This is a genomic window from Siphonobacter sp. SORGH_AS_0500, assembly GCF_002838835.1.
Lineage (GTDB): Bacteria > Bacteroidota > Bacteroidia > Cytophagales > Spirosomataceae > Siphonobacter.
The window spans coordinates 115,343-173,013 of the sequence record NZ_NHPP01000006.1 but is presented as its reverse complement, the minus strand read 5'-3'; the positions used below and the strand labels follow the sequence as shown (position 1 = coordinate 173,013).

Here is a 57,671-nt window from a genome sequence, read left to right as displayed (position 1 = left end):
GGAGAACAGAAAGAAGCGACGTTTAAAGTAAAAGTAAACCAGTCTGGCTCGATTAAGGCGAAGGTAAAATTACTTTCCACCCGAGGCGGATATGTAGAGAAGGAGATTGTGGTTGGGAAGTAAGTTAGTTGTTAGCGGCCGCTGCGGTTGTTAGTTGTTAGTTGTTTACCAACTTCCCGAAAGTTTTGAAGCTTTCGGGAGGGGTTAATTAATAGTTACGAGAAGTGAAGCTTGGATTCTTAGCTGGAACAAACAACAGAAAACCCCGGATTGACATCCGGGGCTATATTTTGTTTTACGATTTTTTCTTTTTATGTTTTTGTAACACAAACCCCGGATTAGCATCCGGGGCTATCCAGGTTCAACCCCTCCGGGGTTAGGTTTCCCTTTTCGAACAACTCCCTACGCTCTTTCGGATTTGTAATCCGAAAGCCCTCTGGAAGGGATTTATAATCCCTAAAGTAACACTAACCATCTCTACAGAAATGACCGCCTGTTATTGGAGATTGTAAACTCAAAAACCCCGCCGTGGTTGGTGTCCTCACCAACCACTATGCTTAGTAAGGGCTGGTGAGGACACCAGCCAGGGCGGGAGATTGGCGTATGGGCTCCACCAACGTTTACCCCGGGTTTTACCCGAGGCTATCCATGTTCAACCCCTCCGGGGTTGTTGTTCTCTTTTCAAGCAACTCTCCTACCTTTACAGGTTTTCTCTTTCAAACTGAAAACTGAAAACTGAAAACTGAAAACTGAAAACTGAAAACTGAAAACTGAAAACTGAAAACTGAAAACTCAAAACTCAAAACTCAAAACTCAAAACTCAAAACTCAAAACCGCAGCGACGGCCGCTCAAAACTGAAAACCCTAAACACTTTTCCCCATTCGTTCTTCCGCCCAGGATTTAATCAGAGCCACCTGTTCGTCGAAGGTCATAAATGAGTTATCCAGTACCAATGCGTCTTCCGCCTGCCGCAGCGGTCCTTCGGAGCGAGTCATGTCAATGTGATCGCGTTTGGTTAAGTTCTCCAGTACTTCATCCAGAGAAATCAGATCTCCTTTTTCGAGTAACTCCGCTTGCCGTCGCTGAGCCCGAATCAACGGATCTGCCGTCATAAATACTTTTAGTTCTGCCTGCGGGAATACCATGGTGCCAATATCCCGACCATCCATGACAATACCCTTCTGCTTTCCCATTTTCTGCTGTAAAGCCACCATCGCCCGACGCACTTCTACCACGGCACTTACTTCGCTTACCCGCTGGGAAATGTACATTTTTCGAATTTCATCTTCCACACATAACCCATTCAGATACGTTTCGTTCAACCGTTTTTCGGGATTAAACTGAAACGTAATGTGAATATTTTCGAGGGCCTTTTGAACCTCATGAGGATTAGTGATGGTTACATAATGTTGGTAAAAATACAGGCTAACCGCCCGGTACATGGCACCAGTATCGATATACCCGTATCCTAACTGAGCCGCGAGAACTTTAGCCGTTGAGCTTTTTCCGCAGCTTGAATAGCCGTCAATGGCGATGATGATTTTAGACATTTTATCAGAAATTGCTACTGAAAGCAACCGGGAAGTCATTTCATTGTAGAACTTTGGCAAAGGTAAAAAGTTTAGAGGAGTGATGCAGGGCTTATGCTGCGTATAAAGTTTGAAAGGTTTGAGTTCGTTAGAAAAGTTTGATACCGGAATGCTTTAGTTACTTTCTCCATTGGTGCACATTCCGATCCGTCGGGCAAGCAAGAGGGGCATCTGTTATCAACTAAAAACAGCAAACCGACAACTGAAAACTAAAAATGATGAAAGAGATTAGTGGCCAGCTTCTGGATATTCCCGGTCGGCAAATTCGTCCGGTTACGATAACGATTGATAACCATACCATCACTCGCATTCAGGATAACCCTGAGGCTCCCGAACAATACCTGTTACCGGGTTTTGTGGATGCTCACGTACACGTGGAAAGCTCCATGCTCAGTCCGGCTCAGTTTGCCCGGTTGGCAGTGGTGCACGGAACGGTTGGCACCATTTCGGACCCGCACGAAATTGCGAATGTACTGGGGGTAAAAGGAGTAGAATGGATGATTGAAAACGGTCGTAAAGTCCCTTTTCACTTCTGTTTTGGAGCCCCTAGCTGCGTTCCGGCGACGCCTTTTGAAACGGCAGGAGCCATCGTAACCCCTGAAGATGTACGGTATTTATTAACGAATTATCAGGAAGTAGGTTATCTGGCGGAAGTGATGAACTTTCCCGGCGTGCTCAATCATGACCCGGACATGACCGCCAAAATCGGCATTGCTCAGGAATTAGGTTACCCCGTCGATGGACACGCCCCCGGACTTCGGGGCGATGCCGCCCGCCGATACATCGAAGCTGGCTGCCAGACGGATCATGAATGTTTTACCGCTGAAGAAGCCCTCGATAAGCTTTCGTTCGGCATGAAGGTGTTAATTCGGGAAGGTTCAGCAGCAAAGAATTTCGATGCCCTGATTCCTCTATTACCCGAGCATTACCAGAACCTAATGTTTTGTTCGGATGATAAACATCCCGACGGACTTGTACTCGGTCATATTAATCTGTTGGTCAAACGGGCTCTGGCGTTATATCCCGATCATTTGTTTGAAATTCTTCAAATGGCGTGTCTGAATCCGGTAGAACATTATGGCTTGGCGGTTGGGCAATTACGCGAAGGTGATTCGGCTGATTTTATCGTTATTGATTCTCCGAAAGAATTTACTATTCTTCAAACCTATATTAAAGGGGAGCTGGTTGCCGAAAACGGTACTTCACTTCTCACGAGTTACCTCAGCGAGCCTATTAATCAGTTTAATGCTCTGGAGAAAGCCCCCGCTGATTTTCAGATCACTTCATCACAAAAAGAAGTTTCCGTTCGGGTCATCGAAGCATTGGACGGTCAGTTGATAACCCCCGCCCGAATCGAAAAATTAAACGTTCAGAACGGCGAGTTAACTTCTGATACCGAACAGGATGTATTGAAAATTGCCGTCGTTAATCGGTACGCTGACGCTCCGCCAGCAGTAGCTTTTATCCGAAATTTCGGCCTAACTAAAGGAGCTTTGGCTTCCTGTGTAGCCCACGATTCGCATAATATCGTAGCCGTTGGTGTGGATGACGATTCCATTGCTCAGGCCGTTAATTTGATTATTCGTGAAAAAGGTGGGATCGCAGCGGTCCACGAAGCAGAAGAGCTGGTGCTGCCCCTGCCCGTTGCGGGTATTCTCAGCGGCGAAGATGGGTACTGGGTAGCCACTCAATACGCCACGCTCGACGCTTTTGCCAAGCAACAACTGGGCTGTACGCTGAGCTCGCCCTTCATGTCGCTTTCGTTCATGGCTTTACTCGTCATTCCCAGTTTAAAATTAAGTGACAAAGGCTTATTTGACGGGGAAACCTTCCAGTTCACCTCCGTCTTTGCCTAACCCTCTTTTATATGAAAATGAATCGATTAGGTCTGTTTCTGGCTGTTATTGGATTAGGTCTTAGCTCCTGTAGTAATTTCGAAATTCCGCAGGATGAGGTTACCCAAACGCTAACCGATTACGGAAAAGAGCACCCCGAAAATGTAGTAAACATCCATACCCGATTCGGTGATATTGAAATTACGTTATATAAGGAAACGCCCCTCCACCGGGCTAATTTTCTACGGTTAACCAATCAAGGCTATTACGATGACCGAGGCTTTTATCGTTCGGTAAAGGGTGTTTGCATTCAGGGCGGCGGCGAGCAACGCGATCAGCTCAGCTATACCATTCCCGCCGAATTACGTCCGAATCTAATTCATAAACGAGGAACCGTCTCGATGGCTCGTTATTCGGAGAATAATCCAGAGAAACGCTCTTCGTCAACGGAGTTTTTCATTGTTACTAAAGGTATTTATTACAATGAAGAAGAGTTGGCAAAGTACCCACCAGCATTGAAAGATATCTATCTGAAACAGGGCGGAGAAATCATTTTCGATCAGGAATATACCGTCTTCGGTGAAGTCACGAAAGGTATGGACATCGTAGAAAAAATCGCCAAAATACCCCTCGGCGACTTCGAACGACCCACCGAAATCGTAAAGTTTTCAATCAACAGTAAGTAACAAAAAGGGAAGGCAAGCCTTCCCTTTTTGTTGTTCTATCATTCACTCATTCGACCATTCAGCACTGATTTTCGCACCATTCGCATCATGGATTCTTCGTCGTTATGAAGGCGAACTTCGTTTAAAGGAATCCATTTGATCTCGTTAGATTCTTCATTGATGAGTAACTCTTTCGTGGCATCGGCCCGGAAAAAAAACGAACATCATAATGCAAATGCTCCGGTTCCTGCTTACGAGCGGGAATGGTATGAATGTCAATATCAAAAATGCCGTCACCGACAGGAGTTACTTCGGCTCCGGTTTCTTCCCAAGCTTCCCGCTGAGCCACTCCCTGCACATTCGGGTCCCCATCACAATGTCCTCCTGGCTGAAACCAACGACCAAGTTTTCTGTGGTGCATGAGTAAGGCCTGCGTTCCGGTTTCGTCCAAAATCCAGGCTGATCCGGTGACATGACCGATTAATAAGGTTCGATCAAAGCAATTTTCGTGCGTTTGAACGAATTCCATCAGACGCAACCGCATGGCCTCTTCGTTCGTATCGGTAGTTTGGTATTGCTTTAATAAATCGAGTAACTGCTGCATTCTATTTTCTACACTTGAGCCTGCAAAGTAACCTATTTTCAAAAAGAAACGCTTCGCCTATCAGGGATTACACTAGCAGCGTAGGCATAATAACTTGTTGAAATGTCTCAATTATTTTCAGAGCAATAGAAGCCTCTTGAACAACCGCTACCAACGTGACCCAGCCAGCTTTTCTATAAACTAACTTGCCCTAAAAGACTGCTGCCAGCTTTTTCGCTGGCAGCAATGACTCTCTTTCTATAAAGCAGCTTGGCCTAAAACAAATACTGGCAGCGTAGAAACACTAATCTGTTCAAGAACTATTGGCCGGCATTCTTCAGCGAATCACGTTTGGCTTTTTCTGCCGCTCTTTCCTGTCTGCGGAAAAACGGACGCGTCAGGAAGTTATGCTGTAAAGCTTCCATGTTCTGATCCAGTTTTCGGCTGCTGCTTTCCAGGTATTGTAAGGTCGTTTTCAAATCGCCAGCAGTTTTCTGATCGTTGAGTAACAAGCCCAGAGCATTGTCATTCTGATTCAGTTTTTTCGTAGCAGTTACTACGTTGTCAGTCGCTACAGAGGCTTTGTCTACCACTTGCTGAGCCGACTGACTCATCTGTTTCAATTGATTAGCCGAAGATTTGATGCTGGCAAAAACCGTCGTATCGGTTACCAACTCGTGGGCCAGACTTCCTTTGGTATTTAAACGATTGGAATAAGCCGCCAGCGAACTCGACATGCGATTAGCATTCTGAGAAGCTCGTTCAAGGTGATTAACCGTAGCTTTAAATTGCTCGGCCAGAATTGAATCCGTCAGAACGGCTCCAATGGTACCCTTCCCACGGGCAATTTTTGAAACGAGTCCTTTGAAATCAGTCGTAATTTTCAGCAGGTTTTTGTTATTCTCCTGCAAGGTTTCCATGATCTGATCGGTGCCTAAAACGGCTTTTGCCCGAATGACATCCCCATCGTCAACCGAAGCCAGTTGGGGCGTTCCTCCTTCAATAACCACGATTTTATTGCCAATGAAACCTTCCGAGCTAATTTCCGCCTGAGCGTCTTTATGAATGTATTGCTGAGCTTCTTTTTCGATGTTCATGGTCACTTCCACCTGTGATTTTCCGTAGAATTTTACCGATTTTACAGTACCCACTTTTACCCCGGAAAACCAGACGTTATTACCCGTTTTCAAACCTCCTACATCATCAAAGATGGCTGCTACCTCAATACTTTTGATAAAGCGTTTTTGTTGACCGCCTAAAAACAATACGCCGACAATAAATATGACGAGGCCCAGGAATACAAAAATTCCTACCTGAACTGATCGTTTGTTTTCTCCTGTGCTCATTTAGTCAATAAAATTATATTCGTAAAATTGTTTAACCCGCTCTTCGTCCGAAGCAAAAACTTCTTCGAAAGTGCCCTGACGCTGGAACTGGCCGTCCAATAACATGGCGACCCGATCTCCCGTAGTTTTAGCACACGTCAAATCGTGGGTAATGATGATCGAAGTGGTATTATGCTGTTCCTGAACCTGATTAATCAAATTATTGATCTCTCCGGATGTAATCGGATCCAGACCAGCCGTTGGCTCATCGTAAAGCATAATTTCTGGCTTCAGAATCAGCGTGCGGGCAATACCAATTCGCTTCCGCTGTCCGCCCGAAAGCTGCGAAGGCATCTGACGGATCGTCTGGGATAACCCTACATCCTCCAGAGCTTCTTCAATAGCCAGATCAATTTCTTTTCTGGTCAGATTACGCACATTACGAATTAGGGGAAACTCCAGATTCTCGTACACCGTCATACTGTCGTATAAGGCACTATTCTGGAAGGAAAACCCAATTTTCAGTCGCAACGCATCCAGCTCTTTGGCAGATAACTCACCGACTTCCTGACCCAATACTTTAACGGACCCTTCATCGGCTTTCAGTAAACCCGAAATAATCTTAATCAAAACGGATTTTCCCGTGCCGGAACGACCCAACACCACCAAGTTTTCGCCTTTATAAATGTCCAGATCCACCCCTCTCAATACCGTCAGGCTACCAAAGGATTTTTTCAGCCCACGAATTGAAATGACTTTATCGCTGGTATCTATGTTTGCTTTTCTCTTCATAGGATCAGGAGATTAATGCCATTACGATTTGCAGGGAAAGTAACTCTTCAATGAAAATGAGGAACATGGAAAGTACCACCGAAGTATTAGCCGCTTTTCCAACGCCCTCCGTTCCTTTAGAAGAGTGAAACCCTTTATAACAACCTACGGCTCCAATGGTAAATCCAAACACAACGGATTTAGTCAGCGAAGCAAATACATCCGTAAACGTGACGGTATTAAACACCTGCGTAAAGTAGGTTTGAAAACTCGTGGCCTCGTTCTGATGAATATTAATAAATCCCCCCAAAAGAGCTAACATCGTGGTATAGACGGTCAGGAGGGGTATCATGGTAGTGGTAGCAATGACCCGACTCACGACCAGAAACTTGAACGGATTCGTAGCAGAAACTTCCATCGCGTCGATTTGTTCAGTTACATTCATCGAACCTAACTCGGCTCCGATGTTTGAACCTACTTTACCCGCCGCAATCAATGAGGTAACCAAAGGAGCCAGAGCCCGCACAATAGCAATGGCAATGAGCGAGGGTAACCAAGAAACAGCTCCAAACTCAGACAGCGAAGGTCTCGACTGGTTTACGAATACAATGCCCGTAATAAAACCAGTGAGGGAGATCAGCGGAAGCGATTTTACACCTACTTCAAAGCACTGCTTAACAATTTCCTTAAACTCGTAGGGAGGTAAGAACGCTTCCTTAAAAATTCGGACAACAAATAGAAAGACGTCATGCAAATCCAAGAAAAAGCGATTAATCCGGCTTACGCGTTTGCTGCCATCTTGGGTATCAGTTTTATTCATTCGATAGGATGGTCAAAATAGAGCACGGTTGAGTAAGCACTCAACGCCTCCGGGGATTTTCACGGCTGCAATTTGTCAATAATTTCCCGCTAGATACTGTCAGTTTTTTCTTGACTTTTTATAATAAAAAATCATACCTAATCGGCTAGCTGAAAAACCTGTCAGTAATGAAACGGAATTCTATTGATCTCGCGAAGATACGACGAGGTGGCAATGGCTCTACTATGGGCTGTCGAATTTCCACGCCTAGTGGTCTATTTTAAGCGTGTCTTTACTATTGAATTTCTAAAATAAGTATGGATTGAGACATAAATCGTTACCTGGAAGACAGCCTTTACTGATCCGAATAATCGAGCGGTAAGAGGTCTCCTACTTTCTCCCAACCCCAGTAACCTTCAAACATAACGCCTAGTGGAGGTAATATACTTCCGTTTTCTTCCAGTAGCACAGATTCCGTTCTCAGGGAAAATACCGAAGTCTGAAACGTGGGCTGACGGTTTCGATGACGGCTCTGGCTCATGACATAAGCGGGTTCTTCTTTTTCGCCAACGTATACCACCTGAAAAAATCCCTCAAAAGTCAGTTGGTCCTTTTTCAGGTATTCATCATACACAACCCGGGCCGTATCCAGTTTTTCCAGGATTTTTGGCAAACTAGCCTTCGCCAGGATTTTCTCCAGTGGGTCATCTTTTCGTAAACCACCCTGCTCTCTGATTTTCTGACGGATTGCTTTTAACTCTTCCTCCGTGGGCCGATTGGGATTGGGCATCCGAATCAGTCTTCGAAGATTAAAGCCTTCTGCTTCTAATTGCTGATTTCGCAGGCTTCGTACAAAATGCATGATCGAGCCTTTATACGCCCGCTGCCGATTCTTGGCCCAACGTCTTTGCCGGGACTTATTTCCTTCCATGAGCTGAAAGTTCGGATAACCCAGGTAGGTAACATACCCCTGCCGCATGTCGTATTTGAATTCCGCCAACAGATAATTGATACGATACCCCAGTTCCCGGTTTTCGATTTTCAGTACTTCGTCGGACTTTACCTCCAAAAAAGCTGTTTGGGGATCAAAGACAATAACGAGTTGGTTTTCATTGAATATGCGACATTGCTGAGCTGTTTCGCTACTACCTAGAAACTGCTCTTTGAAAATCTTGAGGTTATCGTACCACGAGCTATCGCGTTTCGCCTTCACCCCAACGGTTTGAAGTGAATAGGTTTTCGGCTGAATTTTAAACAGGTAAGAAACCGCCCGTTTCTGGCGTGTATCCAGAGCATAGACCAGCGGTTCATAACCTACCATGGAAACAATGACTTCGTAGTTACCCGCTTTCACCGACAAAGAAAACTCTCCTTTTTCATTGGTTAACGTGCCCGTCGTAGTCGTATTAATGAACACCGATGCAAAAGCAACGGGTTCGTTCGTCTTTTCGTCCAGTACTCTCCCCTTTAAAATCTGATTCTGAGCCCCTAAGGAATGAATAAAGCAGCAAAAGAGAAGAGTAAACAGGTATTTCATAGCAATTACGATTTTTTCGTAATATTACTAAAATTTCGTAATTCTTCTGTAAAAGAAAACCCCGGCGTTAAACCAGGGTTCTCCCATGTATTCGTTAGAAAGCTCCGTAAGCTCGTTCGTTGCCTTTGCCAATCATGTAATTTACAAAAGCCCGGTTCACCACTTTATTACCTCCCGGCGTTGGTAATTACCCGTAAAGTACCAGTCGCCCGTATGGTTTGGACAAGCCGTGTGTAATCCATCAACCGTTTGATAAATGATAGATACTTCAGCCTGACAGTTTTTAGGCGTTACGATTTCGGCAATTTTTTTGGAAATCTGTTCGTCGGTGAAAGGTTCATAAAGAGCTTTCACGTAGTTCTCCTGAGTGGCGTACCCATTTTCAAGAGCATCTTTACAACGAGCAAAAGTTTCCTCCAGCAGCTCTTCGCGATTGTGTTCTTCCAGTAACTTCAATACTGCCCGGAAAGCCACGAAATCTTTCATTTTTGACATATCAATTCCGTAGCAATCGGGGTAACGAATTTGCGGAGCGGAGCTGACAATGACAATTTTCTTAGGCTCCAGACGATCCAGCATGCGGAGGATCGAACGTTCCAGAGTAGTTCCGCGAACGATAGAATCGTCAATCAGAACAATCGTATCCTGTTTTTTCTGGATTACCTCAAACGTTGTTTCATACACGTTTGAAACCATCTCGTCGCGTGCCGTATCGTTCGTGATGAACGTACGCAGTTTCACGTCTTTTGAAATGATTTTCTCGGTACGGGGACGGAAGGATAACAAACGATCCAGGTCTTCTTCAAACAGGACACCTTCGCGAATGTGACGCTTGCGTTCCTGAACCAGATGTTCGTCTAAGCCTTCCACCAGACCGAAGAAAGCGGTTTCGGCAGTGTTAGGAATATAACTGAAAACCGTATTTGCCAGATCATTATCAATTTCCTTGAGAATCTGGGGTAGTACAAGTTTACCTAAATTTTTACGTTCCCGGTAAATGTCTGGATCAGATGCTCTTGAGAAATAAATACGCTCGAATGAACAGGATTTTTTCTCCAGAGGCTCGCGGAATTCCTGTTCGCGGAAATCACCGTTAGTTTCGATGATTAACGCATTACCAGGCTGAATTTCAACGATTTCATCATAGTCGCAGTTAAACGACATTTTGATAGCAGGCTTTTCTGAAGCAACCACGATGACTTCATCATCCGCATAATAATAAGCGGGGCGAATACCAGCGGGGTCACGGGCAACAAAAGCCGCTCCCGAACCTAACATCCCGCACATCGTATATCCACCATCGAAATCCCGGCAGGAACGCTGCAACATACGGGCAACGTCAATATTAGATTCGATTAAAGACGTAAGCTGCTGATTATCTTCAGGGAATAAAGGCTTGAAACGGTCAAACTGGCGTTGCACTTCTTCGTCCAGAAAGTGGCCAATTTTTTCCATTACCGTTACCGTATCTACTTTGTCTTTGGGGTGCTGACCCAGCGAAACCAGCTTATCAAAAAGCTCGTCAACGTTAGTCATGTTAAAGTTACCCGCAACGACCAGATTCCGGCTCCGCCAGTTATTCTGACGCAGGAAAGGGTGGCAGTTTTCGATTTCGTTTTTGCCGTGCGTACCATATCTCAGGTGGCCCAGCCAAACTTCACCCGTGAAGCCGTAGTTTTCCTGAAGCCATTCGGCATTCATGAATTGCTTCGGATCTTCTTTTTCTGCTTTCCGGTATTTTTTGTTGATTTTCTCGAAGATGTCTTCGATGGGTTTCGCTTCTACCGAACGATACCGACTGATGAAGCGATACCCTGGAGAAACATTAAGCTTAATATTCGCCACCCCGGCACCATCTTGTCCACGATTGGCCTGCTTGTTCATGAGCAGGGCCATCTTGTTTACGGCGTACAAAGGCGTGCCGTATTTGTCGATGTAATACTGGAGCGGTTTGCGGAGACGGAGAAGAGCGATCCCGCATTCGTGTTTGATTTCGTCGGACATTTAGGATGTCGTTTTGACTGCTCGCTTAATGAAGTAATCTGTTTTCGATGAATCGAAATTACAACTTTAAGCTCGGAATGGTTCAAGAAATGTTCACAAAAAATTCACACTCGCTTCAACGTCCGAATTGGACTTGGAATTGTTCAATTTTCGTAACCTTCAGCCCTAAAAGCATCTACTCTACTTCCACACGACTGTATTTTTAATAGAAATTTCAGTAAAATAATCAGACCAACCAAATATTTTCACCGCAAAAAATGCCATTATCCCAATAAAATATCCCTATAACCCCGATATCCAGTTTATCAGCCAATCGGTTTTGAGGAATAGCAGAATGATGGGGAGAGTCAATACCAGACTTAAGACGGTTACTCCCCAGCTCAGCGTTACGACTGGCGTTTCTTCAGCTGTTTTTCTGAAAAACAAAGCAAAAGGAATCTTCAGGTAAAAGGCCAGCGAAACAGCGGTGTTCAGTAATCCAAAAACGAAAAGGATCAGGAATAGATTCTGGCTACTTTGCTGGTAAGCTTCCCACAAAGAACTAAATACGAGAAGTTTGGCCGAGAAGCCACCGTTAAAGGTAAGCCGACCAGGGACAGAAAAGCAATGGTTAAAAGGACAGCAGCCAGCGGCTGTTGCCTTCCAATGCCGTTAAAACTGGAAATGGATACGCTGTTTTTGCTCAGGGAAGGCGATAAGGCATCAATCAATAAGAAGCTCGCCATGGTTCCGAATAAGTACGTAGCCAGATAAAAGATGGCAGTTTGGTTCCCCAGACTTGAAAAAGCCACTAAGCCTACCAAAACGAAACCCGATTGAGCAATGGATGAATACGCCATGAGCCGCTTAGCGTCGGTTTGCCAGAGAGCGGAAAAGTTACCAATGGTAATGGTTACCAACGAGATAACGGCCAGCACGGGCTGAAAATTCAGCGGTAATACACTGAACAAACGCATTAATACCAAAAAAGCCACTGCCTTGGGAGCCACCGAAAAGAACGAGACTACGGGCGTGTCTGCTGCTTCGTACACGTCAGGATTCCAGATTTGGAAAGGCACAGCCGAGATTTTGAATAGTAACCCGCTCATCGCCAGGATCAGAGCCGAAGCCGATACCAGCGGATCAACATTTATCAGGATTCGTCCAAAGGCTGGATTGGTAAAATCAAGGGTGGTGGTTAAGCCATAGAGCAAGCTCATGCCATACAACATGAGTCCCGAAGCTACGGAACCAAACAGCACGTATTTCATCCCTCCTTCTGAGCTTTTACGATCGCCACGGAAGGCGGTAAGGATATAGCTGGAGATGGAAACTACTTCAAGCGATACATACACCATCAGTAGATTCGTAGCCATGGAAAGCAGAAATAAACCGAAGACCATCCCCACCAAAATGGAGAAAAACTCCCCCGACCAGCGACGTTTCATTACCCAGCTATGCAGCACCGCAATCAAGGCTGAAAACGTAATGAGTGCTTTGAAGAACAGAGCTTTACCGTCCAGTACCAACATCTGGTTGAATAAAGGACCCGGCGACTGGGTTTGCCATTGGTGGTAAACAAACAATCCCAGAATAATAAAAACGAGAAAGGTAAGAAAATGGAAAAATCCACCACGCCCCTCTTCGTTTACTTCAGTTGTTACTAAATCCCAGCTAATAAGAGCCACAAATGCCGCCATCAGCCAGACTTCGGGAGTGAAGCGGGCCAAACTGGCTATGATGTGGTCGAGTTGTTCAAGCATGTATTCAATCGCCGTAGCTTTCGCGAAGTGTTAAATCTGAAGAAAATTGAATTTCTGGCGGCTAACCGAAATGCTTCATGAATTCCATGACGTACCCTTCGGTAATACTAAAGACGGTTCCGGGTAAAATTCCGAAGAAAAGGGAAAGCAGAGCCAGGGGCACCAGCATTATCTTTTCCCGGAAATTCAGATCGGGTAACAGACTCTCTTCGTATAAAGACCAGCGTTTTCCTAAGAATACTCGCTGGAAGGTCCAGAGGAAGTACCCTGCTCCGAGAATTAATCCAAACCCCGCTACAACTACCATCCAGACCGGGATATAAATGGAATTAAACGCTCCTAAAAGACTAAAAAATTCGCCTACAAAACCAGAAAACCCGGGTAATCCTAAGGAAGCAAAAAAGGCAATAGCCGTTAAGCCCGTATACGCGGGCATGCTTAAAGCCAAGCCCTGGTAATGATCGATGTTACGGTCGTGCGTACGGGCGTACACTACTCCCACGACGAGGAATAACATAGGCGAAAGGATGCCGTGTGAGAATAACTGATAAATCGCGGCGTTGGCTCCTTCGGGCGTTAAAGCGGCTAAACCCAGTAATACAAAGCCCATGTGTGAAACGGAGGAATAAGCGATTAATCGCTTCATATCCTTCTGACTTAAGGCGTTGAAGGCTCCGTACACAATGCTTAATACGCCTAAACCCGCAATCCAGGAAGCGAAATAAATGGCTCCATCAGGGAAAATTTCATAGGCAATTCGGAAGACCCATAGCCCCCAATTTTCAGCAAAATACCAGCCAGTACTACCGAAATGGGCGTAGGGGCCTCCACGTGAGCATCGGGTAACCAGGTATGTAAGGGCACCATGGGTAGCTTCACGGCAAAACCAATGAATAAAAGCAGAAAGGCAACCAGTCGGGCCGATAAGCCAAAGATTTCGTGTCCGGCCAAGGTGCTTAGTAGCGATTCAGGTACGAAGTTCCGACCGTCATTCAGGTACGGAATCTCAAAGGTATGCACTAACTGAGCCGGGTCGATTTGCTGGCGGGCAATCATCGTTTGCACCTGAGCAACCACATCTTGCGTAATTTCTGAGGGGTTGGAGACCAGTCCAATGCTCAGACCCGTTTCCGCTGGATCGATGACGGACAGGTATAAACCGATCATTACCAATAGAATAAATACCGAACCAGCCAGCGTGTAAATAAAGAATTTCAAACTCGCATATTCGCGACGAGGCCCGCCCCACAAACCGATGAGGAAGTACATCGGCAAAAGCATGAACTCGAAAAAGAGGAAGAACAGAAATAAATCCAGAGCCACAAAACAGCCTACGACGGTTCCCATTAACAACAGGTACAGAGCGTAATAAGCCTTTTCGTTCGTTTTTATTTCAAAAGAAGAAACGGCACCTACCAGCATCACCAAGCTCGTCAGCCAGACCATCGGCAAACTTAGCCCATCTACCCCTAAAGAATAGTCGATAGAGACGATTCCAAACTGCCCGAGAGCCATGGTAATCCAGTCGGTATTTTCGATGAATTGATGCCCTACCAATTGCGGATCAAAGGTATGCCAGATCCAACTGCTTAAGACCAGATGTAAAACGCAAAGGACAACCGTAACCCAGCGATACGTAGCCCTGAGTGCCTGCGGAAGAGCAAGCAAGAGCAGGGAGCCAAGTATGGGTAAAAATATAAGTGTAGTCAGTATAGGCATTGTTTCGAATTACCAGGTCCACCAAATTAATAAAGCTGCTAAGCCCAGCATCGTTGCTACGATGTAAGACTGCACTTGTCCGCCCTGAAAACGACGGGTTACTTTTCCAACTGTACCCACGACATAGGCCGTCCCGGTTGGGATTCCATCCACAACGTACCGATCCAGCCACCCTAGCAAATGTGCCAGAATCACCTGCGATTTGGCACTGGCATTCACGATTCCATCCACAATAACCCGATCAACCCAGGTACAGAAATCAGCGAATTTCAGAAAAGGATTAACAATAAGGGTATGATATAACTGATCCAGCGTCAGTAAAGGCACATCTCTTATCTGGTCCAATCGCTCAATGGATCGATAACGAATCCAGGCCATCACAATTCCGATTAGGGCCACCGCTGTCGATCCCAGAGCCACGCCTAAGTCCAGGTGTTCTCCTAAAGGATTCCATGAAAACAGAAAAGGCAGGGACAAAGCTGCCAGTAATACCAGCGGGAGTTTCTGTAACCAGGATGATTCATGGACACTCTCCAACGAAAGGTGGTCATTCCGCCAGTTCCAAAAAATACCAGCCGCCATTGCTTAGCCATGTAAAAGGCCGTCAAGCCCGCCGAAATCGTAGCCGCTACAGGAAAAACAAGTTTCCAGGAATGAGCGGTTGCGTGGAAAGCTTCATGCAGAATCTCGTCTTTCGATAAAAATCCAGATGTGAAAGGCAAGCCCGATAAAGCTGCCGCACAAACGGTATAGGCAATAAAAGTAACGGGTAATTTTTTACGAAGCCCACCCATAAGCCGCACATCCTGAGCATCAAAACCGTGTCCAGCGTGGTGCAACGAATGAATAACCGAACCCGAAGACAGGAATAACCCGGCTTTAAAAAAGGCGTGGGTAAACAAATGGAACATCGCTGCGTGGGGGGCCCCTACGCCGACGGCCAATACCATTAATCCCAACTGGGAAACGGTAGAATAGGCCATCGTTTTCTTAATATCCGTCTGAGTCAGGGCGTATAAGGCTCCCATGACCATCGTAATCGTACCAATAATGGCGATTACGATCAGGGCTTCTGGTGTGAGAATAGGGAAAATCCGGGCGAGCAGGTAAACGCCAGCGGCTACCATCGTCGCGGCGTGAATCAGAGCCGAGACGGGCGTGGGACCTTCCATAGCGTCGGGTAACCAGACGTGCAACGGAAACTGAGCCGATTTAGCCAGGGTTCCACAGAAAAGTAATAAACCGATAGCCGTCCAGTAAGGGTCGGCGATGAATTCAGGCGTGGTTAATGCCGTAAAATCAAGCGTTCCCAAGCGGTTATAAACACCAAAAATGCCCAAAGCAAGCCCTACATCACCAATGCGATTGACCAGAAAGGCTTTTCTTGCCGCCAGCACGGCTTCAGGTTTGGTATACCAGAAACTGATGAGTAAATATGAACTTAAGCCTACTAACTCCCAGAAAACATAGAGAATCAAAAGGTTATTGGCCAGTAAAATTCCCAGCATTGAGCCCACAAACAATTGCAGGAAAGCGAAATACCGAAACCGGGATGAATCTTCCCGCATGTATTCCAGCGAGAATAACTGCACGAGGGAGGCAATAAATAACACCAGTAATAGCATTTTCTGGGTTAGATCGTCCGCCCGGAGGGTAAAGGGTAAGGCTTCTGAAATCCAGGTATGGGTAACTTCAATGGTCGGAAGTTGAGTAGTGCTGAAACTTAAGCCAAAGCCAACTAGAGAAAAGCCCAGTCCCAGCCAACCCGCCCAGGTATTAGCACTTTTTCCCGAAAGTATGAGCAGTAAAAACCCAGCGAACGGCAGGAGAAGGATAATCCAGAGCAGTAGTTCGGGGTTCATGAATAGAAACGATTCAGAGATATTAGAACATTACATGGGAAATAATGTCCCGTAAAGCTTGTTAATTCGCTGGCAAATATCCGTTCTGATGCTGGTAAAACCAATTGATTTAGTAGACAAAAGCAGTTCTTTTTTATTTATTTAGTCTATTTATAAATTAATCCCTTGAGTGTCACCTAACGAGCAAGCCTTTGGAACCAAAACCTATTTCTTATTCCCAGACCACCATTACCGAATTGATGATTCCGAGTTACGCTAATTTTGGCGGTAAGATTCACGGCGGTATTCTTTTGTCATTAATGGATAAAGTGGCCTACGCCTGTGCATCCAAGCACGCTGGTACTTACGTAGTTACGGTAGCAGTGGAACACGTCGAGTTTCTTCAGCCCGTTGAGGTTGGGCAACTGGTGTCTTTGCTCGCTTCCGTAAATTACGTTGGAAAAAGTTCGCTGATTGTGGGTATACGTGTCATCGCCGAGTCTATTAAAACGGGGGTAAAAGTGCACACCAACACCAGTTATTTCACGATGGTGGCAAAAGATGAGGAAACGAATCAACCTACACTGGTGCCTCCTTTATTACTTGAAACCCGCGAAGAAGCCCGGCGTTTTCTGGAAGCTGTCAAGCGAAAGGAACTTCGGAAAATGTATCAAAATGAATTAAACAATGCTAAAACGATTCTGGAGGTAGAAGAAAGTTTACCTTTACTGGCAAATGAACGCTGCGTTTTTTCGGAATTTGAACGTTAGATAGTCAGTATCCGCTTTCATTGCCTTTTGCATACATCAGCATCCATGAGAAAAGTATTAATTACTCTAGTCGTCATACTTACCCTTACCGGGACCGGATATTGGAGTTATAAACATTATACCAAGTCATTCAGTCAGGAATCTCACGCCCAGTTTAATCAGGCTGGGTTGAAAGTACAGGTGGACTACTGCCAGCCCGCCAAAAAAGGCCGATTGATTTTTGGTGATTCATCCAAGGCCTTGGTTCCTTATGGCAAAGTATGGCGGACAGGAGCTAATGAAGCTACTTTGCTGGTGATTAACAAAGACGTAAGTTTAGCCGGAAAGCCGTTGAAAGCCGGAGAATATACCATCTGGACTATTCCCGGCCCTAAGAACTGGCAAGTGGTAATCAATCAGGAAACAGGGCAATGGGGCACGGAATACGATGCCAGTAAAGATTTGTTTCGGGCGACGGTTCCTGCCTATCAGGTTCCTCAATCGCAGGAGTTATTCGAAATAAGCTTCGTTCCAGAACTGGACGGTACGAATATGTTACTCCACTGGGACCATACGGAAGTAAGGGTGCCTATTAGAGTACAATGAGAGTTCATAGGTTTTGAGTCTCGTGTTTGGGATTTTGAGTTAAAAAGGAAGCGGTCGTTAGAGATGATTCTAACGACCGCTTCCTTTTAATTAATCACGGAGTTTCGGACGGAGAGCACTGAGTCTAACTTTATCAAATACTCAAACCTCAATTCAAACCCTGCTTAATCTTTCATTTCTGCGACTTCATCCAGATGGACGGTATTGAAATGCTGGAAGACTTTGAGCACGATGGCTAAGGCTACCACAATTTCGGCGGCGGCTACGATGATGACGAACAGACTGAAAAACTGCCCCGTCAAATCAGGATCAAAACGGCTGAAAGCGACGAGATTCAGATTAGCAGCATTCAGCATCAATTCCACTCCCATCAGTACTACAATGGCGTTGCGTTTGATGATGACAATGGCTAGTCCAATACTAAAGAGCAACGCCGCCGTTAGCAGAAAATAGGATAAAGGAATCATCAGTATTTTGAGTTTAGGGTTTTGAGTTACTAAGTCCCCCTCTTCTTTTTTCTTTACTTATTGCCTATACTTTGGGCCTTACCGGATAAATAGGCAGCCCCTAACAGAGCAATCATTAATAAGATTCCGGCTACTTCGAAGGGCAAAACGTAATTCGTCATTATTCCAACGCCTAAGTCATGAACCGTTGTTTTTCGTTCGATAGCCTCGTAATGATCCAGCTCAACTCGCTGAAAATGAGCTTTCGACAGGATTGTCGATAAGATCGCGAAAATTCCACCAGCCGCCAGAATTCCCCAAAAGGTTCGACGGTGTTCAGTTTTTACAGTATTTGGTTGATTCGTACCCCGGTCGGCTTTATTACGGGTCAACATGATTCCGAAAACGAGTAATACCAGAATCCCCCCAACGTACACCATAATTTGAGTAACCGCCAGGAAATCAGCTCCAGCGAAGACGTATAAGCCTGCAATTCCTAAAAAGGTAACCATCAGACTAAAAGCCGAATAAAGTACGTTCCGACTCACCAGCACAAATACCGCCGAACCGAGCGTTAGTATCATGAAAAACAAAACACAAAAGCCTGCATCGTTACTCAGGTTTGGGACGTTTGAAAACGGGTTTGAAAGACTTACCACCACTTGGCTTCGAAGCTTCTTCCGCAGGCCTTTCGGCATCCGATTCACTTCCCCCGGAAGCTGGTTCCACGGGCGTTTCAGCGGCAGGTTCTTCTGTTACTTTTTTCTTGAATACAGGCTTAAAACTCTTCCGAACGGGTTCTTCTTTCGGCTCTTCCGTCACTTCGTTCTCAGGTGATGAAGGTTGTAAAGGAGGTTCAACGGGTTCCGCCGCAGGCTTTTTGAATACGGGTTTAAAGCTTTTTCGAACCGATTCTTCCGTTACTGCTGGAGCCTCCAGTTCTTCATTTTTCGTTTCTGCGGGTAACTCCGATAATTCCTCTACAGTCTTTTTCTTAAAGACGGGTTTGAAGCTTTTGCTCCCTCCCGCAGTCGGTTCGGCTGGTTTTTCTTCAACTTTTGCAGCCTCTCCTACGGAATCGGGTAATTCTGGTTCTGCCGTTTTTTTCTTGAAAACGGGTTTAAAACTTTTGCCGCCGGTAGTCGCTGGTTCTTCTGATGTTTCCTCTGGTTCAGGAGCTACCGATTCAGCATTGGCCTTTTTAAAGACCGGCTTAAAGCTTTTACCGCCAGTAGCAGGTTTTTCTTCCGTTTTCGATTCTTCAATCGTAGGCTCTACTGGCTCCGCTTCCGGTTTTTTAAAGACGGGTTTAAAACTCTTAGGGGCGGGAGTTTCTGTTTCTGGTTTGAGGGCTTCTGCTGATGCCTCTTTATCCGCCGAAGGTTCGCTTTCTTTTCGTTTAAACGAGGGTTTGAAACTCGTCGATTTCTTAGCCGGTTCCTCCGTAATGGCTGGTGTTTCTTCTCCCGAAGCTTTTATGGGTTCGGAAGTCTGTTCTTCAGCAGCCGATGTTTTCTTAAAGCCGGGTTTAAAAGCAGGACGAGCCGCAGGTTTCACTTCCTCAGAAGCGGTTTTCTCTGCTTCGGGATCTTCTACATTTTTCTTAAACCCAGGCTTAAACGCCGGACGAGCGGGTTTCGCCTCTTCCAATCTTGCCTCTACTTCCTGAGGAGCTTCGATTTCGGTCGTTTTCTTAAAGCCGGGTTTAAACGCCGGGCGGGCGACGGGTTTTACTTCTTCCGTTACTGCTTTGGCAGCAGGCTTGGCTACTTTAGCCGCTTCTTTTTCCGCCAGGAATTGATCATATAACTGTTTTTTCTCTTCGGCTTTTTCGGGAGTCAGATTTGTATAATGGTACACCATATTCCGAATGTCAAACTCCGAATAGTCGTAGGTTTTGGTCATGGTCAGGCATTCCGTGGGGCACACCGTCGTGCAAAGTCCACAGTAGCAGCACTTAGCCATGTCAATATCAAATTTGGCCGCATACAAACGTATGGACGAGCCATCCGAAGCCTTACCTACTTCACCGGTTGCCCGGATGGGCTCAATTTCAATACAATCCACGGGGCAAACCTTCGCACATTTATCGCAGACGATGCAATCGTCCATTTCATTGTGCAAACGGTAGCGTCCATTATCCGGTACGGGAATGGCCTCGTAAGGATAACGCAGGGTGACCATTCCGGTATCCTGCTTAAAATAATTGGGATCGTCTACATATATAGGTTTACGACGACGGGTCGAATCCTTCAAATGTCGAAGTGAAATTTGAAGCCCTTTCAGGCTCGTCTGGATTCCCCGTTTAATCGTACCCCAGTAAGATTCATCTCGTTCTTGCATCAGATAAACTAATTTCGACTCATCTATAGTTAACCCCTGGCTCGGCTGGGGAGTTCCCCCATTTCTTGAGTCGACTTACCCTATATTCTAAATACACCTTCTTCGCAAAAGTACACTTATAAATACAAATGCCCACCCTTTTAGATAGCCATAGTTAATCTTTTTTAGAATAGTTCTTAATAGAAGGATTTGTATAGTTAGTCTACAGAACCATTCTATCTGCTACTGCCAGCGTGGCCCGGCCAGCTTTTCGCTAGTAGGATTTAGTTGGTTCAACCATGAAACTACTATCTTAAAAGAGGCTGGTGCTGCCAGCAAAAAGGCTGGCAGCGGCCACGTTGGTAACGGATTAAGTAGATGACTTTCGTAATGGTAAGTCAATACTAACCTTAGTGGTCAAGTGAATAGTTTTTTTCTAATGATAGACTTTTCAGCTCTCCTATCTTCTTTTCTTCATTACCCAGTCCAGCAATTCCAGTGGCCCGTAAAAGATTTGTATCCTTAGTAGAGACCAGAAATTCGCGTTACCTGTAGCTATTCCTAGATGACTCAGACTGGTTACTGTAAAAATTGTTATGGAAACCCAGCGTACTAACGCCGCATTTTGTTGGCATAACAGATCACTTACCCAGAGTAATAACAAGCCTGTTACCAAAAAACTCAGAGCTAATTTTCGCGTGAACTGCAAGCTATATACCCAATATAAGCTGATTACCACCATAGCGACGTTTAGCTGAATATCAGGAGTGAGGCATACCCCAAGCGAATAGGTGTAAAGGCCTGTAATGCCACTCATGAACCAGAGCATAATAACCAAAGCTTTGACTACTGAACGCCCGGGCTGCGTTTTGTCATAAAAAGGAGTGAATTCATAAGCTATTATTTTTTACATAAGTAGCGATGAATTCACTCCCAGACATTACCGCTTATTCAAAGCAGTCGAATAACTTAGTTAATGGCCCGTTACCACAATTCCCAATTCTTTTGCCAAAGCCTGATCAATTCGTTTCATTTTCATGAATTGAATTAGTAACTCTTCCTGTTCATTCGCCTGGGTTACTACCGTCAATTTATGTTTGATTTCGTTCATCCGCTGATCGTTGAACGCTTTCTTTAATCGCAGAATACAACCGTGAGCAATCTTATCGAGTAAATCCCGTTCGTGTGGAATGTAAATTTCGTGCATTTTTGCCCAGTTTTCGCTTAAAGGATGGCGTTCTGAGACAAAATCAATGCTGGTTTGTTGAATCAGTTCTTCGGTATGGTTCAGAAAAAAATTAGTATCAGGATACATCTGTTGCTGATCCGCTGCTCGAAATATGGCCATGAATTGCTGATACACAGGCGTTTCAAATTCCAGATCATAAGTCTGCCCAACCATGTATTCCATCAGTGAAACCTCATGGTTACCCTCTTCCCGAATTTCTGTTTCAATAATGATCGTACCGTATAAAACCAGCAATCGGCAAAACTCTTCTTCCTGATAAGATAAAGGCGAACGCTTGGGTGGAGCGGTAGGTTGCTTCACCTGCTCAACTGCCATTAACTCGGCAAAATCCGGCTCGTCATCGCTATTAAAGCCACTCACACCAGATGGCAAGTCGATGGGTGGCGTAGGAGATTCCTGTTGCCGCTCTTGCCGCTCACGGGTTTTACTATCGCTCTTGATTCGCTCCCGCACCCGCTTGTTGGCTTCTGTAATGAGCGTTTCTTCGGATAAATCCATCAACCGAGCGGTCTGCTGGAAGAAAATCTGACGGGTAATGGCATCGGGAATTTTGGAGATGCTCTCCACCATTTCCTTGATCACGCCTGCCTTTCGAAAAGGATCGTCTCCGGCGTCCTGCAATAATACCTCGGCCTTGAACCGAATAAAGTCAACGGAGTTTTTTGTAAGTAGGCTTTGAACGCTTCTCCGCCAATTTTCCGAACGTAACTATCCGGGTCTTCGCCTTCGGGAAAGGTGCAGAGCTTAACATTCAGGCCTTCTTCCAGAATCAGATCCAGTCCGCGTAAGGAAGCTTTGATACCAGCGGCATCCCCGTCGTATAATACCGTAATATGCTGGGTAAAGCGACTAATCAGACGGATTTGCTCAACAGTCAGGGCCGTTCCTGACGAAGCCACGACATTCGTAATACCCGACTGATGTAGCGAAATAACGTCGGTATACCCCTCCACCAGATAAGCCACGTCTTCATTACGGATGGCATTTTTAGCCTGATAAATTCCGTACAGAATATTGGACTTGTGGTAAACTTCCGTTTCCGGCGAGTTAAGGTATTTCGGCTGATTTTTATCGGCTTTGAGAATCCGGGCACCAAAGGCAATGACCTTACCCGAAACGTTATGAATCGGGAAGATTACCCTCGCCCGAAAGCGGTCAAACACGCGGGCATCGGGCCGTCCATCCAAATCACGGCGGATGGACAAGCCTGCTTTTTCCAATAACTCAATTTGAAACTGATGCTGAAGAGCATCTTTGGTAAAGGCATCCCAACTTTCGAGAGCATACCCCAGTTCAAACTGATTGATCGTCTGCGTATGAAAGCCTCTTTCCTGAAAGTAACTCAGGCCAATGGATTGCCCTTCGTCCGACTTCAGTAACTTATCCTGATAGAATTTTTTTGCGTAATCGAGAACAATGTATAAGCTCTCCCGCTCATTCTGCGACTGAACCTCTTCGGGCGTTTGCTCCGTTTCTTTTAACTCAATGCCGTATTTTTTGGCCAGATGACGCAGAGCCTCGGGGTAACCAATACCCTCGATTTCCATGATAAACTTAACGGAATCCCCGGCCTTGCCACAACCAAAACATTTAAAAATGCCCCGGGATGGGTTCACGTTAAACGAGGGTGTTTTCTCGTTGTGAAAAGGGCAACAGGCAATCATATTCGCCCCCCGCTTTTTTAGGGTGACGTAATCATTCACAACATCAACAATATCGGCGGTTTCCTGAATCAGTTGAACCGTTTCCTGAGGTATTCGCATAATCAAAGATAGTGAGTTGAGGGTTGCCTGTTTGCCGTTTGCCGTTTGAAAATTTCCAGATTCTGGTATAAACGCGAATCATCGCGGCTGACCGGGAATGGGAATCGTTTTAAACAAAACAGAAATCATCGTTTAAATAGACCCAATCAATCTCCTACCAAAGATGCCAATACAATAGAAACCGCCTTTATATCCAGACGCAATGAATCGTATCTCTACGGGGCATGGTATGGGCTTTTCTGAAAATTTCTGTTCTTGGTTCGGTTCGGGTGCCGTGAAAGTTTTAGTACTTTGCAAACGAACTAGAGCTCATTCCTCTTTAGCTTATCATTAATCATTCTATAACATCCATGAATCTGTCTTTCTCTGCTGAAACTTCTAAAGCTGAACTGTTCGATAAAATCGCTGCCGAACTTGCCAGCCACGGACTAACTATTGCTACTCAGGATCAGACTCGTCCCTGGGGCGGTTTTTTCGTTATTGATGAAGCCCAAACGGAGCAGTTTGTCAGTACGTATTTTCCTATGGTTCAGATGGAAGACCTGAAAGGTTTCGCCAAACTGAGCCCTAAAATTCTGGTAGTAGGTCCCGAAAAACGTCTTTCCTGGCAGTACCATTTCCGTCGGGCAGAAATCTGGCGGGTAGTAGCTGGAACGGTTGCGGTAATGACCAGCCCTACCGACGAAGAAGGTGAAACGCGTAGCTACGAACCCGGCGAATTAATTACCCTGCAACAAGGCGAACGCCACCGTCTGATTGGCCTGGAAAACTGGGGTATCGTAGCCGAAATCTGGCAACACACCGATCCAACGAATCCTTCTGACGAAGACGACATCGTTCGCGTTCAGGATGACTTCCAGCGGAAATAAAGAATAGAGTTTGAGTGGGTTAGATAAGGTTGGATTATTTTTTCGCTTTATCCATTAAGAGGTAACTTCCAGAAGACTTAAACTTTCGGGAAGTTTTATTCACTTCAAATTTTCTCAAACAAAAAAGGTGACCCCATTATGTTGGGGTCACCTTTTTTACTACCTATTCAAACAGACTAGTTCAACGATCCTTTCAGATAAACCTGTCCGGTTGGGCCAGCTTGCGGACTTCCTCCTTCGGGTTCCAGAGAAATCGCGTAGGCACTAGCTCCGTTGATACTTTTTACTTTCTGCATACTGGTGGCCTGATCGAATAACCCGGCGTCTACAGGTTTTCCATCCACGATGGCCCAGATTTGATACTGCTTGCCCGTTGGAGCCGATGGTAACTGTACATTAGCCATATACGTCTCCCGTTTGGCATCGTTCCAGTATAACATCGCAAAGGCCGTTGGAGCAATCGGTTCACCCTGGAGCTTCATCATTTTCGTACCAGGATTCTGTAATACCGCAATTTCCTGGCGGGCCTGCATAAAGCTGGCTTTGTTTACTTCAAGGTTTTTAGCCAGTTGGGTGTTATTAGATTCCAACGTAGCTACCATATCTTCCGAAGCCTTTAATTCTTTGAAAAGAAAGATATTTCCTACAACACTCAATACCATAATTACCGCAGCGGCAGCTACCCAGTTACGGGAAGACACCAGCGTTTTGGTCACCGATAGGCCGGGACGTTGGTTGGTCAGATTATGCAAAGATGACCTCGTCATCGGAATAACCTTGCCTGCTGCCAACTCCTGAATACTTCCTAGTACTTTCTCCCGTACAGCCACCGGAGGTTCAATGGCGTGCTGCCACGCGAAGGATTCCAGTGATTCCCGAATGTCGTCGACCTGTGACTGATATTCAGGGTGCGTTGATAAAAGTTTTTCCACTTGCGTGGTTTCTTCTTGCGAAGTAATTCCCAGCACATAGCTTTCCAGCAAGCCAGACGAAACTATTTCATGCTCATTCAATTTTTTTAAGAATTAATGTAGGTGGTGAAATACAAAAACATCAAAAGGAGAGTAATCAGTGTTCGGAGTTGAGCCAGGGCCGCTTTAACCCGAGTTTTCACCGTACCAAGGGGAATATCGAGTTCTTCAGAAACTTCGGCTTGAGTATAACCCTGAAAGTAAACCAATTCAATAATAGAGCGGTACTCAGGACGAAGTTGGCTGACCACTTTTCGAACTCCAATGGCATCAACCTGATGCTCTACTGGATTCTCTTCTTCAACAACACTTACGAAATACTCAAGCGGTTGGTTTTGAGTATTTTGTTGATAATCCTGAGATCTTAGTTTATCGATGGCTGTATTTCGGGCTACATTCAAAATCCAGGTGAATAAACTGCCTTTTGAACGCTCGTAGGAATCGATATTTCGCCAAATTTTTACAAATGCTTCCTGCATGACGTCAGCGGCTGTTTCTTCAGACTTGACGATCTTAAAAATAACCCCGTAGAGGGCGGAAGAATAATTATCATATAAGATAGTAAATCCACGTTGATCCCGCTCACGGAGCAGGCCAACTAGATCATTTTCAGCGACAACAATGCGTTTTTTTCCCAAAAGAAAGCTCACTTAAGATATTCTGAACAAAACTAACAGGATGAGAGGTAAAATTCAATTAATCATACTATTTCAGGTCCTGCTTAGTTTTAATAATGATCTCCTTTTTTAAATTTTCAACTCCATAAGCCTAAAAAGACAAAGGGCCCCTATAGAGAAGCCCTTTGTACCGGAAATGAATTAACCCACACCTTTAACTTACTACTCAAGCCTTACCGAAGTAAACCATTGAGCAGTTTCGGTTGTCCGATTATAGATACGGGATTTCTTTTCCAGTCGGATTTAATAAGATGCTAAATTTTTTCATAAAATATGAAAAATCATCATTAAATACCTGACTATCAGCACAAAATAAAAGGAGATAAGTTCAAAACTTATCTCCTTTATACCTTTACTAGCGGTAAACTTTTATTATCTGACTCCTTTGGCAGCAGCTTTCTGCTGAACTTCACCTTTCAGGAACATGGTCACTGTGCTATTTTCTGCATTGCTATATACCGTGATCTGCTTATTGAAAGGACCTACAGAAGCGGCGTTATAGGTAGCACTTACCTTGCTGGTTTTACCAGGAAGGATTGGAGCCTGTGACCATTTCGGAGTGGTGCAACCGCAGGAAGCCGTTACGTTACTGATTACGACAGGAGCTTTACCCGTGTTCGTTACCACGAATTCATGCGTTACGGGCGTGCCCTGAGCAATTTTGCCGAAATCTTTCGTCTCCGCGTCTACTTTAATTTTGCCCTGAGCAAAAGCACCAGCTGAAATAAGGAAAAAGGCCAGTAAGAAGAAAAGTTGCTTTTTCATTAGATTGAAATAAAATGGTTTGGTTACAAGAGTATGATCGAAACAAAAGTAAGGGGAACTATATCCCACACAAAATCGTCGGGTGTTAATGATATGTTAATGGATATTTTCGGTAGAACCCTCTCGTTTGGAATGCTCGATTCTTTTCCTTTATTTTTACTTTTACAAACATCGTACCTGGGTTTAAAAATTCCTTTTGCTAAAGGAAAATCTTTTTAACACGAGGTTACAGGGCAAACTTTTCATGTTGAAAATCATTTGCCTGATTTGTATTCACCTGACAAACCGCTTTTTTCGATGGAACAAGCCACCCTTGACAGCGTTGTACTTTCTAAAGAGCAAGTTCTCCTCGATTACCGCATCGCCTGGGAAAGTCGTCATGCCAGTTTGTTAGCCCGTAAGGAAGTGTTCATGGGCAAAGCAAAGTTCGGAATCACAGGGGACGGCAAAGAATTGGCCCAAATTGCACTCGCCCATGCTTTTCGCAAAGGTGACTGGCGATCAGGCTATTACCGCGACCAAACCGTTGTTGCAGCCCTGGGCGAATTAACCTGGCAACAGTACTTTGCTCAGATTTACGCTCATACCGACGTTGAAGCTGAACCCAACACGGGCGGCAGAATGATGAATGGCCATTATGCCTCGCGTCATCTGGATGAGCAGGGCCATTGGTTACCGCAAACGCCCCGCTATAATATCGCTTCTGATATTTCTCCCACAGCCGGGCAAATTCCCCGGTCCATTGGTTTAGGTTATGCATCAAAGCTCTACCGCGAAAATCCTGAATTACATTCGATTACTGACTTTTCCATTCATGGAAATGAAGTTTGTTTTGCTACCATCGGCGACGCTTCGACCTCCGAAGGCATGTTTTTCGAGGCTATTAATGCCGCTGGAGTTTTACAAATACCGGTAGTTTTCTCGGTTTGGGACGATGGTTACGGCATTTCAGTTCCGGTACGTTACCAAACCACTAAAGAAAGTATCTCCGAAGCATTGGCTGGTTTTCAGCGTACAGCCGAAAAACCGGGTCTGGAAATTATAAAAGTAAAAGGCTGGGATTACGCGGGGTTAGTAGAGGCCTATCAAAAAGCCGCCGAACTGGCCCGCACCGAACACGTCCCCTGTCTGGTTCACGTGCAGGAAGTGACTCAACCACAGGGCCACTCGACCTCAGGCTCACACGAGCGGTATAAATCCGCCGAGCGACTGGCCTGGGAAGTGGAAATGGACTGTAATCGTCAGTTCAAAAGCTGGATTCTTGAAAATGGCTTTGCTACGGAAGAAGAACTCGCAGCCATTGAAGCCGAAGCCGCCAAAGCCGCTAAAGCAGGCCGCGATGCCGCCTGGAAATCCTATCTTGAATCCCTCCAACCCGATCTAAACGAAGCTCTGGAAGCTCTGGCAAAGGCCGCCCGTTCCAGCCGTTCAGGGGATGAAATTCTGGCTATTCGGACCCAAATTCAGCAAAAAGCGAATCCGGTACGGTCCGATGTTATTGAAGGCGTAAAACGGGCCGTTCGTATGCTACGATTCGAAGACTCGCCCGCCAAGCACATCCTGACGGAATGGTTAGACCGAACGAAGAAAGACAACTGGAAACGCTTCAATACGTTTTTATACAGCCAGTCCGACGAATCGCCTTTGCAGGTGCCTACTGTCGCTCCTGTGTATGCCGATGACGCTCCTTTACTGGATGGCCGGGAAATCATAAATAAAAATTTTGAAGCTCTTTTCGCCAATGACCCCCGCATTTTTGCTATCGGCGAAGATGTGGGTAGAATCGGCGATGTAAATCAGGGCATGGCGGGCTTGCAGGCCAAATTCGGCGAAATTCGGGTAACTGATACTGGTATACGCGAAACCACGATCATTGGTCAGGGAATTGGAACCGCCTTGCGTGGGTTACGCCCGATTGTAGAGGTTCAGTACGTAGACTACATGCTCTACACATTGGCTACACTTTCGGATGACCTGGCCTGTCTGCATTACCGCACTGCGGGTGGACAAAAAGCTCCGGTTATTGTCCGTACCCGTGGGCACCGACTGGAAGGCGTGTGGCATTCCGGCTCCCCCATGGCGGTGTTACTACATGCCTTACGCGGCATGCACTTCGTTGTTCCCCGAAACCTGACGCAAGCCGCTGGTTTTTATAATACGTTATTACGCGGCGACGATCCTGCTCTGGTTGTTGAACCCCTGAATATGTACCGTAGCAAAGAGAAATTACCCTCCAATTTGGGAGAATTCTGTTTGCCTCTGGGAAAACCTGAGATTCTTCGGGAAGGAACCGACATTACCATTGTTACCTACGGATCGATGTGCCGAATTGTGCTGGAAGCAGCCGAGCAGTTAGCAAAAGCAGGAATTGAGGCAGAAGTCATTGATGTACAGACCTTAATACCTTTTGACTTAACGCATACCATCGCAGAGTCAGTGAAGAAAACCAATCGTCTGATTGTAGCCGATGAAGATATGCCCGGTGGAGCTTCAGGCTTTATGCTACATAAAATTCTGGACGAACAAAAGGTATTTCGGTATCTGGATGCCAGCCCGCAAACGCTCACGGCTCATCCGCATCGCCCGGCTTATACCACCGATGGTGATTATTTCTCGAAACCCAATACCGAAGACGTGTTTGACGTAGCGTACAACATCATGCACGAATGCGATCCTCGTCGTTTTCCGGCCCTGGGCTATGAAATTAGCGACTGGACTTTTTCAGGCGGTCGCTGGTGGAATAATCCTTAAAACAATACCATTAAAAGAGCCCGCTAACAAGGCTCCCTTTTTAATGGTATTGTTTCATTTTTTCATTAGGTATTTGACAAAAAAGGAATCCGACTGCCCGAGGTATTGACGCTCGATATGTTCTTTTTTTTCAGCCTCATTTCTTCCGTTAAATCGGCTCATATCTTCTCCAAATTGATGAGGATCACGAATGTTAGAACCTATATTATTTTGCTGAGTAATCAACAGTTTATTATAAAGTAAGAAGGTGAAATTTCTCACTGGGGTTAATAGACCTAAGAATATAATAAAACTTAATCCTAAAAAAGAAATGGACTTCTTGGCAGGGATTTGCTTCCAGATGATCCATGTCATACAATAGAGATAAATGAAAGCAGGAACAGATACTCGGGTCAGCCAATCATTGTAATAGCCTACATAAATAAAACTTACCAAAATTAACCAGCTCACCACTAAAGAGAGCGGAATCAAAAATTGATTTCTTATTAGCCGATATGAAGTAACGCCTAAAACCAGTACTAATAAGCCGAAATTCAATCCGATAAATAGTAGATAATAAGCAAGATTTGAAAAAGTAGTAAAACTACTAAATATACTACCAACCTGGGTTTGTGGAAAATGGGAAAGATAGTAACTTCCTATGCAGAAGGTATACATCAAACCTGCCGCATTTTCCCAGCTCAGTACTGTTTTCCATGGGGTTTTATACATCAGAAAAATTATAAACGGCGTGAGTCCCACTAAGGTAAAGGGCGACCATAGGGCTAACAGCGAAGCCATTAACACTATATCCTGATTTCTACGTTCCTGAAGGCTTTTACTGATCCATCCGAGTCCTAGTAAGGCGGGAATGAAATGCTGTGGAACGAAACATAACTGTGACCATAGCATCTCGTACCTTAATAAAATTTCTGTATTACCTTGCTGCAAAACAATACCCGGATTCAGCGAATACTTTAGAAGGTATTGATCTAACACATTCCCATTTAATGTCTTTTCATCGGAAGAAAAATTCATGTTATACCCGCAATGCAATCCCCAATATCGAATTAAATCATACGCATAATTAATTCCAGCCATAAGCCATACGCCCAGCACTACCCAAACACTACGGGTCATGCGTAAAAGCCAGCTTAAGCCCAGCCATAAACCAATTGAAGTCCAGATGAATGCTGCCCACTCTGCCGCAGTAAAAGAAAAATGCTTGCCTATCCAGGCAATGGGAAGATAGTAAGCGAGGTAATAACAAAGAATGGGGTTATGATAATCTTTATTTACATAAGAAACAGGCCAGGGTTTTACAATCAAATCATGAATCAATAGATTATGCTTAAAATAATCAGATTCCTGTGGCTGCATTCCTCCTACCCCCGCATAATAACAGAATCCAGCCGCTAAGAACCATAGGAAAATGTGAATACCTGTAAAAGAACCGTTACTACTATTCTTTTTAAATAAGGAGGGTTGGTAGAAAATATATAGAAAGAATAGGGATAGGAATACAGAAATGAAAGGGTTTACCCAAGCCAATAAAAAAATCAGATTAGGTAATACTAAGTAAAAAAAAGTAATAATCCAGAGTAAATCTCTTTTCATAAATCATCTAATAATGGGGCTATGAATGTAAAAATATATAGTTCATATAAACAAATAAAACCCGCCTTTCGACGGGTTTTATGAAAATACTTTCAGAGCTACTATACAAAATACTTGGTAACCCCCGGAACTGCTACTGGATATAAGCCATTAGAATCGGGATTTAAAGGCATTTTCGCATCCCAACTGTATTCAGAAGGTTGCAAACTCAAACCTGACATCAGAGCCGTATCCCATTCGATGATTTGACCTGAATAGGTTGCCAGACGGCCCAGAATGGCCGTCATCGTTGACTTGGCTCCATTCTCGGCATCGGCGAATTTGTATTCACCTTTGGCAATGGCGGCGAATAACTCATCGTGCTCGGTTTGGTACGGGTTATTATCCGTCTTTTTGTTGAATTGGAACAAAGGTTTTCCTTTGTAATCCACGATCTTGGCGTCATCGCAAAGGATTTTTCCTTTGGTACCCAAGATGATTTCGTCTACTTTCGCCCAGGTACCTTTGATATGCCGACACTCTGAATTCAGAATGGTTCCGTCGGCGTATTCAAATTCTACGTGGTGGTGATCGAAAATCTCGCCGTAGTCCTTTCCTTTTCGCACTTCGCGTCCACCTGTACCTTTAGCTCGAACGGGATAACCACCTTTGAACCAGTTAAATACATCGATATTGTGAATATGCTGTTCGTTGATATGATCGCCACATAACCAGTTGAAGTAATACCAGTTACGCATCTGATATTCCATTTCGGTCTGGCCGTCTTTTCTTGGATTTACCCAAACACCATCGTTATTCCAGTATACATTCCCCGAAACGATGTCTCCAATCATAGCCTTGTTTTTCAACAAAGCCCGGTACGAATTCTGATAATGACGCTGTAAACCCACCACGACGTTCAGCTTTTTCTTCTTCGCTTCAGCCGCCGCCGTTAATACTTTCTGAACCCCCGCCGGATCGGTCGCTACGGGTTTTTCCATGAAAATATGTTTTCCCTGACGCACCGCTTCCTCAAAATGAATGGGGCGGAAACCGGGGGGCGTGGCCAGAATCACTACATCAGCCAATGGAATGGCTTTGGTGTAGGCATCGAAACCAACGAATTTGTTATCACCAATGGCAATGCGGTTGGCATTACCAGAAGCCGTCAGATTTTCGGTAATATTCTTAACGGCATTTTCCAGACGATCAGCAAAGGCATCGGCTACCGCTACCAGCTTTACGTTTTGCTTGGTTAACAAGGCCTGCACGGCAGCTCCAGAGCCACGGCCCCCGCAACCAATCAGGGCAACTTTGATTTCGTCGGCAACGCTGCTATTGAAGAGATTACCAGCGTTTGAAGTTAGCGGAGCGGCTAAAAGTCCGCCCGCTAGAAATGATCCTGCTTTCACAAAATCACGGCGAGATTGAAAATCTTTGTTCATAGAACGGTTTGGTTTAGAAGATACTTTTGAGGTTGCTGGTTAATGAGTTGTTGGTTGCCAATGAAGCATCTACTGAATTTTTACTAACCACTCTCAACCAATAACTATCAACGAAAATTACTGTCCAAGCATTTTGGCAAAGAAGGCTTCGGCTTCTTCCTGGCTGGGTTGTTTCACCGGGCGGACAATCCGGAAACCCACGTAATCACCATCGGTAAGCCACCACTTGGAACGGGGTACCTGCGGATCCCGACGGTTCCATTCTTCCACCTGAGCTAAACGCTCGGCACAACGTAAGTCGGCGGCTTTACTCTGATAACTCCCGCCGCGAGCGGTGTGATACGCCCGGGGTGAAGTGCGTTGAATGAAGAAACTGCTTTCAGGTTTGGCAGCTAGTTTCTCAAAATATTTTGCGTCGTACATATCCATCGTCCATTCGGCGACGTTTCCGAGCATGTCGTACAAACCAAAGGCATTCGGTTTTTTCTGAGCTACTTTGTGGTAAGCCTCCTTACTGTTGCTTTCGTACCAGGCGAACTGAGCCATCGTAGAAGCCTGCACACCCGTAGGATACATGGTTTTGCTTCCCGCCCGGCAGGCATATTCCCACTCGGCTTCGGTAGGTAAGCGGTAGAAAATTCCGGTTTTTTTCCATAACCATTTGCAATAGGTAATAGCCGTGTAAGGCTGCATGGAATTGGCGGGGAAACCACCTTCTTTACCCATGCCCCAGGTTAAGTCAATGTATTGAGCCGTAGGCCGGGAAATGGCGTCGGGCTTGGGTTGAGCGTCTTTATCGTCAAAACGGAAGGGGAAAAACTGATCGTGCGTAATTTCAGTAGCGGCCATCCAGAACGGTTCGACTTTCACCTTTACCTGTGGTCCTTCATCGGGGTGTCGACCCGTTTCCGTCGCCGGACTTCCCATCAGGTATTCTCCAGCAGGGATGGGCTGCATTTTTATTTTGATTGGTAAGCCCGGAAGTTCCTGTTCGTAAGGTTTTCCTTCAACCGCCTGAGCCTGAACATTTGAATATGATAATCCTAGTACAAACGCACCGCAGGAGAGCAAGCGAAACGTATTTCGAGCAAAAGTGAACACAATAAAATGTTTAAGAGGTTTACGAACGTTGTGAGTTTGGAGTTTAGTGTTTTGAGTTCATTACCTCTGGCAACCCTGAACTCAAAACACTAAACTCCAAACTCACAACTCTATGTCAGTAATAGAAAACACTGCCTGAAAACTACTCTTCTTTGAGCAGTTTTTTAAAACCTTCGGAGGCTATAGTTTTAAAACCTGATTTTTGCTTATCGATAATCAGAATTTCGGCCCGTTCGGATTTCGCCAGTTGCATAGCTTTTTCAGCGGGTAAAAGGTAACAGGCCGTTGATAACCAATCGGCATGAGCCGCATCTTTCGACAATATCGTCACCTGACGCTGATACGTAACGCCCAATCCATTTTTAGGAGAAACGATATGAGCATACGTCTTGCCATTAATGGTCACCGACTGATAGACATCGCCGGAAGTAGAGATCGCCGTTTCGTTTAATACCAACCAATTTTCCAGTAACTGATCCCGCTGTCCGGGCCATTCCACGCCAATCTTCCAGCCACCTGAAGGATTTTTGCCAATGGCCATGTTCCCCGCGGCATCACACAGGCTTTCCTCGAAACCCGCCTTTTGCATCATTTCCAGCATTCGCTGAGCAGCATATCCTTTGCCAATCCCCCCTAAATCCAGTTTCGTTCCGGGTCGTTTCAGTTGAACGGTTTGTTTGGCTTTATTTAGTAGCAAAGACTCCGCTCCAACCGTTTGAATAGCCTTTTTCAAGGTTTCTACCGGAGGCAACTTTTTCTCTTTTCGGGATTGTCGCCAGAGCAGGGTTAACTGTCCAACGGTTACATCAAACCACCCTGAGCTTTTCTCCCATGCTTCTTTGGATATACTTAAAATATCCCACAGAGCAGGCGAAACCTTTACTTCGGTACTGGAACCCGCCGTTCTGTTTAACTTACTTAATTCAGAGTCAGGGTTGTAATCACTAAATACTTGATTTAGGGAGTCAACCATCAGAAAAGCCTGGTTAGCAGCGGTGGCGGCTTTAAGGGAATCGGAGGACCACACCTGAATGGTAAACATTGAGCCCATTTTAGGCTGCTGGAAGATAAGCTTACGGCGTTGAGCCCACGTTACATTATTCAGGCAGAGCAATATAACTCCGAGGCAAAGAGTTTTTTTCACTGGTTAGATCAGAGGATTTAAGCCTACGAAAGTACAGATAAGTGAGCGTATAATAGAAAAAGTTACCCGCGAATACAGGTAACTTTTTCTTCAATTCTTTATATAATTACTTATTTCTGGAATAATTCACGCAATACCTCCCGATCATCGAAGTGATTTTTTACGCCTTTGATTTCCTGGTAGGTTTCATGTCCTTTTCCAGCTACCAGGATGACATCTTTGGGTTTAGCCATCGCAACGGCTTTAGCTATCGCCTCTTTACGATCCACCAAAATGGTAACTTCGGCGGAGGTATCCGACGGAATTCCTTTCTTCATATCCTCCAGAATGGCTTCCGGTTCTTCATTGCGAGGGTTGTCCGAGGTCAGAATAACCTGATCAGAAAACTGGCAGGCAATGCGGGCCATTTCAGGACGTTTGGTGGCATCCCGATTTCCGCCACAACCCACGACAGTGATGATTTGCTCGTTGCCTTCGCGTAATTCAACGATGGTTTCCAGCACATTTTTCAGGGCATCGGGCGTGTGGGAATAATCCACGATCCCGACGATATGATCGGGAGAAACGACTTGCTCAAAACGTCCGGCGGGTGGATGAATGGCGGATAATTGGGTTAAGGTTTCTTCGGGATCTTCACCTAACAATATTGCCGTTCCATACACACCGAGTATGTTATAGGCGTTGAAATTGCCTATTAACTGGAAATGAACCTGTTTTTGGTCTACTTCCATTTCCAGTCCGTAGATGGAATCGGAGAGAATTTTACCTTTAAAACTGGCTCCGGTTTCTAAAGAGAACGTCTCGCGGCGAGCTACCGTATTCTGCACCATAATCCGGCCTCGCGGATCATCAGCATTCACCAGTGCAAAAGCTGTCTTAGGCAACTGATCGAAAAAGCCCTTTTTGGCTTTGATGTAACTGTCGAATGTCTTGTGAAAATCGAGGTGATCGTGGGTAATGTTGGTGAAGATGCCTCCCGCAAACTGCACGCCCGCAATACGCTCCTGCACTACGGCGTGGGAAGATACCTCCATGAACACATGCGTGCAGCCTTTGCTCAACATTTCTGCCAGTAAGGCATTGAGTGTTAACGAATCTGGGGTGGTGTGTGTGCTCGGTATTACTTCGTCTTCTACCTGATTCTGAACGGTAGAAATCAACCCACACCGGTGTCCCAAAGCCCGAAATAAGCGAAAAAGCAGGGTTACCGTGGTCGTTTTCCCATTCGTTCCGGTAACACCAATGAGCTTTAATTTGGTGGAAGGCTGACCGTAGAAATTAGCCGCCGCAAAGCCCATCGCTCGGGAGGCATCCTTCGACTGAATGTAGGTAACGTTTTCGTGTAATTCTTCGGGCAGGTGTTCGCACAAAATGGCACTGGCTCCCAGTTCAATCGCTTTGGGAATGAATTGATGGCCATCGACCTGCGTTCCGGGAATGGCTACGAATAAACTTCCGGGAACGACCTTACGCGAATCGAAGGTAATAGTATGGATTTCCAGATCGGTGGAACCCGCCACCGCCTCCAGTGAAACTTTATAAAGGATGTCTTTTAGAAGCATAATACAGGCGTTGATCCACAGCGTGACGCTGTGGGATGCTCAAAAGTACGGAGCAGTTTTTAAGTTTGCTGTTTTCGGTAGGCAGTTTTCCGTTGAATGAACGGTTTATCCGCTTTTGTAGAGACACGATTTCATCGCGTCTAGCTGGGGAATGGAAATCATTTAAATCGTAACGAAAGCCCCCTCTCCGCCCTGGCTGGTATCCTCACCCACCACTAGATTTTTAGTAATGGCTGGTGAGGACACCAGCCAGGGCGGGGGGAATTCGTAAGTGCGTTAACCTACCCGCCGTCCCCCGGATTAACATCCAGGGCCATTCAGACCCGGTCTATTTACCTTTCATCTCACCCCGGGTTGCACCCGGGGCTATTCATATTAAACCCCTCCGGGGTTACTATTCTCATTTCCATACCTCTCCCCTACCTTTACAGGTTTTCTCTTTCCAACTGAAAACTCAAAACCGTAGCGACGGTCGCTCAAAACTCAAAACCGCAGCGGCGGCCGCTCAAAACTAAAAACTCCAAACTGAAAACTCTAAACTCCCCTTACCTTTGTCTCGTGAAAAAACAATTGCGATTATTGGTGGTGGAGCTGCCGGATTCTTTGGGGCGATCAGTGCTGCCGAGGCCTTTCCAGAAGCTCGGGTGGTCTTATTTGAAAAAAGTAGAAACGTACTTTCCAAAGTGCGGATTTCGGGCGGCGGGCGTTGCAACGTGACCAATGCCGCGGCGACTATTCCAGACTTGCTCAAGGGTTACCCCAGAGGAGCTAAATTGCTCAAAAATCTCTTCCCTCGCTTCTCCAATCAACACACCATCGAGTGGTTTCAAAGCCGGGGTGTTCCCCTCAAAACGGAACCCGATGGCCGGATGTTCCCCGCTTCCGACTACTCTGAAACCATTGTTCGATGTTTACAGCTTCAGGCCAAAAACGCGGGTGTTGAATTGCATCTAAGTACGGCTATTAAAGCCATCCAGAAAACGGAAGAAGGTTTTCGGTTAACGCTTAATGAAGGACAAATTTTTCAGGCGGATCGCGTGCTGGTTACCACGGGTGGACATCCACAGATAACCGGGTACGACTGGCTGAGTGAGCTTGGGATTGCCATTACACCTCCTGTTCCTTCCCTTTTCACTTTTAATCTACCGGATTCCTTTACACGTGATTTATCAGGAATCTCGGTCAATGAAGCTCTCGTTCGTATTTCCAGTACCAAGTTCCAGCACGAAGGACCTGTGCTCTTAACCCATTGGGGATTAAGCGGCCCAGCGGTTCTGAAACTATCGGCCTGGGCAGCTCGCGAACTGGAAGAGAATAATTACCGATTTACTTGTCTGGTAAACTGGACGAATCAGAAGTCGGAAGATGCTCGAACGGCTCTCGAAGCGTTTAAGAAACTTAATTCGGCCAAACAATTAGGTACCGTCGCTCCTTTTCAGATTCCAAATCGACTTTGGCGAACGTTACTGGCGGAGGTAGAAATTTCAGAGCAGTTACGGTGGGTTGATCTCAACGGAAAACTGTTCAATCGCCTCTTCGAAATGCTTACCAATAATGCTTTTGAAGTACAGGGTAAAACAACGTTCAAGGAGGAATTTGTTACCTGCGGCGGCGTAACTCTCTCCGAGATTAACGCTAAAACGCTGGAAAGCAAGATTGTTCCGGGCTTATTTTTCGCGGGTGAAATACTTGATATTGACGGCATTACCGGGGGCTATAACTTTCAGGCTGCCTGGACAACGGCCTGGATAGCGGGTCAATCTATTGGATTATAATCAATCGTAGAAACGTCGATTTATCGCGTCTGGGTTAGGAACATTTTACTTTAAATAATTCCCCAAAGACTTGACGCAAAAAAAAGACGCGATCAATCGCGTCTCTACGTATTAGTTCAGGAATCGGCATGTTCAATTCTTGGAGGATTTTCCTCATAACTCACATCTGAGAACAGGTGTATATAGATAATTCTTGAGGCCCGAAAAGTAAAAGGTACGGACAGAACGATTAAACTAATAGAAACGCCAATGTATACAAAAGGAGAAGGGTCGTTGAATAAGTAAAAGAGCACGACAGCCGTAGCCAGAATGATTCCTGTTGTCAGCCCATAACTAACGTACATGGCTCCGATAAAAAAGCCCGGTTCGCGTTCGAAACGTAAACCACAGGTAGGACAATATTTGTGCATCTGGTCGAACTTTGTCAGTTTCCAGACAGGGTATTTAAATAGCTTTCCTTCGCGACAACGGGGACAACACCCGCCTGCTACGGCTTCTAATTTACTCCGTTTCATAAGTTCTGATGTTTGACGGTTGGGTTTCAATCGCCGTGGAATACGCTACAAGGTTACGGCTGATCATCATTTTAATCAATGATAAATATCACTTTAGGGTAAATACCGCCGTAGAGCTCCGTACGTCCAGGTTCCTGCCAAAGCAGCAAACAAGGTAACGATTACCACGCTATAACCCGCTCCAATTTGAGCGAACAACGGGCCAGGACAAGCTCCGGTCAAAGCCCAGCCGAAGCCGAATAATAAACCTCCGTAAATCTGACCGGGCTGAAATACCTTCGCCGGGATTACGATTTTCTCGCCCGTTAAGGCTTTCGCATGATAGCGTTTTATGAGGAATACCGAAATCATACCCGTCATCACTGCCGAGCCAATCACCCCATACATGTGAAAACTATCCAGCCGGAACATTTCCTGAATTCGGAACCAGGATACAATTTCTGCCTTCACAAAAACAATACCAAAAAGAATGCCGATGACTCCATACGCCCAGAGCGATCGTAATGAAACCTCATTTGGGCGTTGCGTCTTCACTTCCGGGGTAAATTCTTCCGTTTTTGTCTCCATATTTTTAGAGAGTAAGAATGTAAGGTAAACCAAACCAGGTCATGAGAAATCCACCAATCATAAAGCAAATGGTTGCAATTAACGAAGGCCATTGCAAATTAGACAAGCCCATAATGGCATGACCAGACGTACAGCCTCCCGCCCAGCGAGTTCCGAATCCCACCAGAAAACCACCCACTACCATTAGAATAAAGCCGCGAGCACTTGTTAACGCCGACCAGCTAAATACGTTTTCCGGTATTAATCCCTGAAAATCATGCACGTTCATCGTTTGTAAGCTTGCTTTCGTTGCTGAAGCTACTACGATAGGCTCTGGGTTTTTCAGGAAAAGTCCGGCAAGGATACCACCCACCAGAACTCCGGCTACAAACATCAGATTCCAGCTTTCTTTTTTCCAGTTATACTGAAAGAAAGGAATTCCGGCGGGCAGACAGGCCGCACAGATGTGACGCAGGGAAGAAGAAATTCCGAAGGTTTTATTGCCCAGCAAAAGCAAAGCCGGAACTGTTAGTCCAATCAGTGGCCCGGCCACATACCAGGGCCAAGGTCGGGTGAGCCATTCCATCATTTTGTTAGAAAAATGGCCCGCATGAAACATACGGGCCGTGAGTTTTAGGAAATCATTTCTCCACTTTCGGTCGCTACACTCGTTTTCGCAATAGCTCCAAATCCGCCGGCTACTTCCCGAACCTGATCGTATCCCCGAGCTTTTAGAATAGAAGCCGCAATCATAGATCGATAGCCGCCGGCACAGTGTACGTAGAAAGGCTGATCTTTGGGAAATTCAGCCATGTGGTCGCTCAAGGATGCTAAAGGCGTATTTTCCGCACCCGCTACGTGAGCGACTTCGTATTCGGACGGCTTCCGAACATCTTTAACGATTACCTCTTCGTTTGCAAATCGTTCAGCAAATGTTTCCGCGTGAATAGATTCAATGGCATCGGTTTCTCTCCCGTCCGCAAGCCAGCTATCCATACCGCCCTGCAGGAAACCCAATACCTGATCGTACCCTACGCGACTCAGCCGAGTGATTACTTCTTCCTCCCGGCCAGGGGCAGTCACCAGCAATAGCGGCTGATTAATATCGGGAATGAGCGTTCCGACCCAGGGAGCAAAATCGCCGTCAATGCCAATGTTAATACTTCTTGGAATGAACGCTTTACTGAATTCCTGCGGCTTGCGGGTATCCAGCACCAACGCTCCTTCAGTATTAGCTACGGCTTCGAACGCTTCGGGGGACAAAGGCTGGTTGCCACGTTTCAATACTTTCTCCACGGGTTCAATGCCTTCTTTGTTCAGACGAACATTTTCCGGGAAATAAGCCGGTGGTGGAGTTAACCCATCCGTCACGGCTTCAATGAACTGTTCTTTGGTTTGTGGTTGCAAAGCGTAGTTAACCTCTTTCTGGTGACCCAGCGTATCGAAGGTTTCTTTGCTCATATTTTTACCACAAGCTGAGCCCGCTCCGTGAGCCGGATAAACGATTACCTCGTTAGGTAACGGTAACAGTTTGGAACGCAAGGATTCATATAAAAATCCCGCCAAATCATCCTGCGTAAGATCCGCTTTCTGGGCTAAATCGGGCCGGCCTACGTCTCCAATAAACAGGGTATCTCCAGTGAAAATGGCTTTTTCCTTACCCGTTTCATCCAGTAATAAAATACAGCTGGACTCCATCGTATGTCCGGGTGTATGCAGTAATCTCAGGGTATGATCACCTAATTTGAATTCTTGCCCGTCCGTTGCAATCGTGGCTTCAAAAGCGGGTTTGGCGTTCGGGCCATAAATAATGGGAGCTCCGGTTTTAGCCGACAAATCCACGTGGCCCGACACGAAGTCAGCGTGAAAATGCGTCTCAAAAATGTACTTAATCGTAGCTCCGTTGCGAGAAGCCTTGTTCATGTAGGTCTGAACTTCGCGAAGCGGATCAATAATGGCCGCTTCATTTCCTACCTGAATGTAATAGGCTCCCTGAGCCAGACATCCGGTATATAATTGTTCGATGATCATAAGGTAACTGATGAAGGGTGAGGCAGGCAACTACTCCTGCCCCTAGGTTAGTTCCTCGCATTTTGTCGGACCACCTGCTCGATTTGTTGAGCAGATAACACGCCCGACTGTCGCCAAAGCTGCTGGCCCCGCTGGTATAACACCATCGTGGGAACCGACTGGATTTTTAACTGGGAAGCCAGAGCCGGGTTTTTGTCAATATCAATTTTGACAATCGTCAGTTCTTCTCCCATTTTATCTTTTACCGCTTTGAGGTAAGGGGCCATCATTTTACAAGGCCCACACCATTTGGCGAAAAAGTCAACTAATACGGGTTTCTCAGAAGCGATGAGTTGCTGAAAGTTACCATTCATGGCTTTGTTCGTTTAAGAGTTGATGTTTTAGGTTTATCTGTTTAGGGTTTTGAGTTTAAGAAGCATGACTCCTGAATAACAACCCTAAACACAAAACCCACAAACCCTAAACTCATTCTACTAAAATCGTACCTTTTCGCGAATGATTCGTTCCAGCTTATCAGCGTACACACCACCCGCCTGACGCCAGAGTAATTTACCCCGTTGGTATAAAATCAGCGTAGGTACTGAATCGACTTTCAGGTGCTTCTTCAACGTCATATTCTTCTCAGCATCAATCTTGATGATCGTCAGATCCTGCCCGAAAATCTCGGCAACCGTATTTAAATGCGGGGCCATCTTCTTACAGGGTTTACACCATTCCGTGTAAAACTCCAGTAATACAGGCTCTTCTGAGTTGATAATTTCTTCAAATGTTCCGTTCATATTAATCCGTAGGCCGTGGCCTTTTCAATTACAAAATCTATACTTAAAAGTGATTTAAAAGACTAACTCTTTTATCAGAATCCCCGTTCCCATCAGGAGCGTAAACCAGCCAAAAGCAGGTTTCAATACCTGTCCCGGAATTTGCCGGGACAAGCCCGTTCCGACGACGACCCCCAGCCAGGTTAAGCTGGTAAACTTCAGCAAAAACAGCCAGTCCATCTCATGCTGACCCAGATCGCCGAGAAAACCAATACAGGAGTTAATCGCGATAATCAGCAAAGAAGTTCCAACGGCGAGTTTCATCGGTAACTTTACGAAGTTGGCTAATACCGGAATAATCAAAAAGCCACCGCCCACGCCCACAAAACCCGTTAAGGTTCCTACTAATAAACCTTCCACGAAAATCAGTGGGTAATTCAGCCGTTTGCGAATTTCTTCGCCCGTATCCACTCGTTCCTTCCGCCGTCCGCGAATCATCGACTGAGCCGATAATACCATCAGCACGGCAAAGAGTAACATCATTAATAAATCCTTCGTCAGTACCCAGTTTCCAGACTGCCAGATCACTTCGGGCAAAGCCGGAACAAGAAATTTTCGCGAAATAAAGACCATCATAAACGATGGAAACGAGAAGAATAAAGCCGTTTTCGGGCTGGATAATCCCCGTCGCAAATAATCAATCGAACCAATCAGTGAGGCCGAGCCTACAATTAAGAGGCTATACGCCGTGGCAATCGGTGGAGGTACCTTGAATAAATATACCAGCACGGGCACCGTTAGAATGGACCCACCGCCACCTAACAAACTCAATAACAGTCCAATCAGGACGGCTATTGCTAATCCTACTAACTCCACCATCCTACATACTACACTCACAGTTCTCAATGCAGGCGATCAGCTTTAGTACGTCGCGTTCTTTCAGCGAATAATACCGACTCTGACCTTCCTGTTCAGCCTGTAGGATTCCTTTGAGTTTCATGTTAATGAGATGATGCGACAACAGCGACTGCTCGCAATCCAGCAAGCGACTGAGTTCATTCACGCTGAGTCGATCGTTGGTTCCCAGTAGTTCAATAATCGCCAATCGAGTCGGATGGGCGACGGTTTTTAGAATAAAGGCTGCTTTTTCAAGCTTCTCTTTACTGTTAATTTTTTCGGTAATCGTCATAATAGTGCGTAACAATCGCCCCAAATATATGAACATATTTTCATATAATCATATTCCTGTGATTGTAACTTATACCCGCTAATGCGACATTCTTATCTCTTACCTGATCTATGGCTGATTTCTATCGGCCGTAAAACCAGAAAGTAATGAAGAAACTACCGAATTGTGGGGACAAGACGGCCATCTCGCACCAGTCTATGGAATTGCTATTATTTTTACTTTTCGTTTGAAAGCATTAACCCCTTCCCGATGCTCATTGCCTCCATTATTCTTTATTTAATCCTGAACCTCGGCGTGGGTCTGTGGGCTTCTCGGCGGGTTAGTAATACGGAAGACTTTGTATTAGCGGGAAGGAAACTGGGGTTTGGTCTGGCTTCGATGGTAACCTTCGCTACCTGGTTCGGTTCCGAAACCATGATGGGAGCACCGGGACGATTTGTGGAAGAAGGGTTCCTGGGTGTCATTGAAGACCCGTTCGGGGCAGGGTTATGCCTCATTCTGGTCGGCTTATTTTACGCCCGAATTTTTTACCGCTGGAACATCATTACCTTCTGCGATTTCTTCGGTTTACGCTTTGGCAAATCTGCTGAGCTACTTTCGGCTTTACTCATTGTCCCGTCCTATTTCGGCTGGATCGCCGCTCAATTGGTTTCGATGAGTATCATTGGACAAACGGTTTTTGATTTACCCATGACCACGGGCATCTGGACGGGAGCGGGTTTGGTGATGATTTATACCTTAACGGGCGGTATGTGGTCCGTGTCGATTACGGACTTTCTGCATAACATCATTCTTATTACTGGATTAATCATTCTCGCCATTATTCTTTTAAATGAATCCAATGGGCTTTCGGCGGTTATTCAGCAACAACCCCAAGGTTTTTTCCGTGTTATTCCCCGAAGTTTTTCCCTGAACGAATCCCTGGAATATTTCGTAGCCTGGATTACCATCGGGTTGGGTTCCATTCCCCAGCAAGATGTTTTTCAGCGAGTAATGGCCGCAAAAGATGCGAAAACCGCCGTTCGCTCCGCCGTAACTGCGGGAGTATTATACTGGACGGTTGCTTTATTCCCACTTTTCATTGGTTTGATGGCTGTGCAATTACACCCCGACTTATTAAAGGGCGATTTGCAGATGTTACTGCCCAATATGGTTTTACAGCACGCCCCTATGGCCGTTCAGATTCTGTTTTTCGGAGCCTTGATTTCGGCTTTACTAAGTACCACTTCGGGGGCTATTCTGGCTCCGGCAGCCGTCATTGGTGAAAATCTGGTTCGCCCTTTTCTCCCCTCTTTATCCGATCAGAAATTATTACTGACCATTCGTCTTTCGGTAATCGGCGTTACAGCAGCTTCGGTCCTGATGGCTCTGGACCGTCAGAATGTGTTTGAGTTGGTGGGCGAATCCTCGGCGTTTAGTCTCGTTTCGCTCTTTATTCCCATGACAGCGGGTTTATATTGGAAGAAAGCCTCGCTTGCGGGTTGCCTGCTTTCCATGAGTATAGGGCTTATAGCCTGGCTCGTAGCCGTCGCCGCAGAAACCAGCATTCACCCGATTTTATACGGGTTGGCCGGAAGTGTTCTGGGAATGGTCGTGGGTTCGTTTGTGCGGAAATTTTCTTTCAAAACGGCCTAATCTCGCTTCCCCGGATTAGCATCCTGTTTTTTTGATAGCATCGAGCATTCCTGTAGAGACGCGACTTCATCGCGTCTCTACCTTCGTGCACAAATTATATCTAACCTAAGCCAGGGTTAGTAAGGAAATAGATTGAGACGAATAACCAGCAACTATTAATTCCATTAATCCACAATCATTTTAAAGCCTTCGCCGTGAAGATTAATGAGCTGAATGCGTTCGTCGGGCCGTAGGTATTTACGAATTTTCGTCAGATACACGTCCATGCTTCGGGCGTTAAAATAACTATCATCACCCCAAATGGCTTTCAGGATATAACTACGGCTCAGCGGCTGCCCGAGGTGCTGGCAGAAAATCTTTAGTAACTCCGCTTCCCGGCTGGTCAGTTTTTGCGACTCTTCGCCGTGCGTCAGGGTTTGCCGTTCCGAATCAAAAGTCAGGTTACCAATCTGGAAAATACGGTTCGATTTCTGGTCTTTCTGATCATTTTTCTGACTCCGTCGAAGAATGGCTTCCATCCGGGCGACCAGCTCTTCCATATTGAATGGCTTCGTCAGATAATCATCCCCACCGAGTCGGAAACCTTGCAGCGTATCCTCTTTCATTGCCTTGGCCGTTAAGAAAATAATGGGAATATCGGCGTTCGCCTGACGGATTTCTTTCGCCAACGTGAAGCCGTCTTTCTTAGGCATCATTACGTCGAAAATACAGAGATCATACTCCTGCTTGACAAACTGATTCAGGGCTTCGTCCCCGTCACGGGCCAGATCAGCGGGATAACCCTTCAAAGTCAAATATTCCTGTAATAAGGTTCCGAGGTTTGGGTCGTCTTCAGCGAGCAGGATTTTCATAGTTGCTGTCATTAATTAACTCCGATGTAGACACTTATCAAAAAATAGGTTGTCTTGTTATCAATCGGTAGTGTCAAAACACTTTTTATTATTCAAACGGTAAGGTAATCTCAAAAGTACTTCCTTTGCCGGGCGTGCTGTCTACTTTGATCGTGCCCTTGTGTTCATCTACGATCTTTTTAACGTAACTAAGCCCTAAACCAAAGCCTTTTACGTCGTGCACATTACCCGTGGGAACGCGATAAAACTGTTCGAAAATGTGTTTTAACGCTTCTTTATTCATCCCGATTCCCTGATCAGCAATCGTAATTCTTAAGCCCTGATTGGTATTGTCAGTACTTACCAGCACATCCGTTACTTCGCCGGAATACTTAATGGCGTTATCGAGCAAGTTAAAAATTAGATTGGTTAAATGCACTTCATCGCCCACAATCGTGGGGTTACTTGCTCTTAGGTAAGTTTGCAAGTTACCGTTTCGGGCTTCAATTTGCGGGCTTAAGCTATGAACTACGGTTTCAATCAGCTCATGCATATCGGTTTTCTCACGATTCATTTTCACTTCTCCCCGATCAAAACGAGCTGCCTGCAATACCTTTTCAACCTGAGAGCCTAACCGCTGGTTCTCATCACGAATAATACCCAGGTAACGCCGCAGCATCGTCGGCGACGCAGCAACAGCGTCATCCTCCAGCATTTGCGTGGCCAGAGAAATGGTCGAAACCGGCGTTTTGAATTCGTGGGTCATATTATTGATAAAATCATTCTTCATATCAGACAGTTTTTTCTGACGAAGAATGGTGCTCATGGCGAAGTAAAAACAGCCTCCCATGACTAGAATTAATATGACAGAGCTTATCAAGGTCGTCCAGATTTGTTCCGCCAGATAACTTTGGCGTTCAGGAAAATACACAAACAGTACATTGTCGGTTGCCAATAAATCAGAAGGGAAAAGCTGCATGCTATACCCTGCTAACAAACGATCTTCCCGGTAACCGGGCGATGACGTATAAACGAAATCATGGGGATGATCATCGGAGCGATACCCATACTCAAAAGGCAGGTCAATGCCCCGGGCCACGAATTCATGCCGTAATAATGAATCGAGAATATCCGTATCAATCCGCTGATCTAAAGGTCGGTCATTCGTCAACAGGTCCAGAAAGACCTCCCGCATAATCTGCGATTTCTGCGTCGCTTTTTCGTATTCCGTTTTCTTTAGATTTCTGGTAGAATCAATACGTTTCAGTCGGCGGGTTACCGCAGTTTTGGATTTAGAAGCAGTAGTGGTTCTAGTCGTTTTTTGCTCTTTCGGGGCGGCCCTTTTACTCTTTCCAATCACCCGACTTGATAAAAGTCGTCCCAACGAATCCTTTCTACTTTTGGCTATCTGTAGGTCCCGGGGCAGGTTTCGGAACACCGTTTCCTCATAGGTTTTTTCCAGCTCCTCCCGCGAACGTTCGGTTGACTGGGTAGGAATATCATTCCGGTAATACTCTTCGATGTAATGTAATTCTGCATCGGTTAATACACCTCCGGGCCGGCCTAATACGTCTGAAGAAACCTTGGTTCGTCCATAAAACTCAAACTGCTGCACAATGGGAGATGAAGTGGCGTATCGTAAGATCGTCGCCGGATCTGCCGACTTATCCGTTTTCTCGGCATGTTTCGAGCGTTTTTTCTTCTGGGCAATGACCGGAGCTTTCTCTGGAACCTGAGGAATGGCGATGTGCTGTAACTGCTCCCGGCGGCGTTCGGCTTCAATTTTTTTATTCGTCAAAACGCTCACTTCCGTTTTTTCCAGTTTATGCACTACCGCATCCATGGCCTCAGTTACCGTCGCATCAAACTGTTCGGCTTTGGCGTTTAGCGTTTCCCGCAGGCCAAACACCTGAAAGGCCACCAGCCCAATCAGAGCCAGCGACATCAGAGCTACTAACCAACGGATCTTCTGCTGCGTCATTCTTTAGTACTTAACCGTTTGAAAGAGTTTGATTTTTTTGAGAAGGTTTGATGATACTTATCCATCTGAACTTCCCCAAAGGCCGTGTGCCCCGGTTTTAAACTTTCGAGAAAAAGATTTAGCTACCGCACTGTCGAACCTTCTCAAAAACTCAAACTTATCAAACCTCCTCAAACTCTATCAAACATTCAAACCATTTTAAACTATCCTCTAAACAACGAATTTACCCCCTGAATCTCTCAAGGAGAACAGGCCAAAGTTATACCTTTAAGCATTTTTAACAAGTACGCAGGCAGGGTACTCAAGAAAATCCTCCTTCCCATGCAACGTCATCAACGGCAGGCTTGTCTTTGAGGCATCTATAACCAAACCGATATGACTATGCGTTTACCCATGTTAGCTCTCGCTACTATTATTGCTACCGCCGGCACGGCTCTGGCTCAGCAAGAGTCATCCAAAGAAAATAAAAAACTTCGTCTCCATTACGAACGTTCGGGGAATGGTCGTAGCCACATCATTGATCGTTCCTTTGAAAATCAGGTAAAGCTGGACGCTTTCCTGGACTCACTAAACGCTACTTCCTCTTCAGATAATGATCGTGTTCGGATTACTGTTGGATCTGAGGGAGATTCTAATTTTAATCAGGAAAACCAGGAATTCAGCATTCAGTCTTTCCGTTCTCCGAAAACTCCAACCCCACCCAGAACCCCTAAAGCTCCGCGTGCTCCCAGAGCTTACCGCGATGATGAGCCTTTAGCTCGCGGAGAATGGGAAAAGTTTGATAAGGAAATGGAACGTTTTGGCCAAAACATGGAACGCTGGGGCAAGAACTTTGGCGATCAATTCAGCCAGTCTTTCCGCTACTATGCACCCAATCGCAATTCCTTACCCAAGCTTTCGCCGCAGGTTTTCACCTGGGAAGGCACCAGTTCATCCAAGACCGTCCGTAGTCTGAATGTGTATCCCAACCGACCCTTTAATCAAACCCTGAATCTTCGTTTTACCTCTCCCACCAAAGGCGATGTAACGATTCTGGTAACGGACGTAAAAGGTCGGGAAGTGGCGAAAGAAACCGTGAAGGATTTTGAAGGCGAATACGTAGGTCAGATTACGCTGTCGAAAAAAGCGGAAAAAGGTACTTACTTCGTTACGGTAACGCAGGGCGAAGACGGAACTGTGAAACGAGTAGTGATTGAATAAAACTGGAAATTCATCGATACAAAACGCTGACAGGACAACTGCTCAGCGTTTTTTTATTTTTGCCTCCCTGTTGCATGCCCCAATCGGCTATCTTTGCCCCATGCGGATTTGTTCACTCTTGCTGGCTTTCTACATTCTGATGCTTTCGGTAGCTCCCTGTACCGAGCATCACCATGAGCCTGTACCTGAGCGTTCAATCGTTCTTACCCAGTTAACTCCGGCTGATCATCCCCATCACAACGACTGCGAACATGCCCTTTGCTCGCCTTTTTGCGTTTGTCATTGCACGGGAATTTTCATTCACAGCGTCCTGCAACTACCCGAGTTAACGGTTACAGAATCCTATTCCTTCCATCCCAAGGCTACCTTTTGGTACACGCTTTCTCAGCCTCAAGGATATTCCTTCGCCATCTGGCAACCGCCCATGCAAGCCTAGCAGGGATCAGTGCGTCCATACGTTACGTTTTTGGTGGTTAATCAGGCCTTCTCAGGCCCGTTTGAGCCTTTCTGAACTACGCTCGCTGATCTTTCTTACGATTTGCTACGGTTCATTTTAGTATTTTAATTTTCTTTCCATGCTGGATAAAATCATTCGATTTTCGATTGACCATAAACTCATCATAGGCCTCTTCACGCTGGCTCTGATTGGCTGCGGTGCCTATTCGCTGAGTCGATTACCCATTGATGCCGTGCCTGACATTACCAACAATCAGGTGCAGGTCATTACCCTCACGCCTTCGCTGGCGGCTCCCGAGGTGGAACGGCTCATTACCTTTCCCATTGAACAAACGATGGCGAGCGTACCCGAAACGGAAGAAGTTCGCTCGATTTCCCGCTTTGGTCTTTCAGTAGTAACCATCGTTTTTCACGAAGACGTAGACATCTACTGGGCCCGGCAACAAGTTGGGGAACGGTTGAATGAAGCGAAAACGCTCATTCCTGCCAATGTCGGTAACCCCGAGTTAGCCCCTATTTCGACCGGACTTGGAGAAATTTATCAGTATACCGTTCACGCCAAAAAAGGCTACGAAAACAAGTACGATGCCATGTCGCTTCGTAGCATTCAGGACTGGTACGTACGGAGGCAGCTCATCGGGACACCCGGGGTGGCCGAGGTGAATAGCTGGGGCGGTTTTCTGAAGCAATATGAAGTAGCCGTAGAACCCGAAAAACTGCGGAGTTATAACCTGAGTGTAAGTGACATCTTCGCTGCTCTGGAAAAAAATAATCAGAACACCGGCGGAGCCTACATCGACAAAAAACCAACGGCTTTGTTCATTCGCTCGGAAGGCTTAATTAACTCGCTGGACGACATTGGCAAAATAGTCATTAAAAACACCAGCGGTGGCACACCCGTTTTGATTCGAGATGTCGCCGAGGTTCGTTTTGGGTACGCCAATCGCTACGGAGCCCTCACCCGCAACGGCGAAGGTGAGGCCGTTGGCGGACTGGTAATGATGCTGAAAGGGGAGAACTCCAACGAAGTCGTCAAGCGGGTTCAGGAACGCATTACCCAGATTCAGAAGACCTTACCCGAAGGCGTGGTGATTGATCCATTTCTCGTACGGAGTGAATTAGTGGGGCGGGCCATTGGGACGGTAACCCAGAACCTCGTGGAAGGAGCCTTAATTGTCATTTTCGTACTTGTGGTTTTCCTGGGCAACTGGCGGGCGGGATTAATTACCGCTTCAGTGATTCCTCTGGCCATGCTCTTTGCGTTTACCCTCATGAAATTCTTCAACGTTTCGGGTAACCTGATGAGTCTCGGAGCCATTGATTTTGGACTGATTGTCGATGGAGCGGTCATCATTGTGGAGCTACGCTGCATCATTTCAGCTTACGAAAATCCGGTCGGTTAACCCAATCGGAAATGGATGATGAAGTCTACGAATCAGCGAGCCGGATTCGTAGTTCGGCGGCTTTTGGTGAGATTATTATTCTCATCGTCTACCTCCCTTTGTGGACGCTTTCGGGTATAGAAGGAAAAATGTTCAAGCCGATGGCTCAGGTTGTCAGCTTCGCCATCCTGGGAGCTTTTATTCTTTCGCTAACCTATGTACCGATGATGACGGCTTTGCTTCTGAACAAGAACATTACCCACAAAGTCAGCCTTTCGGATCGCCTGATGGGCTTCTTCCACCGAAAATATACCCCCCTTATCAAGGCCGCTCTACGTTTCAAATTAGCCATTGTACTGCTTTCTGTAAGCTTACTTGGCATTTCGGTCTGGACGTTCACCCGCTTAGGTGGTGAGTTTTTACCCACGCTGGAGGAAGGCGATTTAGTAGCCGAAACCATGCTGTTAACGGGCAGCTCCCTGACTCAGACGGTCGATAAAGTAACCCAGGCTTCGGATTTATTAATGAAGCGTTTCCCGGAGGTATCGCAGGTCATTGGAAAAATTGGAGCGGCTGAAATCCCTACCGACCCCATGCCCATGGAAGCCTGTGATTTGACCATTAAACTCAAACCCAAAGAGGAATGGACGTCGGCCCATACCCGAGAAGAACTTGCCAACTTAATGACTGAAGCCCTGGAAGACATTCCCGGCGTCAATTTCGGCATTTCCCAGCCCATCCAGTTTCGTTCCAACGAGTTAATCTCCGGCGTTCGTCAGGATGTAGGCATCAAGATTTTTGGCGAAGATCTGGACGAGCTAAGCCGACTTCAACAGCAAATCGTTGGTCTGGTTTCTTCGGTAGACGGAGCCAAAGATATTTATCAGGAAAAAATTTCTGGTTTACCGCAAATCATCGTCAACATTAACCGTGATAAACTGGCTCAGTTTGGACTCGACATTGAAAGCGTAAACCGGGCCATTAGCACGGCTTTTGCCGGAGAAGTAGCGGGACTGGTTTACGAAGGCGAAAAGCGTTTCGATCTGGTGGTACGTTTTTCTCCCAACCATCGTCAACGCATTGAAGATGTTCAGAATCTGTTTGTGACCACGGCTAACGGAAATCATATTCCTTTACAACAGGTCGCGGATGTATCGTTAAAACTGGGGCCGAATCAGATTCAACGCGAAGATGCCAAACGCCGCATTATCATCGGTTTCAACGTTCGAGGCCGTGACGTGCAAAGCGTCGTTCGCGAGTTACAGGCCAAGATTGACGGTCGGGTTACCTTCCCACCGGGTTATTATGTTCGCTATGGCGGACAATTTGAAAATCTACAGGAAGCCACGGGTCGTTTATCCATTGCCGTTCCCATCGCCCTGACGCTTATTCTGGCCCTACTCTACTTCACATTCCATTCCATTCGGCAATCCTTGCTGATTTTTACGGCCATTCCTATGGCAGCCATTGGTGGCGTTTTCGCTCTGGTTCTACGGGATATGCCCTTTAGTATCTCGGCTGGGGTGGGCTTTATTGCTCTGTTCGGAGTGGCCGTTCTGAATGGAATTGTATTAATTGGTGAGTTTAATTTCCTGAAAAAATCAGGCATTCAGGACATTACCGAAATTATTCTGAAAGGAACCGAGACTCGCTTACGCCCCATTCTCATGACGGCCACCGTTGCTTCACTCGGCTTTTTACCCATGGCTACCTCCTCAGGAGCGGGTGGTGAAGTGCAGAAACCACTGGCAACGGTCGTCATCGGCGGTCTGGTTACTTCTACGTTATTAACCCTTTTCGTCATTCCCATCTTGTATATGTATCTTGAAAAAGGTGTTCGACTGAAACATAAGGCCGTAACAATGATTGCTTTCTTATGCATCTTACCGGTGCTCAGTCAGGCTCAGGGCCCTCTTTCACCGGAGCAGGCCGTCAAACTCGCGTTAGAAAATAACCGCTCATTGGCCGCCGCCCGAACCGATGTAAAAAGTCGTCAGATGTTGGAACGAACCGCGAAGGAGTTACCTAAAACCGAGCTTTCGATTTTGGCGGGACAATACAACAGCTACAAATTCGATCAGAATGTTACCCTGAATCAGAGTATTCCGAATCCGGCGGTTTTTAGAGCCCGTTCGCAAACCTTGCAGGCTCAAACCCAAAGTGCTCAGTTACAGGTACACGTCACCGAAAATGATCTGGCCTATCAGGTAAAATCAACCTGGTATGAACTGGCTTATCTCAGTAACCTGCAAAATTATTACCAGTCACAGGATTCACTGTATGCGAACTTCCTGCGGGCGGCCCAGATTCGCCTGCGTACGGGCGAGGCAGGCTCGCTGGAATCGACAGTTGCCCAAACGCGTTTGCGTCAGATTCAGACCTTACGTACGCAGAATGAAGCGGATGTAGCCATCGTTCAGCGGCGGCTACAGACCTTACTATTTGCAGAGGTGCTCCCGGAAATTACGAGTAACGCGAATCTAATGATTCGGAAGTTACCCGATACCCTGAATCATGCAACCAATCCATTAGTAGCCTGGTACGCTCAGCAAATTAAGCTGGCTGAAACGGAAAAAAACCTGCAAAAAGCCAATCGCAAACCGGATTTTTCAGTGGGATACTTCAACCAGAGTTTGATCGGAGCCGTCAAAATCGGAGCACCCACGACGGATGCTACTTCAAGTGCAAATCGCTTTCACGGTGGACAGGTCGGTATTAATTTCCCTTTGTTCGGAAAAGCTTACCGGGCTCGCATCGATGCCGCTCAACTAAACCAACAGGCTCAGCAACAGCAGTTTGACCAGCAACAGAAAAACACTGAAAGTGAGATTGCTTCGGTGGTACAGGAAGTACAGAAGCTTCAGCAAAACCTGGATTATTACCAAAGCTCGGCCTTGCCTCAAGCTCAGGAAATCAGACGGCAGTCTAACCGTGGTTTTCAGGCGGGTGAAATTGGTTACGTGGAGTATTTGCAAGGCATTAGCACGGCCAACGAGCTTCAACTTGGTTACCTGCAAACGGTTCAGTCATACAACCAGAGCATCATCCGCCTCGAATGGTTATTAGGCATTCAGTAGTTTAATCTTCTCAAACATGAAAAAGCATTTTTTAACATATCTCCTTCTTTCGGGCTTAATGATGGCTTTTCCGGCCTGCAAAGAAAAAGCCGACAGCCATGAAGGGCACGATCATTCGGGACATTCGCACGAAGAAGCAAGCCAAGAAGGCCATACGCACGGCGAACACGATCACCACCATGAAGAAGGGCACAGCGAACATGAAGAAGAGGAAGCCGAGTTAACGGAAAGTCAGTATAAAGCCATTAACGTAATGCTGGGCTCCGTAGAAAGTCGCTCGCTCTCGGGAGTTATTCAGGCGACGGGCTCACTCGTCATGCCCCCTCAGCAACAAATTAGCCTTTCGTTTCCTTACGGCGGTATTGTTCGTTCGACCACCTTATTACCCGGTAAATGGGTCAATAAAGGCGAAACCGTCGTTACACTGGAAAATCCAGAATTCATTACCCTTCAACAGGAATACCTGGAAGCGGCCAGTCAGTTGACGTATCTCGAACAGGAAAACCGTCGTCAGGATGAGTTGAGCCGTGAAAACGTGGCCGCCGCTAAAGTTTTCCAGCGAACCAATTCAGAACTGAAAACGCTAAACGCTCGTCTGGAAGGATTAAAACAGCGGCTCAGTTTGCTTAATATCAACACTAACGCCTTAGGAAAAGGCATTCGTCGAACCGTAGCGGTTGTTGCTCCCGCCAGCGGCTACGTGACACACGTAAATGTGAACATGGGTAAGGCCATTCAGGCCAACGAAATGCTGGCGGAACTGGCAGACACTCGTTTTGTCCAGGCAGAACTGAACATTTTTGAGAAGGATTTATCGCGTCTGAAAATCGGTCAGCAGGTACACGTTCGGTTAGGGAATGAGTCTACCGATCGGTTGGCTACGATTTACCTCATTGGCCGCGAAATCTCACCCGAACGCATGGTAAAAGTTTTGTGTAAACTCAGTCAAACCAACCGGGATCTGGTTCCGGGTACGTATCTAACGGCTCATCTTGAAACGGGCGGAACGCAGGTGAAGACCCTACCCGATGCCGCCGTAGTTCGTTCGGGGGATAAGCAATATATCTTCGTTTCGGAAGGGAAACACAACGAAGAAGGCAGCGTGCATTATCCCTTTAAACGGGTAGAAATCCGTACGGGAATAAGTCAGAACGGATACGTAGAAGTATTCCCTCCTGCCGATGTAAAGGCCAATACCATCGTTGTCAAAGGAGCTTACGATTTATTATCCGTGATGAATAATAGCGAACACGGGCATTCGCATTAATAGGTTTTTTGTTGTTGGTTGTTTGTAGAGACGTTGATTGATCGCGTCTCATCCGACTATGTAACTTTCCTACTTCTGTGGTTGGTGTCCTCACCAACCACCCAATTCCAATTTGAGTTATTTAAACGAAGATTTGTAAATAAAAAAGACGCGACATAATCGCGTCTTTTTTATTCGGGTAAGTATGATAAATAATCTCTTACTTTTCAGCAATTAACTTGTCCATTAACAAGTTAAAATCTTCGACGAATTTGTCGTAATATTTACCCGTTCCAGGGCCAGAGAAGCCCGTGTGAATTTCGCGGACATTTCCTTTACGATCAATGTAAATCGTTGTAGGATAACCCATAATTTTATTTAGCATGGGTAAGCTCGCCGAAGCAGACTGATCCGGTACGCCCGCTAACACCACTGGATAAGGAATTTTAAAACGATCAATCATCTTGATTAACTTGGGTTGTGATTCCTTGAAATCTGCACTTCGTTCAAAGGAAAGACCTACAAATTCTACCCCACGTTTTTTATTTTTGTTGTACCAGGGTACCATAAAATTCGTCTCGTCCATGCAGTTGGGGCACCACGAACCCATGATTTGCAGCACCACTACTTTACCCTTAAACCGGGGATCATCCAGACTTAATTTTTGTCCCGTTTTCGCTTCGGGAAACTCAAATGTAACTTTCTCGTACCCGGGTTTCAAGAACGTCAGTGACTTTTCATCGGGTAGTGAAGCCGATTCATCTTTTACTGAAACGAACGTCGATTTCCCGGTAGGACCGCTGAAGAAATCACCCGAAATTTTATTTTTTTCCAGCTTAGCTTTGAAGAGAAATAAATGCGAACCATCGTAGGTAGAGAGGAAAAGACTATCGCCAATAATATCACCATCCAGATATCGATAATCCCCCGTTGGTGTCAGGAAACTAGCGGCCACTTTACTTCCTTTCTGTTCGAATACACCCACCGCTTTAGAAGCTTCGCCAAAGGTTGTGGCGTATTTACCCGCAATATTCCAGGTCGTAGGTTGAGGGGTTGGAGCGAAACGATAGCTTTTGCCGTATTGAGCCCGGAAAGGAATCGTCACGTATTGTTTACCTCTTTTTTTCTTATAAACACCCGTCAGTTCTTTTCCCGAAACTTTACCAATCAGCTCGGCATCAAACAACTCCATAGGAATGTGTAAAGAATCGCCTTTGAGCGTTGATGGGTCCATTTTCAGACGTTCTTTCCCATTGATGACATACACCGTGTAGGTATTAGCCTTACCAGCGGGTTCGATCTCCAGTCCAAAGGGTAGCTCTCCTCCTTTATTTACGACTACCGCCCGCCAGGTTCCTTTCTGAACCGAAGTCTGGGCAAACGCCGAGAGTGATAACAATAAACTTAAACCAATCGAAAAGATTTTTTTCATACAGGGAATTTGATTTTCAAATAGTTAAGTGCGTTAATAACCTGATTTCGAAAAATGATTTCAATCAAACTTGATTTACATTTGTAAATTTTGTTAATCTTGTAATCTCTTTTTACTCTCCACCAAATTTTTTAAAGAAGTCAAAAATGAGCAATGAAAGTTCCATTGCGAAGGAGGACGTATTATTTTTAAAGAATTTTTAGATTAGCGTGCAAAAGCGTTCTGCTTTTATCGCTCTAAAGCATTCACTTTTAAAGCCTTATTACCCTAAGTTCATGTCTTCAACGCCAACGCCCGATTACCACCAGCCCGTTATGCTCCAGGAATGTCTGGAGGGACTCAACATTCGTCCGAACGGTATATACGTAGACGTGACTTTTGGCGGCGGCGGACACTCCAGAGCCATTCTCAAGCAACTCGGGCCGGAGGGTCGCCTGTTAAGTTTTGATCAGGACCCTGATGCGAAAGCCGAATCTAAATTTATTGAAGATAAGCAGTTTACGTTCATAGAAGCCAATTTTCGTTACCTGAAAAAATTTCTGCGTTTGAATGGCGTTCGAAAAGTAGACGGCATTCTGGCAGATTTAGGCATTTCTTCCCACCAGATCGACGTACCCGAACGAGGGTTTTCTACTCGCTTCGATGGTCCGTTAGACATGCGGATGAACCCGGAGGCCGAGTTTTCAGCGAAAGATGTAATCAATACTTACGACGAAGCTCAGCTTCACAAGATTTTTGGATTATACGGCGAAGTAAAAAATGCTCGTACGCTGGCCAATGCCGTGTATGCCGCCCGACAAAACGGAACCATTGAGACCGTTCAGGAGCTGAAAGCCGTGCTTCAGAAATTTGCTCCACGCGGGAAAGAATTCAAATATTTCGCCCAGGTTTTTCAGGCCATTCGGATTGAAGTCAATGAAGAAATGAAGGTGCTGGAAGAATTTCTGGAACAGGTACCGGAAGTATTAGCTCCCGAAGGCCGATTGGTAGTCATGAGTTACCATTCGCTCGAAGATCGGTTGGTGAAAAACTTTATTCGCTCGGGCAAGTTTCAAGGAGAGGCCGAGAAAGATTTATACGGCAATGAACTGAAGCCTTTGAAGTCAGTCATCCGCAAACCCATCGAAGCTACGGCGGATGAAATTGCCCTGAACTCCCGGGCTCGCAGTGCACGTTTGCGAATAGCAGAGCCTAATTAACGATTCATTACCC

52 protein-coding genes and 1 pseudogene (1 of these 53 cut by a window edge) are annotated in these 57,671 nt (G+C 45.8%); 15 read left to right on the top strand and 38 right to left on the bottom strand.

The window, feature by feature from the left end:
* Positions 1 to 123: the 3' end of a M14 family metallopeptidase gene (locus tag BWI96_RS08820; RefSeq protein WP_106636276.1), read on the top strand. It extends 1,752 nt beyond the left edge of the window; only the last 123 of its 1,875 coding nucleotides appear in the window; its start codon lies off the left edge, out of view; it ends in the stop codon at positions 121 to 123.
* Positions 124 to 864: 741 nt separating this feature from the next.
* On the opposite strand, the gene cmk is transcribed toward BWI96_RS08820, so the two are convergent.
* The gene (cmk, locus tag BWI96_RS08815) at positions 865 to 1,551 is read right to left on the bottom strand and encodes a (d)CMP kinase (RefSeq protein ID WP_106636392.1); all 687 of its coding nucleotides are present in this window, start codon (positions 1,549 to 1,551) and stop codon (positions 865 to 867) included.
* Between the two features lie 257 nt (positions 1,552 to 1,808).
* On the opposite strand from cmk, the gene ade reads away from it, so the two are divergent.
* Together ade and BWI96_RS08805 are read left to right on the top strand one after the other, a co-directional pair.
* Positions 1,809 to 3,446, top strand: coding sequence for an adenine deaminase (ade, locus tag BWI96_RS08810; RefSeq protein ID WP_369804126.1), 1,638 nt, complete (start codon positions 1,809 to 1,811; stop codon positions 3,444 to 3,446).
* Between the two features lie 11 nt (positions 3,447 to 3,457).
* Positions 3,458 to 4,111, top strand: coding sequence for a peptidylprolyl isomerase (locus BWI96_RS08805; protein WP_106636274.1), 654 nt, complete (start codon positions 3,458 to 3,460; stop codon positions 4,109 to 4,111).
* Between the two features lie 121 nt (positions 4,112 to 4,232).
* Here the strand turns inward: BWI96_RS08805 and BWI96_RS08800 are convergent, their stop codons facing one another.
* The 12 genes and pseudogenes from BWI96_RS08800 to BWI96_RS08755 form a co-directional block, all read right to left on the bottom strand.
* Complete coding sequence (locus BWI96_RS08800; RefSeq protein WP_232793655.1) at positions 4,233 to 4,694, bottom strand: NUDIX hydrolase; 462 nt, start codon at positions 4,692 to 4,694, stop codon at positions 4,233 to 4,235.
* A 299-nt stretch (positions 4,695 to 4,993) separates the two neighbouring features.
* Positions 4,994 to 6,019, bottom strand: coding sequence for an MlaD family protein (locus BWI96_RS08795; RefSeq protein ID WP_106636273.1), 1,026 nt, complete (start codon positions 6,017 to 6,019; stop codon positions 4,994 to 4,996).
* The gene (locus tag BWI96_RS08790; protein WP_106636272.1) at positions 6,020 to 6,790 is read right to left on the bottom strand and encodes an ABC transporter ATP-binding protein; all 771 of its coding nucleotides are present in this window, start codon (positions 6,788 to 6,790) and stop codon (positions 6,020 to 6,022) included.
* A gap of 4 nt (positions 6,791 to 6,794) precedes the next feature.
* Positions 6,795 to 7,589 (bottom strand): ABC transporter permease, encoded by a 795-nt coding sequence (locus BWI96_RS08785; RefSeq protein ID WP_106636271.1) that lies wholly within the window; start codon positions 7,587 to 7,589, stop codon positions 6,795 to 6,797.
* 334 nt (positions 7,590 to 7,923) lie between these two features.
* Positions 7,924 to 9,105 carry a carboxypeptidase-like regulatory domain-containing protein gene (locus tag BWI96_RS08780; protein ID WP_106636270.1) on the bottom strand — a complete coding sequence of 394 codons (1,182 nt, stop codon included), beginning with the start codon at positions 9,103 to 9,105 and terminating at the stop codon, positions 7,924 to 7,926.
* Positions 9,106 to 9,199: 94 nt separating this feature from the next.
* Positions 9,200 to 11,109, bottom strand: a pseudogene (locus tag BWI96_RS08775) (amidophosphoribosyltransferase).
* Between the two features lie 282 nt (positions 11,110 to 11,391).
* Positions 11,392 to 11,646, bottom strand: coding sequence for a hypothetical protein (locus BWI96_RS08770; RefSeq protein ID WP_106636269.1), 255 nt, complete (start codon positions 11,644 to 11,646; stop codon positions 11,392 to 11,394).
* On the bottom strand, positions 11,604 to 12,851 hold the full coding sequence (locus BWI96_RS08765; protein WP_106636268.1) for an NADH-quinone oxidoreductase subunit N: 1,248 nt from the start codon (positions 12,849 to 12,851) through the stop codon (positions 11,604 to 11,606). The genes BWI96_RS08770 and BWI96_RS08765 overlap by 43 nt, the downstream gene beginning before the upstream one ends.
* A gap of 61 nt (positions 12,852 to 12,912) precedes the next feature.
* Positions 12,913 to 13,533, bottom strand: a complete 621-nt coding sequence (locus BWI96_RS23245; RefSeq protein WP_369804121.1) for a NuoM family protein — start codon at positions 13,531 to 13,533, stop codon at positions 12,913 to 12,915.
* Between the two features lie 14 nt (positions 13,534 to 13,547).
* A complete protein-coding gene (locus tag BWI96_RS23240; protein WP_369804120.1) occupies positions 13,548 to 14,570 on the bottom strand; it encodes a NuoM family protein in 1,023 nt (340 codons plus the stop codon).
* Positions 14,571 to 14,579: 9 nt separating this feature from the next.
* Positions 14,580 to 15,047 carry a hypothetical protein gene (locus tag BWI96_RS22320; protein ID WP_232793654.1) on the bottom strand — a complete coding sequence of 156 codons (468 nt, stop codon included), beginning with the start codon at positions 15,045 to 15,047 and terminating at the stop codon, positions 14,580 to 14,582.
* The gene (locus tag BWI96_RS08755; RefSeq protein ID WP_232793653.1) at positions 15,011 to 16,432 is read right to left on the bottom strand and encodes an NADH-quinone oxidoreductase subunit L; all 1,422 of its coding nucleotides are present in this window, start codon (positions 16,430 to 16,432) and stop codon (positions 15,011 to 15,013) included. The genes BWI96_RS22320 and BWI96_RS08755 overlap by 37 nt, the downstream gene beginning before the upstream one ends.
* 191 nt (positions 16,433 to 16,623) lie before the next feature.
* Here BWI96_RS08755 and BWI96_RS08750 point away from each other — a divergent pair, with 191 nt between their 5' ends.
* Together BWI96_RS08750 and BWI96_RS08745 are read left to right on the top strand one after the other, a co-directional pair.
* The gene (locus BWI96_RS08750) at positions 16,624 to 17,181 is read left to right on the top strand and encodes an acyl-CoA thioesterase (RefSeq protein ID WP_232793652.1); all 558 of its coding nucleotides are present in this window, start codon (positions 16,624 to 16,626) and stop codon (positions 17,179 to 17,181) included.
* Between the two features lie 45 nt (positions 17,182 to 17,226).
* Positions 17,227 to 17,766, top strand: a complete 540-nt coding sequence (locus BWI96_RS08745; RefSeq protein ID WP_106636267.1) for a DUF2911 domain-containing protein — start codon at positions 17,227 to 17,229, stop codon at positions 17,764 to 17,766.
* Between the two features lie 164 nt (positions 17,767 to 17,930).
* Here the strand turns inward: BWI96_RS08745 and nuoK are convergent, their stop codons facing one another.
* The 6 genes from nuoK to dnaG all read right to left on the bottom strand — a co-directional run bounded on the left by nuoK (position 17,931) and on the right by dnaG (position 23,546).
* On the bottom strand, positions 17,931 to 18,233 hold the full coding sequence (nuoK, locus tag BWI96_RS08740; protein ID WP_106636266.1) for an NADH-quinone oxidoreductase subunit NuoK: 303 nt from the start codon (positions 18,231 to 18,233) through the stop codon (positions 17,931 to 17,933).
* Between the two features lie 53 nt (positions 18,234 to 18,286).
* Positions 18,287 to 18,796, bottom strand: coding sequence for an NADH-quinone oxidoreductase subunit J (locus BWI96_RS08735; protein ID WP_106636390.1), 510 nt, complete (start codon positions 18,794 to 18,796; stop codon positions 18,287 to 18,289).
* A gap of 28 nt (positions 18,797 to 18,824) precedes the next feature.
* Positions 18,825 to 20,555: a 4Fe-4S dicluster domain-containing protein gene (locus BWI96_RS08730; protein WP_106636265.1), complete on the bottom strand. Its 1,731-nt coding sequence runs from the start codon at positions 20,553 to 20,555 to the stop codon at positions 18,825 to 18,827.
* A gap of 439 nt (positions 20,556 to 20,994) precedes the next feature.
* Complete coding sequence (locus tag BWI96_RS08725; RefSeq protein WP_157830279.1) at positions 20,995 to 21,351, bottom strand: hypothetical protein; 357 nt, start codon at positions 21,349 to 21,351, stop codon at positions 20,995 to 20,997.
* A 156-nt stretch (positions 21,352 to 21,507) separates the two neighbouring features.
* Positions 21,508 to 22,404, bottom strand: a complete 897-nt coding sequence (locus tag BWI96_RS23235; RefSeq protein ID WP_369804119.1) for a hypothetical protein — start codon at positions 22,402 to 22,404, stop codon at positions 21,508 to 21,510.
* Entirely contained in the window at positions 22,362 to 23,546 is a 1,185-nt protein-coding gene (gene dnaG / locus BWI96_RS23230) for a DNA primase (protein ID WP_369804118.1), read from the bottom strand. The genes BWI96_RS23235 and dnaG overlap by 43 nt, the downstream gene beginning before the upstream one ends.
* A 350-nt stretch (positions 23,547 to 23,896) precedes the next feature.
* Between dnaG and BWI96_RS08715 the strand changes: the two genes are divergently transcribed.
* On the top strand, positions 23,897 to 24,415 hold the full coding sequence (locus BWI96_RS08715; protein WP_106636263.1) for a phosphoheptose isomerase: 519 nt from the start codon (positions 23,897 to 23,899) through the stop codon (positions 24,413 to 24,415).
* Between the two features lie 176 nt (positions 24,416 to 24,591).
* On the opposite strand, the gene BWI96_RS08710 is transcribed toward BWI96_RS08715, so the two are convergent.
* The 3 genes from BWI96_RS08710 to BWI96_RS08700 all read right to left on the bottom strand — a co-directional run bounded on the left by BWI96_RS08710 (position 24,592) and on the right by BWI96_RS08700 (position 26,828).
* On the bottom strand, positions 24,592 to 25,428 hold the full coding sequence (locus BWI96_RS08710) for an anti-sigma factor domain-containing protein (RefSeq protein ID WP_106636262.1): 837 nt from the start codon (positions 25,426 to 25,428) through the stop codon (positions 24,592 to 24,594).
* 5 nt (positions 25,429 to 25,433) lie between these two features.
* Positions 25,434 to 26,024, bottom strand: a complete 591-nt coding sequence (locus BWI96_RS08705) for an RNA polymerase sigma factor (RefSeq protein WP_106636389.1) — start codon at positions 26,022 to 26,024, stop codon at positions 25,434 to 25,436.
* Positions 26,025 to 26,435: 411 nt separating this feature from the next.
* A complete protein-coding gene (locus BWI96_RS08700) occupies positions 26,436 to 26,828 on the bottom strand; it encodes a DUF1573 domain-containing protein (RefSeq protein WP_106636261.1) in 393 nt (130 codons plus the stop codon).
* Positions 26,829 to 27,125: 297 nt separating this feature from the next.
* Here BWI96_RS08700 and BWI96_RS08695 point away from each other — a divergent pair, with 297 nt between their 5' ends.
* On the top strand, positions 27,126 to 29,579 hold the full coding sequence (locus BWI96_RS08695) for a thiamine pyrophosphate-dependent enzyme (RefSeq protein ID WP_106636260.1): 2,454 nt from the start codon (positions 27,126 to 27,128) through the stop codon (positions 29,577 to 29,579).
* Positions 29,580 to 29,633: 54 nt separating this feature from the next.
* On the opposite strand, the gene BWI96_RS08690 is transcribed toward BWI96_RS08695, so the two are convergent.
* From BWI96_RS08690 to BWI96_RS08670, 5 genes are all read right to left on the bottom strand, one after another.
* A complete protein-coding gene (locus BWI96_RS08690) occupies positions 29,634 to 31,175 on the bottom strand; it encodes a hypothetical protein (RefSeq protein ID WP_106636259.1) in 1,542 nt (513 codons plus the stop codon).
* 101 nt (positions 31,176 to 31,276) lie between these two features.
* A complete protein-coding gene (locus BWI96_RS08685; RefSeq protein WP_106636258.1) occupies positions 31,277 to 32,599 on the bottom strand; it encodes a Gfo/Idh/MocA family protein in 1,323 nt (440 codons plus the stop codon).
* Between the two features lie 117 nt (positions 32,600 to 32,716).
* Entirely contained in the window at positions 32,717 to 33,700 is a 984-nt protein-coding gene (locus BWI96_RS08680) for an SUMF1/EgtB/PvdO family nonheme iron enzyme (RefSeq protein WP_232793651.1), read from the bottom strand.
* A gap of 142 nt (positions 33,701 to 33,842) precedes the next feature.
* Positions 33,843 to 34,844: an FAD:protein FMN transferase gene (locus BWI96_RS08675; RefSeq protein WP_157830278.1), complete on the bottom strand. Its 1,002-nt coding sequence runs from the start codon at positions 34,842 to 34,844 to the stop codon at positions 33,843 to 33,845.
* A gap of 110 nt (positions 34,845 to 34,954) precedes the next feature.
* Positions 34,955 to 36,406, bottom strand: a complete 1,452-nt coding sequence (locus tag BWI96_RS08670) for a UDP-N-acetylmuramoyl-L-alanyl-D-glutamate--2,6-diaminopimelate ligase (RefSeq protein WP_106636256.1) — start codon at positions 36,404 to 36,406, stop codon at positions 34,955 to 34,957.
* A gap of 551 nt (positions 36,407 to 36,957) precedes the next feature.
* Between BWI96_RS08670 and BWI96_RS08665 the strand changes: the two genes are divergently transcribed.
* Positions 36,958 to 38,181 carry an NAD(P)/FAD-dependent oxidoreductase gene (locus BWI96_RS08665; protein WP_106636255.1) on the top strand — a complete coding sequence of 408 codons (1,224 nt, stop codon included), beginning with the start codon at positions 36,958 to 36,960 and terminating at the stop codon, positions 38,179 to 38,181.
* 116 nt (positions 38,182 to 38,297) lie between these two features.
* Here BWI96_RS08665 and BWI96_RS08660 read toward each other — a convergent pair whose 3' ends face one another.
* The 8 genes from BWI96_RS08660 to BWI96_RS08625 form a co-directional block, all read right to left on the bottom strand.
* Entirely contained in the window at positions 38,298 to 38,696 is a 399-nt protein-coding gene (locus BWI96_RS08660) for a DUF983 domain-containing protein (RefSeq protein ID WP_106636254.1), read from the bottom strand.
* Positions 38,697 to 38,789: 93 nt separating this feature from the next.
* Positions 38,790 to 39,263 (bottom strand): YeeE/YedE family protein, encoded by a 474-nt coding sequence (locus tag BWI96_RS08655; RefSeq protein WP_106636253.1) that lies wholly within the window; start codon positions 39,261 to 39,263, stop codon positions 38,790 to 38,792.
* A 4-nt stretch (positions 39,264 to 39,267) separates the two neighbouring features.
* Positions 39,268 to 39,828 (bottom strand): YeeE/YedE family protein, encoded by a 561-nt coding sequence (locus BWI96_RS08650; protein WP_198555208.1) that lies wholly within the window; start codon positions 39,826 to 39,828, stop codon positions 39,268 to 39,270.
* Between the two features lie 47 nt (positions 39,829 to 39,875).
* Positions 39,876 to 41,273, bottom strand: a complete 1,398-nt coding sequence (locus tag BWI96_RS08645; protein WP_106636386.1) for a rhodanese-like domain-containing protein — start codon at positions 41,271 to 41,273, stop codon at positions 39,876 to 39,878.
* 47 nt (positions 41,274 to 41,320) lie between these two features.
* Positions 41,321 to 41,626, bottom strand: a complete 306-nt coding sequence (gene trxA, locus BWI96_RS08640) for a thioredoxin (protein ID WP_106636252.1) — start codon at positions 41,624 to 41,626, stop codon at positions 41,321 to 41,323.
* A gap of 120 nt (positions 41,627 to 41,746) precedes the next feature.
* Positions 41,747 to 42,052, bottom strand: a complete 306-nt coding sequence (locus tag BWI96_RS08635; protein WP_106636251.1) for a co-chaperone YbbN — start codon at positions 42,050 to 42,052, stop codon at positions 41,747 to 41,749.
* 54 nt (positions 42,053 to 42,106) lie between these two features.
* Complete coding sequence (locus BWI96_RS08630) at positions 42,107 to 42,910, bottom strand: sulfite exporter TauE/SafE family protein (protein WP_106636250.1); 804 nt, start codon at positions 42,908 to 42,910, stop codon at positions 42,107 to 42,109.
* A gap of 1 nt (position 42,911) precedes the next feature.
* A complete protein-coding gene (locus BWI96_RS08625; protein ID WP_106636385.1) occupies positions 42,912 to 43,220 on the bottom strand; it encodes a helix-turn-helix transcriptional regulator in 309 nt (102 codons plus the stop codon).
* Positions 43,221 to 43,469: 249 nt separating this feature from the next.
* Here BWI96_RS08625 and BWI96_RS08620 point away from each other — a divergent pair, with 249 nt between their 5' ends.
* Positions 43,470 to 44,855 (top strand): sodium:solute symporter family protein, encoded by a 1,386-nt coding sequence (locus BWI96_RS08620; RefSeq protein ID WP_106636249.1) that lies wholly within the window; start codon positions 43,470 to 43,472, stop codon positions 44,853 to 44,855.
* A 164-nt stretch (positions 44,856 to 45,019) separates the two neighbouring features.
* Here BWI96_RS08620 and BWI96_RS08615 read toward each other — a convergent pair whose 3' ends face one another.
* Positions 45,020 to 45,706: a response regulator transcription factor gene (locus BWI96_RS08615; RefSeq protein WP_232793650.1), complete on the bottom strand. Its 687-nt coding sequence runs from the start codon at positions 45,704 to 45,706 to the stop codon at positions 45,020 to 45,022.
* An 88-nt stretch (positions 45,707 to 45,794) separates the two neighbouring features.
* Positions 45,795 to 47,666, bottom strand: a complete 1,872-nt coding sequence (locus BWI96_RS08610; protein WP_106636247.1) for a sensor histidine kinase KdpD — start codon at positions 47,664 to 47,666, stop codon at positions 45,795 to 45,797.
* A gap of 375 nt (positions 47,667 to 48,041) precedes the next feature.
* On the opposite strand from BWI96_RS08610, the gene BWI96_RS08605 reads away from it, so the two are divergent.
* From BWI96_RS08605 to BWI96_RS08590, 5 genes are all read left to right on the top strand, one after another.
* A complete protein-coding gene (locus BWI96_RS08605) occupies positions 48,042 to 48,866 on the top strand; it encodes a T9SS type A sorting domain-containing protein (RefSeq protein WP_106636246.1) in 825 nt (274 codons plus the stop codon).
* A 100-nt stretch (positions 48,867 to 48,966) separates the two neighbouring features.
* Complete coding sequence (locus tag BWI96_RS08600) at positions 48,967 to 49,302, top strand: DUF6660 family protein (RefSeq protein ID WP_106636245.1); 336 nt, start codon at positions 48,967 to 48,969, stop codon at positions 49,300 to 49,302.
* Positions 49,303 to 49,441: 139 nt separating this feature from the next.
* Entirely contained in the window at positions 49,442 to 50,725 is a 1,284-nt protein-coding gene (locus BWI96_RS23225) for an efflux RND transporter permease subunit (RefSeq protein ID WP_369804116.1), read from the top strand.
* An 11-nt stretch (positions 50,726 to 50,736) separates the two neighbouring features.
* Positions 50,737 to 53,781, top strand: coding sequence for a CusA/CzcA family heavy metal efflux RND transporter (locus tag BWI96_RS08595; protein ID WP_369804115.1), 3,045 nt, complete (start codon positions 50,737 to 50,739; stop codon positions 53,779 to 53,781).
* Between the two features lie 16 nt (positions 53,782 to 53,797).
* Complete coding sequence (locus BWI96_RS08590; protein ID WP_106636244.1) at positions 53,798 to 55,048, top strand: efflux RND transporter periplasmic adaptor subunit; 1,251 nt, start codon at positions 53,798 to 53,800, stop codon at positions 55,046 to 55,048.
* 199 nt (positions 55,049 to 55,247) lie between these two features.
* Here the strand turns inward: BWI96_RS08590 and BWI96_RS08585 are convergent, their stop codons facing one another.
* Positions 55,248 to 56,459, bottom strand: a complete 1,212-nt coding sequence (locus tag BWI96_RS08585) for a TlpA disulfide reductase family protein (RefSeq protein WP_106636243.1) — start codon at positions 56,457 to 56,459, stop codon at positions 55,248 to 55,250.
* 275 nt (positions 56,460 to 56,734) lie between these two features.
* Between BWI96_RS08585 and rsmH the strand changes: the two genes are divergently transcribed.
* Positions 56,735 to 57,658, top strand: a complete 924-nt coding sequence (gene rsmH, locus BWI96_RS08580; RefSeq protein WP_232793649.1) for a 16S rRNA (cytosine(1402)-N(4))-methyltransferase RsmH — start codon at positions 56,735 to 56,737, stop codon at positions 57,656 to 57,658.
* Positions 57,659 to 57,671: the final 13 nt, after the last annotated feature.

Coding starts and splice junctions, on each gene's coding strand:
- BWI96_RS08590 (WP_106636244.1), top strand. CDS start 53,798: ATGAAAAAGCATTTTTTAACATATCTCCTTCTTTCGGGCTTAATGATG.
- BWI96_RS23225 (WP_369804116.1), top strand. CDS start 49,442: ATGCTGGATAAAATCATTCGATTTTCGATTGACCATAAACTCATCATA.
- BWI96_RS08645 (WP_106636386.1), bottom strand. CDS start 41,273: ATGATCATCGAACAATTATATACCGGATGTCTGGCTCAGGGAGCCTAT.
- BWI96_RS08800 (WP_232793655.1), bottom strand. CDS start 4,694: ATGCAGCAGTTACTCGATTTATTAAAGCAATACCAAACTACCGATACG.
- BWI96_RS08690 (WP_106636259.1), bottom strand. CDS start 31,175: ATGAAAAGAGATTTACTCTGGATTATTACTTTTTTTTACTTAGTATTA.
- dnaG (WP_369804118.1), bottom strand. CDS start 23,546: ATGCGAATACCTCAGGAAACGGTTCAACTGATTCAGGAAACCGCCGAT.
- BWI96_RS08595 (WP_369804115.1), top strand. CDS start 50,737: ATGGATGATGAAGTCTACGAATCAGCGAGCCGGATTCGTAGTTCGGCG.
- BWI96_RS08780 (WP_106636270.1), bottom strand. CDS start 9,105: ATGAAATACCTGTTTACTCTTCTCTTTTGCTGCTTTATTCATTCCTTA.
- BWI96_RS08635 (WP_106636251.1), bottom strand. CDS start 42,052: ATGAACGGAACATTTGAAGAAATTATCAACTCAGAAGAGCCTGTATTA.
- BWI96_RS08600 (WP_106636245.1), top strand. CDS start 48,967: ATGCGGATTTGTTCACTCTTGCTGGCTTTCTACATTCTGATGCTTTCG.
- BWI96_RS08670 (WP_106636256.1), bottom strand. CDS start 36,406: ATGCTTCTAAAAGACATCCTTTATAAAGTTTCACTGGAGGCGGTGGCG.
- ade (WP_369804126.1), top strand. CDS start 1,809: ATGAAAGAGATTAGTGGCCAGCTTCTGGATATTCCCGGTCGGCAAATT.
- BWI96_RS08785 (WP_106636271.1), bottom strand. CDS start 7,589: ATGAATAAAACTGATACCCAAGATGGCAGCAAACGCGTAAGCCGGATT.
- BWI96_RS08660 (WP_106636254.1), bottom strand. CDS start 38,696: ATGAAACGGAGTAAATTAGAAGCCGTAGCAGGCGGGTGTTGTCCCCGT.
- trxA (WP_106636252.1), bottom strand. CDS start 41,626: ATGAATGGTAACTTTCAGCAACTCATCGCTTCTGAGAAACCCGTATTA.
- nuoK (WP_106636266.1), bottom strand. CDS start 18,233: ATGATTCCTTTATCCTATTTTCTGCTAACGGCGGCGTTGCTCTTTAGT.
- BWI96_RS08715 (WP_106636263.1), top strand. CDS start 23,897: ATGAATCTGTCTTTCTCTGCTGAAACTTCTAAAGCTGAACTGTTCGAT.
- rsmH (WP_232793649.1), top strand. CDS start 56,735: ATGTCTTCAACGCCAACGCCCGATTACCACCAGCCCGTTATGCTCCAG.
- BWI96_RS08700 (WP_106636261.1), bottom strand. CDS start 26,828: ATGAAAAAGCAACTTTTCTTCTTACTGGCCTTTTTCCTTATTTCAGCT.
- BWI96_RS08615 (WP_232793650.1), bottom strand. CDS start 45,706: ATGAAAATCCTGCTCGCTGAAGACGACCCAAACCTCGGAACCTTATTA.
- BWI96_RS08585 (WP_106636243.1), bottom strand. CDS start 56,459: ATGAAAAAAATCTTTTCGATTGGTTTAAGTTTATTGTTATCACTCTCG.
- BWI96_RS08795 (WP_106636273.1), bottom strand. CDS start 6,019: ATGAGCACAGGAGAAAACAAACGATCAGTTCAGGTAGGAATTTTTGTA.
- BWI96_RS08755 (WP_232793653.1), bottom strand. CDS start 16,432: ATGAACCCCGAACTACTGCTCTGGATTATCCTTCTCCTGCCGTTCGCT.
- BWI96_RS08725 (WP_157830279.1), bottom strand. CDS start 21,351: ATGAGTGGCATTACAGGCCTTTACACCTATTCGCTTGGGGTATGCCTC.
- BWI96_RS08730 (WP_106636265.1), bottom strand. CDS start 20,555: ATGCAAGAACGAGATGAATCTTACTGGGGTACGATTAAACGGGGAATC.
- BWI96_RS08650 (WP_198555208.1), bottom strand. CDS start 39,828: ATGGAATGGCTCACCCGACCTTGGCCCTGGTATGTGGCCGGGCCACTG.
- BWI96_RS08805 (WP_106636274.1), top strand. CDS start 3,458: ATGAAAATGAATCGATTAGGTCTGTTTCTGGCTGTTATTGGATTAGGT.
- cmk (WP_106636392.1), bottom strand. CDS start 1,551: ATGTCTAAAATCATCATCGCCATTGACGGCTATTCAAGCTGCGGAAAA.
- BWI96_RS08765 (WP_106636268.1), bottom strand. CDS start 12,851: ATGCTTGAACAACTCGACCACATCATAGCCAGTTTGGCCCGCTTCACT.
- BWI96_RS08790 (WP_106636272.1), bottom strand. CDS start 6,790: ATGAAGAGAAAAGCAAACATAGATACCAGCGATAAAGTCATTTCAATT.
- BWI96_RS08655 (WP_106636253.1), bottom strand. CDS start 39,263: ATGGAGACAAAAACGGAAGAATTTACCCCGGAAGTGAAGACGCAACGC.
- BWI96_RS08610 (WP_106636247.1), bottom strand. CDS start 47,666: ATGACGCAGCAGAAGATCCGTTGGTTAGTAGCTCTGATGTCGCTGGCT.
- BWI96_RS08605 (WP_106636246.1), top strand. CDS start 48,042: ATGACTATGCGTTTACCCATGTTAGCTCTCGCTACTATTATTGCTACC.
- BWI96_RS23240 (WP_369804120.1), bottom strand. CDS start 14,570: ATGCCTATACTGACTACACTTATATTTTTACCCATACTTGGCTCCCTG.
- BWI96_RS08745 (WP_106636267.1), top strand. CDS start 17,227: ATGAGAAAAGTATTAATTACTCTAGTCGTCATACTTACCCTTACCGGG.
- BWI96_RS08735 (WP_106636390.1), bottom strand. CDS start 18,796: ATGATACTAACGCTCGGTTCGGCGGTATTTGTGCTGGTGAGTCGGAAC.
- BWI96_RS08695 (WP_106636260.1), top strand. CDS start 27,126: ATGGAACAAGCCACCCTTGACAGCGTTGTACTTTCTAAAGAGCAAGTT.
- BWI96_RS08620 (WP_106636249.1), top strand. CDS start 43,470: ATGCTCATTGCCTCCATTATTCTTTATTTAATCCTGAACCTCGGCGTG.
- BWI96_RS08685 (WP_106636258.1), bottom strand. CDS start 32,599: ATGAACAAAGATTTTCAATCTCGCCGTGATTTTGTGAAAGCAGGATCA.
- BWI96_RS08625 (WP_106636385.1), bottom strand. CDS start 43,220: ATGACGATTACCGAAAAAATTAACAGTAAAGAGAAGCTTGAAAAAGCA.
- BWI96_RS08630 (WP_106636250.1), bottom strand. CDS start 42,910: ATGGTGGAGTTAGTAGGATTAGCAATAGCCGTCCTGATTGGACTGTTA.